Raw genomic sequence first — 57671 nt, forward strand, 5'->3', positions numbered from 1 at the left:
TATCGGAGGCGCGCTGTCGATGAGTGACGACGAGATCGGCTGGGTGTTCTCGTCTTACATCGCGGCGAGTGCCGTTACGATGCCGATGACGCGCTGGTTGGCGGGTGTTCTCGGCCGGAAAGGGCTTTTCCTCGGCTCGCTCGTCCTGTTCGCGCTCGGTCTGTGGCTTGCCACCCAGGCGAGCACGCCCCTGCAGTTCGTCGCCGCCCGGATCGTCCAAGGCGCCGCGAGCGGCCCGATCGCGCCGCTCGCCTTGGCGATCCTCCTCGAAGCAACGCCGCCCGAGGGCCATGCGCGTGTCAGCCTGATTGCGACAGTGACGGTGCTGGTCGGTATCCTCAGCGGTCCCGCGATCGGGGGCGTGATCAGTGAATATCATGACTGGCGGCTGATGTTCTCGCTCGGCCTGCCGGTAACGGGGCTGATCTTCCTGGTGATGCTGCTGTATCTCGACGAGAATAAGCCCGCGCAGGCGCCATCATTCGACCTTTTCGGTTTCGCCACGCTCTCGCTCGGGATGATCGGGTTGCAGATGCTGCTCGACCGCGGCGAGCGCATGGAATGGTTCGAGTCGGCCGAGAGCTACCTCGAAGCCGCGGCGTCGGCGCTCGGCTTCTATCTCTACGCGGTCCATATCCTGACCTCGAGCCGGCATTTTCTCGACAAGGCGCTGTTCCGCGATCGCAACTTTACCCTGTGCACCGTCATGTTCTTCGCGTTCGGTTTCGTGTTGCTGCCTACTCTGGCGCTGACCTCGCCGATGCTGGAGGAGCTTCTCGGCTATCCGGCCGATACCACCGGCTATATCTCGATCCCGCGCGGCGCGGCGCTGGTCGCTGGGTTGATCCTCACCGCGCGATCGCTCAAATGGGTCGACAGCCGCCTGCTCGTGATCGGCGGTATCGCTCTCACCGTCGGCGGCAACGGGCAGATGCTCGGTTATTCGCCGCTGATGGACTGGCAGTATGTCGTCATCGCGGGCGCCCTCCAGGGGGCCGGCCTTGGCATCCTGATGGCTGCGCTCAGCCGTACCGCGTTCGCGACGCTCGCTCCGGCGCTTCGCCCGGAAGGCACCGCTTTGTTCAATCTCGCACGTCTCTATGGCAGCACCATCGGGATCGCGGTCGTTCAGATATTCTTCTACGACAACACCCAGATGATGCATCTGGCGCTCGGCAGCAATCTCACGGCGCATCAACTCGCCCTGCATGCCGCCGCTCCAGGTTCGGTGTCGGGTTTCGCCATGCTCAACGAGGGTGTGACAGGCCAGGCGGCGCTGATCGCCGTCATCGATCAGTTCAAGCTGCTGATGGTCGCCATTCTCATAGTGAGCCCGCTCGTCCTGTTTCTCCGCACACCGCGACCGGCCAACTGACCTTCGAGGAGCCGTTACATGAACGATAAAACCTCACCATCGCTCGGCAAAACCATCCGTCGCGCCCTGATCGCCGGCAGCGCGCTGGTGCCGCTGTCTGCCTGGGCCGCGGGGCCCAATTTCGAACGGCCGGCCGCGCCCGTCTCGACCCATTATGACCGGCAGGCGGAAGAGCGGCTCGGTGACGAGGGCGATGCGGCTGCTGCCCAGCATATCGACCTTGGAGAGAAAATCGGGGGCGACTGGTGGTCGGCCCTCCGCTCGGCGAAGCTCGATCGGGTGATGCGCCAGGCGATCGGCGGCAATCTCGATCTCGTGGCGGCCGACGCGACGATCGCGCAGGCGAACGAAACTGTCGCTGCTGCCCGTGGCGGGCTTCGACCTCAAGTCGATTTCGGCGCCCAAGGCGGCCGGCAGCGGCTCGAGGGTGGAGCCTCGAACTTCTATGCGCTGGGGCCGACCGTCAGTTTCGACTTTGATATTTTCGGAGGCAAGAAGCGGCTGGTCGAGGAGCGCGCGGCGATCACCGATCTCCAGAAGCACCATTATGACGCCGCCTATCTGACCTTGACCGGTGATGTCGCGACCCAGGCGCTGTTGCTCGCATCGGCGCGCGCGCAGATCGACGCAGTGCAGTCGCTGCTGGCCGACGACCGCAAGAACCTCGATCTCGTCGAGACGGGGCATCGCTATGGCAGTGCCACCCAGGTCGATGTCGCGCTGGCGAGGACGCAGTTCGCGCAGGACGAGACACTGCTGCCCCCGCTCATGCAGCAACGGGATGTCGCCCGCCACGCCCTGTCCGTACTGGCCAGCAAGGGGCCTGCCGATTGGGTGGCGCCCGACTTCGACCTGGCCGACTTCGCGCTGCCCGCGAGGCTGCCGGTTAGCCTGCCGTCTGATGTCGCCCGCGACCGTCCCGACATCCTCGCGGCTGAGGCCGAGCTTCATGCGGCGAGTGCGGCGATCGGCGTTGCAACCGCCGATCTCTATCCGCATCTCGATCTGTCGGCCTCGCTCGGCACGGCGGGCCCAGGCATCGGCACGCTTTGGAACATTGCATCGAGCCTTATCGCGCCGATCTTTCATGGCGGCACGCTCAAGGCAAACCGGCGTGCATCGATGGATGGCTACAGGGCGTCACTCGCCGGCTATCAGCAGACCGTGATCCGGTCGCTAGGTCAGGTCGCCGATCTCCTGCAGGCGATCAACCATGATGGCGAGGAAGCCGCGGCGCAGGACCGCGCCTTGCATGCCGCCGAAGCGAGCTTGCGCCTGAACCAAGCTGGCTACCGCGCGGGGGAGATCGCGGTCCTCCAGGTTCTTGATGCTGAACGCGCCTATCAGCGCGCCTCGCTGGGCGAGGTTCAGGCTAGGACGGCGCAATATCTCGATACGGTGCAGCTTTTGGTTGCGCTGGGCGGCAATTCCGCCGGCGCGTTCGAAGGCCGAACCATGGCCCTCGCAGCTTCCACGACGCCGCTTTCTCACACTCGCTAGTCATCAACGCGATGCGACCCGTTGGCCCGGGAAATACCGGCGTTTGGTCGAGATTTCGCCATTACAGGAAGGAGCGATAATGGACCTCGGGAGCGGCACTTCGACGAACGTGCGGTTCATCGCAATGACGTGGGCCGGTGTGCCGGGTTTGTATCGCGTCCCGACTGACGCTCTACTCTTCGAACAGCGCGCGTTCCTGATCGAAAAGGGCGACAATATGATCGGCCATCGCGCGAACCACGGGCTCGCTGCGATCGCGGCGCCTGGTTAGCAGCCACCCGTCGCGCGAGGGCGGCGCCTGCTCCATGTGGCAGGGGCGCAACGTGGTTTCCACACGACCGATATAATGCGGGAGCAGCGCGATGCCGGTGCCAGCGCGCGCTGCAATGGCTTGAGCAAACTGGTTGCTGGCGCGAAAGGCCAGTCTTGCACGTGGGAAGTGGCGGGCGAGCCAGGCAGCTTCGGGAACATGCCTGTCGGCTTCGTCAAAACCGATGAAAATGGGATCGCCTCCATCTTCGACGCGTTCGCAAGCGGCCGGCGTTCCATAAAAGCCGTAGCCGATCCGTACCAGCGGTCGCGCAATGATGTCACCGTCCTCGGGACGGCTCAGTCGGATGGCGATGTCGGCCTCGTGACGCTCGAGGCTGATCGTACGGACGTCTGTCGCAAGATTGATATCCAGGCCAGGATATACTTCCGTCAGGCTGACCAGCCGCCCCGCGAGAAAACCATGGGCGAGCGCGGGAGAGGCGTTGATCCGGACCAGGCCGCGCGGCGTGCTATCCGCCGCATACCGCCCAATCGTCCGCGCAGCGGCCTCCATGTCGCTTGCTGCTGTCAGAACATCGCCGCCCGCCGCCGTCAACACATAGCCATCTGGGCGCCGCTCCACGAGTTTGCTGCCCGCGCTGCTTTCCAGCGCCCGGATTCTCCGCGCGATCGTCGCGTGATTGACGCCCAAGGCCCGCGCCGCGGCCGACAAGCTGCCATGGCGTGCGAGGGTGAGGAAGAAGCGAAGATCCTGCCAGTCTAGCTCTGTGCGTTTTCTATCAGCCATTGTGAAATCATAGCGAATTTTCGCCCATCTGGAAACGCCCTAGCTGTGGCTGGTCAAACAGCAGCGAAGGGAAGATCAACATGTCGCAAGAACGTAAAGTGGCCATCGTGACGGGAGCGTCGCAAGGGCTCGGCGCCGGCATCGTCCAGGCCTTCCGCGCGCGCGATTATCGCGTGGTCGCCACGTCACGTTCGATCCAGCCGTCCGATGATCCCGACCTCCTGACCATAGCGGGCGATATCGGTATCTCTGCAACGGGGAGGAAGGTCGTCGATGCCGCGTTGAAAGCTTTCGGGCGTGTCGATACCCTGGTCAACAATGCCGGCATCTTCATCGCGAGCCCCTTCACCGAATATTCGGAGGAGCAATATCGCGCCAAGCTGTCCACCAACCTCGACGGCTTCTTTTTCATCACCCAGCGCGCAATCGCTGCGATGGAGAAGCAGGGCAGCGGCCATGTCGTTCAGATCACCACCACGCTCGCCGAACAGGCCGATGGGCGGGTGCCTTCGGTGATCGCCGCGCTAACCAAGGGCGGTCTCAATGCGGCCACACGCAGCCTCGCGATCGAATATGCCAAGCGCGGCATTCGCGTGAATGCCGTGTCGCCTGGGATCATCAAGACGCCGATGCATTCTCCCAACACGTACGACGCCCTTGCGGCACTCCATCCCGTCAATCGGATGGGGGAGATCGAGGATATCGTGAAGGCAATTCTCTACTTGGAGGATGCTGGCTTCGTGACGGGTGAGATCCTTCACGTCGACGGCGGTCAGAGCGCCGGACACTGATGACAGGAGGAGGGAAGCGATGCCCATCGTGACCATTCAAGTGACCCGCGAGGGCACGGCAAAGGGTACTGACCGCACCACTGCGGAGCAGAAGGACTTGCTCTACAAAGGTGTCTCGGATCTACTTCGGGAGGTGCTGGGAAAAGATCCCAACGATACTTTCGTCATATTCCAGGAGATCGAGCTGGAAGATTGGGGACGCGGCGGCCTCTCCGTCCCAGACTATCGGGCAGGAGGTCATCGGCCCTGAGATTAGCGCCCGTTGGATCAACTTATTCGATGCCTTAGACTGGAGAATGGATATGACCGCAATGACCCTCGGTTTTCACCATGTGGGACTTACCGTACCCGATGTGGAGACCGCACGAGCATTCTTCTGCGATACGCTCGGCTGGCACGTCGCGGGTCAGGTGCCGAGTTATCCGGCAGTGTTCGTGTCCGACGGGACGGCCCTGCTGACGTTATGGCGGATCGTCGATCCAACGCATGCTGTCCATTTTGATCGCAAGATGAATATCGGGCTCCATCATCTGGCACTTGGCGTCGCGGACGATGCTGCGCTCGATATGCTCTACGACAAAGTGCGCCATCATCCCGGCGTCGAAATAGAATTCGCTCCGGGGCCGGTACGCGAGGGATCGCAGGCTCGCCATTTCATCTGTGCGATTCCCGGCGGCGTGAGAGTGGAGTTCGCGACACCGCGAACGTGATCAGCGGAAAAATGCCCGCCGGCGAACGGCTGTTTCCAAGAAGTGAGAGCACCAATATAATAGTTAGTCGAGGTTTTCTGATTTACGCGATCGCCAACAGCTAAAACGTCGCCTCGCCCAACGTGATCTCCACGGCGAGCGCCCAGACGACCGTGCAATCAAATCACGGATCACGGATCGCGATGGCCAGATCAGGCAGCTTGCGCTTCGGAATACGACCCCCGGAGGTTTAGCGATTAAAAACCAAACACCAACAGCTGAATGGATGGGAGATTTCTGATTGTCGGTATCGGCGCAGAATGTCCGATATGAGGCGCGTAGCCGACCGGCGGCTGCCGACCAACTTACGCCGTTTGGCCTCGGCTGCTGGAACGGCGCCTCATGCCAAAACCGGTTATTCGCACGTTCGACGCCTTCCAGGCAGCAAGACGCCTCAATTCAGCGGTTCGACTGGTCTGCCGCCGATCCCAAAAGCGGTCGCTCCGGGACACGCCTCACTCATTCGGGCTCGACGCTAGAGCAAGGTGACGGGGGCGCCTGCCAGCGCGCGCAGTTTCGGCGTTGCGGACATTGAAAGCTCCAGGAGATATCGCTGCTGAAACGCATCCCATCGATCGGGCCGATGGGCGAACCACCTACGCAATTCGGTGCTCGGCGCTACCTCCTTGAGCCACAGGTCGAGAGCCGCCTCGGCCTTGCTTTTGCCCCTCGGCCAAAGCCGATCCACCAGCACGCGCAGACCATCATCATCCGCCCTGGCCTCGTAGATCCGCTTGATTCGAACCATTTTATCCAACTCTGTCATCTTCAGCCGCCGCCATCTTTGGTCGGACATTCCATCGGCGCATCGGTCGGCATTCACGACCTGCGGGGCGCATGGCTCGTCGGGAAGCCAAAGCTCAGGCTCGAGAATGTCGTTTCGAAATCCGTTTCCGCCGAACTTGGCTGAACTCTCGTCCATATGACATTGAGCAGCCAGGAGTCGCCGGATGGCATGGTGAATATGGCTCGTCCGGCTCGGTCCGTGACCCGCGTCTCAAACGGGGTGGCGTCGTCCTCCAGACGGGTCAGCTTCACAAGGGCTCCCGTCAGCGGCCGGCCCTGATAGAAAACCCGCACGGGGAAGCTCGTCGAGGCTGGCGTCGCATAGGGGCTGCGATCGGGCACGATCTCGAGCGGCAAGCCCACCGGATGCGTGACCTGTTGTTGGCCGGCCAGCTCCGCCTGGCCGACCTGCAGGAGCGATTTCGCGCAACGACTGTAATTCTCCGATCCATCCCGATCCATTCGACCCAGACGGGTGCGTTGCCGGAGCGCTGGTGTCAGGCCCTCGGCCTTGAGATAATCGTTGAACCGGAGCGACGGCAGATGCGTCTGGGCGCCATCGTCGGTCTGAAGGACGATGACATGGGCGCCGGGCTTTCGGAGAACGAAGTCGCCGTCCTCCGACGTCCCGCCCAACTGCAACCCTCCCTTCAGATCGATTTTCTTCCCGTCGGGGCCAAAGGCTTCGAACCGGAGGATCCGGGCCAGTGGAATGGGCGAGCGCTGCCGGGCAGGGCCATGCCCCACCTGCAAGGTCATGGCGGTAACGGCCGTCGGCGAAATCCAATAGGCGTTCGGCTGAACCCAGAAGTCGTGCGCGCTGACCGATGTGCCAGCACAGGCCAGCACCGACATGAGCATCCGGGCAAGTCTCCTCCGTTCCGGCCGGTTTGACTGATCCTGATCCATAGTGGCTCCTATTCGAGATGATCGGGAAGATATCCCGGGGTGACGGACAGGAAGGGGAGGGCCCCAGCGAGGACAGCGATCGCGATGAGCCAACTCGACGCCACCTTGACCGCGATCGCTCCGCGCCGCGCGATCAGCCAGCGGGCCGGGAGCATCAGGAGTAGGGCGGCGAGCGCCTTCAAAATGTCGGGCGGGCTCCCAGCCAGCCCCACCACGGCGCTGGCCCAAAGGCCGGCATTGATCGAGAGCGTCACGCTGCCGGCCAACCCAAGGCCGCGCGGCAAATGGACCGCCGCGGCGGTCCCCGCCATGCTTGTCCAGCATCCCAGGAAGGCGATCTCCAGCCAATCGCGCGGCGGCGGCATCCAGGACAGCGCAGCAAGCGTCCCGGCGAGCGCGACGAGGCTCCAAATCCGGATCCGCGGCGCCTCGAAAGCAAGAGCGAGGGCAAGCGATGCGAGCAGCAAGGCGGGCGGCAGAGCGCCGCCTCTCATGGCGAAACCGCCACATATAAGAACCAGCACCCGGTGACCGCGATCAGGCCACCCGCCACGCGGGTCACAACGACGCCCCAATGATAGCGGTTCAATGCTCCAATGCCGATACCCAGCACGTGCAGCAGCCCCGTCCCCAGAACGAAGCCCGCGCTATAGGCGACGGGATCCGCGGCGGATGGCAGCTCCTTGCCATGTGCATAGCCGTGGAACAGCGCGAAGATGGCCACGATGAGAGCCGCCGCCCAGACCGGCGCCTTGATCGCCAGCGCGATGCAGGCGCCGAGAACCAGGACAGATAGCGCGATTCCCGTCTCTACCGGCGGCAGCGGCACCCCCACCATCCCGATCACGGCCCCTCCGGCCATGACCGCGGGGAAGATCACCGGGAGGACATAGATCAACGGCCGACCGAGAAATGCGCCCCAAAGGCCTACGGAAACCATGGCCAGCAGATGATCGGAGCCGCTCAGCGGATGCAGGAAGCCCGATGCAAAACCGCCGGGCAGTCCGGTTCCCGCATGCGCCTCGGCGGACCCCGGCACCAGCGCGATGACGCTCGCCATGGCAGTCGCGATCAGCGCTCTGCCATCTCGATCGAGCGGCGCCATCGTCAATGGTCGACGCCATGCGGATCGGGGGGGGCGAGAAACGGAAAGACCGCCGCCGAGGGTGGGTGTTCATCACCGCGCAGCCCGTCCCACGGGGTATCTTGTGTGGTGCCGGTGACGAGCAGCGAGCGCCACATATTGGGCATGTCCAGGACCGGAGACCGCCCACCGCAATCGCGACCATAAGCGTCCAGCCGCGCTAGGGCGGCAAGCTCCACGGCAAATAACTGATCGCAGACGGGCGCGGCGCTGTTGACCCACAGCCTGTCGTCGGCGAACATCCGGGCAAGCGCCTGATAGCGCGCAGGCGAGGCCGATGCCTTGTCCGCGAGCAGCTGATTGCCGCACTTGCCGTCGAGGCTGTCCTGAAAGGCCAGCGACTTTTCGATCAGCGCCGCATAATGCGGCTCGCCGGCCTTGCCGACGCTATTGAACGCCTCCCGTTCGGCTCCGCTCGGCTCGTCGGCCGAGAATGGGGCATCGCCCAGCAGCGTATTCGCCACAAATGGCCGCGCCATCCGGTCGAGCACCCGGTTCGAGGTCGATGTCACTCCCCACACTGCCAGGATCGGGCCGCCCCGCGACACGACGACGAGGTCAACCGAGATCACGATCGCCGAGGCCGTCCAGTTGGCCAGCAGGTTGGTTCCGGGGCCACCGTCCGTATGCCGCCATTGCTCGGCGACCTCGCGAACGGTAGCGGGATCGAGCAGCGCGCACCCCGCTCCGTCGACGGCGGTCGCGCCGGTCTTTACCGCAGCGGCCGCTGCGCCATAGGCCCCCATCGAACCCTTGATGTTGTTGTAGAACGGGTCATCCCGTAATCCGGCGAAGACGCGGAATCGGTGATGGCGACCGGCGATGCCATCCGTTTTGCTGGCATCCCCTCGCACCGAATCCACGGTGCCCAGTCGGCAGTCCGCCAATTTCGGCTCTGGAAAGCTGCACGTGATCGTCGTGGATGCGGTCGTGCGACCGAAAGCCTTGCCGCTGTCGATATGGAACCCATAGCGGAGCCTGTCCGAAAAGCTGTGACCGACCACGGTCATGACCAGATTCAAGCGATGCTCCGCCGGCGTCGTCCATGCGTAGATGTCGGCTATGTCCGCCTGGGGGTTGGCCGTCATGGCCGGGGAATCGAAGTGATCCGAACTCCAGGCCGGCGCGGTGCCGCCAACGGCCATGGCTATTCCCAGGACCGCGGCCACCACAAGCCTGGCGAGCGATGATCGTTGTTGCTGCATGTGAGCGTTCCCTTCCGTGGCATTCGCTAGCCGAGCCCCGTGGTCGGTGGGGGTTAGGCCGGAAGGGGAGGCTTGATCTATTGCACGAAGGTTTCGCCAATACCTTCGTACAATAACCGCAGTTTGGAAGGGCCGCGGCCACCAAATTGAATCAGCGAGGAATCTCAGCCACGCCTCTGCTTTCGGCTCGAAGTGGATCGATCGACCTCCACGGTGATTTTGTCAGCAGATGGGTCGAGCGTAGGCAAACAAGCGCGCGGTAGCTTTTTTGAGAGCAAGTCTGTGTCCGCGTTTTTTGTCGGAACGTCTCGTTGCTCGCCGGCCCGCTATCTTAGGGCTTTGTCGGGTTTCCCGTTCAGGGGGCGTGCCGGAAATCGTTATGTGGGCCGTTCGCCGCCGATGGTCGACGCATCCTTGGCTGCGCGAGGCAGCCGGAAGCCGAACGTCGCACCCGCCCCCTCATTGTTCGTTGCCCACAACTGGCCTTCGTGGCTCTCGACGATCGAGCGGCTGATCGAAAGACCGACCCCCATGCCGTGTGCCTTGGTAGTGTAGAACGGGTCGAACAGCCTTTCGAGGGCGGCTTCATCCAATCCGACGCCGGAGTCCTGAACTATGAGCTGGACATTCCCGTCGTCTAGCAGCTCTGTTCGAACCTGCAGCGCCTTCGACCGATCCTCGATGCCGGCCATGGCGTCGGCCGCATTCAGGAGCAGATTCAGGATGACCTGCTGAAGTTGGACGCGATCGCCTACAACATGAGGAAGGTCCTCCGCGAGATACGTGTGCAGCACGACCCGGCCACGCTGCAGCTCGCCCGATGAAAGGGCGATGAGCTCCCGGGCCGTGTCGTTCAGGTCTATCATATCCTTGGTGGGTGCGCTCTTGGCGAACATCGCTCGCAGACGCTTGATGACCTCCGTGGCACGATTGGCGTCTCTGATCGTCCTCTTCGCTGTCTCGGCGACGCCGGCGAGATTGGGCGGGTCGGCAGCGAGCATCCTGAGACCGGTGCTGGCATTGGTCAGAATTCCCGATAGCGGCTGACTGACTTCGTGCGCGATGGAAGCGGTCATCGCGTTCAGCGTCGCGACCCGGGCGACGTGGGCCAACTCCGATCGAACTTGATTGAGCGCCTCTTCCGCCAGTTTATTCGCCGTGATGTCCTGAACAGCACCCATGATCTTCGGCCGTCCCGCATCATAACCCATCAAGCGGGCGACCCGCCGCAAATGCTTTACTCCGGCTCCTGGCGTGACGATGCGGAACGTGAAGTCGGAATCGAGGCCCTCCATTCCACGCCGAAACTCGGTATCGAAGAACTCCAGGTCATCAGCATGAACGCGGTCGCGGACAGCCTGGGCCTTTGGGCGCGTGGTGGGATTAATTTCAAAGATGCGGTAGAATTCATCCGACCAGTGATGCTGATCCAGCTGGATGTCCGCGGTGAAGCTGCCTGTCTTGCTGAGGCGTTCGCCTTGGGAGAGTTGGGCCAGGGCCGCCCGCAGCTCCCCTTCACTTGCCAGCAGCGCGGCGTCAGCCTGAACCCGATCAATTGCGATCCCGGCAATCTTCGTGAAGCGATCGACGAGTTCTTGGTCCCGGGACGTCGGGCCAACGGGTTGGTGCCGATAGATTGCGAATGTACCGGAGGCTTCGCCCGAACTGGATGTGATTGGCATGGCCCAGCAAGAGGCGAAGCCGATGGACTTCATCAAATGTGACCACGCCGATCCTGCCCAGCGCGAATCGTGAACGAGGTCAGCAGAGATGACAGGAGTTTTATCGGTTATCGCCAGCGAATATGGATTGTCATTCTGATCGATAAAGCGGCCATCAAGGAGATCACTATAACCGGCCGGCATGCTGGAGCCGGCGCCGACCTGAAAGTAATTCCTGTCCGGCCCGACGGTGAGAATGCTGCAAAAGCAATTGCCGCACAGATCCTCGATAACCCGACTGATGGTATCAAGAATTTGTGGTAGCGGCTTATCTCGCGCCACCATCTCGAGCAGCTTTACTTCAGCGGCCAGCAGATTTTCTGCATGTTTTAGGTCGTCGACGTCAAGCTGGAGTGACACATAACGGACAACGTTGCCATGCGCGTCACGACAGGGCGCCGCCATCGCACGCAGCCAGCGATACTCCCCTTTCTGCAGCATGCGATGATGCAGGTCGTAGTCTTTCCCCTTTTTCAGCAGCCGCTCGACCGCATCGTAGACGGTCGCCTGGTCATCGGGATGGATTGCCCCGGAAGTTGTCCACTGCTGCAACTCTTCGAGCGTCATATCGTAATCGGCGAGAGCTTGGCGGTTGCTGAATTCCGTAACGCCCGCCGGACTCACAAACCCCACCTGGATCGGCAACATATCCATGAAGCGGCACAAACGGGCATCAGGCTCCATCGGAGTCTCGTCGGCAACCAGGGCAAGCCAACACCATCGTTGCTGCGTGCCGGCTCCTTCTCGAAAGGGCGAAGGGCGTAGTGTGAGCCAGCGATACTCCCCGTCGAACCTTCGAAGTCGGCCATCTAGCTCCCTGACCTCGCCCGTTTCCTTGATGAGCTCCCAGGATTCCATGAACGACGTCAGGTCGTCGGGGTGAATGGCGGTCTTCCATCCGTGGTCGACCGCTTCATCCAGAGCTAGGCCTGTATACTCGCGCCAGATGCGGTTGACGAAGTCACACCTGCCGTCGGCCTGGGTGGTCCAGACCAATCCGGGAAGGGCATCCACCAACATTCCGATGTCGATATCCGAATTCGCATTTCCGTCATCATGCATGGTTGCCGTGCCTCCGCCGCCCACCAAGCCTTAAGTACATCGCGTTGTCGATGCCACGCCCGGGACACGAAGCGTTCACGAGCCGTTTTTTTGCCGTCTCCTACCTCGAACTGAGGTTCACTACCGCCCGCGCACGACAAGTGAGCGCGGGAACAGGCAAAATTCTCAATTGGAAGACGAACTAACACTAACGTGCTATAGCCCAGCCGGACGAGTACCGAATACCTTTAAGATCGCTTGGCAACCTACGGCGGGGGCGCGGCATGATCACGAGCGCATCAAAACGCATTTGGTATTCGTTATGCCATGTTGCAGTGCTCGCGCTCGTAATGCCGAGCATGGCACATGCACAACCGATGTCGGACATCACCGAGATCGTGGTAACGGCCCAGAAGCAGGAGCAGGCCACGAATACGGTCAGCATGTCTATCACGACTGCAACCGGTGACTTGCTTCAAGCGCGCGGAATCAACGGGGTTGCAGATCTGACGCGGCTCGTTCCTGGCCTCACCATCCAGTATAGTGCATTTAACTCGACCTCATTCACCCTTCGGGGAGTCGGTTTCTTCAACAGTGACCTGGCCACGCCGGCTGCGGTGACCGTTTATGTCGACGAGGCGCCGCTGCCCTATCCGGCCATGACGAAGCTCGCCGCCTTCGATCTGGCACGTGTCGAGGTCCTTAAAGGGCCGCAGGGAACGCTGTTCGGCGAAAATGCTACCGGAGGTGCGGTAAACTATATCGCCGCCCGGCCTCCCACATCCTTTGCCGCTGGAGTTGACGCGAGTTACGGCAATTTCAACCGTTGGCAGATCGGCGGCTTCGTTGGCGGACCGCTCAATGATCGTCTGAGCTTCCGCGTCGCATTGCAGGGCCGCCACGGCGACCGGTGGCAGCGAAGCATTACGCGGCCGGGTGATCGTCTGGGCCGGGTCGAAGAGCTGCAGGCGCGAGCAACGCTCGATTGGCATCCGAGCCCATCAGTCGACTCGCGGCTCACCCTGACAGTGACGCATGACGGGTCCGACAGCGAAGCCGCCCAGTTTATCAGCCCCCACATCACCATTCCGGCCTTGTCGCCCGGGTTGGCGGCCTTTCCCATCGTCACGCGCCCTCGTGCCGCCGATTGGGCGCCCCTTGTTCAAGGTTCCAACAAGAGCTTCCCCTATGCCAGCAATACCAATTTCTATCAGTTCAGTTGGAGAAACGACCTGCGGCTCAATAGCGGCGTCACCCTCACGTCGCTGACCTCTGCCGCCCGGTTCCGCATGAATTATGGACAGGACCCGGACGGCACGCCGTTTCACAACACGGAAATTGTCGATCGTGGTGGCAAAGTGTCCTCCTATTTCGAGGAATTGCGCGCAACCGCGTTGATCGGCGGACTGCTCTGGCTGATCGGCGGGAATGTCGAGCATGAGACCACAAGCGACAATCCTGTGGATTTCACCACGGACAATAGCGTCAGCCATATTCTGCAGGCCGTGGACCCGCTGGCGATCGCCGACTCGACGATGTTCACAAGCCATCTTCGATCGAGCACCTTTGCCGCCTTCGGGCGGCTTCAATATAGCGTCAGCGACCGGCTCAGTGTCGAGGGCGCGGTGCGCTACAACGAGGACGAGCGGACGTTCGACAACTGCGCTATCGCTACGACCGATCCCTTCGCGCGGTTCTGGAATATTTTTCGTGGCGGAGCACAGCCGCCAACCCGGATTGGCGACTGCTACGTCATCGATACGGCCAACGGGCAACAGCCCGTGGGCAACGTCCACAGCAGGTTGAATCAGGACAGCGTGTCGTGGCGGATCGGCGTGGACTGGACCCAGCGTCCGGGCTTCTTGCTCTACGCCAATATCAGCAAGGGCTATAAGGCGGGAGCCGTGCCCGTCCTTGGAGCCGCCACCGTCTCGCAGTTCACGCCGGTGCGGCAAGAATCGCTCCTCGCATATGAGATCGGCACCAAGGCCAGCATGTTCGACCGCCATCTGCAGATCAATGCAGCTGGCTTCTATTATGTTTACAGGGGCAAGCAGCTGCGAGGCGCGGAGTTGGACCCGAGCTTCGGACCGCTCGAAGCTCTGGTCTCGATCCCGCGATCGCACGTCGTGGGAGCGGAAGCTCAGCTCATGGCGAGACCAATTGAAGGCCTGACCCTCGATACGTCGGCCACCTATGTCCACACGAACATTGACCGCTTCACCGGCTTTGATGGCCTTGCCAATTTTGCGGATCAATCAGGCACGCCGTTTCCATTTTCACCAACTTGGCAATCGATCACCAATTTGGACTACGAGTTTCCGGTGCCGGGGGAGCTCAGGGCGTTCGTAGGTGGTTCGCTTACCTTCAATAGCAAGACCTATGCCGGCATCGGGGCACTCAAGATCATGCAGATCGATGCGTATGCGCTGCTCGATCTGCGTGTCGGCGTGAAGTCTGGCAACGGGCGATACCGTCTGTGGATCTGGGGCAAGAATGTGACCGACAAATATTATTGGACGAACGTCTTCGCGGGCGGGGATGCGATCTCCCGTTTTGTCGGGCAACCCGCTACCTACGGAGTAAGTGCATCGACGCGGCTGTGAGGGACACTTGGCGGAAGGACCGGAGCGCCAAGTTCAAACTGGGCCGGAGCGAGCCGAAGGCGTCCTCGGCGGATGCCTGTGAAACGGGCGATGATCGATACGATCGAAGGGGAGCCTGCCGACGCCAAACCGCATGATCCACCAAAATGCGCGACAATTGATGGCCCTCCGACCTGGCGGCTTTCAAGCAGCCTATGACACCAAGGTCTGATTGCCGACCGATTTTCACCCTCCTAACCTGCTCGAGCCGAAGATGGTCCAACGAGGGAGGTGCCGGCGGATGTGTACGCTGCCGACCGCTTTCACCAGCAAGGATCTGGTGGCGCCGCGGGGGGCAGCCTCGCGGATTAGCTACGTAGATATTGTCGTGACTGGGCGGATGACAGAGCGCGCCCACGTCGCATGCGGCCGCAGTTTTTTCCGTAGCGGCACCATCGGTTCAGACTTCCTGTACGCACTACCTCCTTCGCGCGCTGGCCCGATATCCCGGCCGCACGGTCGGTGCGGGACGCCGGCCGCTGCGGCTTTGGGTGGGGATCGCATCACGGGGAATGGGGAATGGTGAACCGGGGCCTTTTATCGATCGTCGACGATGACGAATCGATACGCGAATCCCTGCCTGACCTGCTCCGTTCGTTCGGATTCGAGGTCGCGGCTTTCTCTTCTGCGGAGGAGTTCCTCGCGTCGGGCGCACCTGACCGGACGGGGTGCCTTCTCCTGGACGTTGCGATGCCCGGTATGTCGGGACCTGCGCTGCAGTTGGAGCTCGTTCGGCGGAAGATGCCCATTCCAATCGTCTTCATCACGTCTCTTTCAGACGAGGCCGTGAGGTCGAGCGTCCTCGCGCTTGGGGCTGTTGCCTACCTGCTCAAACCGTTCAGCGAGATTGCGCTTCTGGAGGCCGTGAACGCCGCGCTCGCCAAATCGTGAGGAGAAAGCCATGCATTTTCTTGCGAACGAGGATATTCTGGCATCGAGCCATTCGATGAGGATGTCCGTAATGCCGGACCGCGCATCAACCGTGTTCATCGTCGATGACGACATATCGGTACGTGAGTCACTCGAGGCTCTCATGCAAGCGGTGGGCTGGGAAGCGCGGACCTTTGCCTCGGCGCAGGATTTCCTGAGCTGCCCAGCCTCACTAGGCCCCTCGTGTCTCGTGCTCGATGTGAGTTTGCCCGGTCTCAGCGGTCTCGACCTGCAGACCCGCCTTGTCCGGGAGCGTGGCGACATGCCGATCATCTTCATCACCGGATACGGCGACGTGCCGATGTCGGTTCGGGCCATGAAGGCGGGTGCCGTCGAGTTTCTCACAAAGCCTGTCAGCGACGACGCGTTGCTGGCCGCCGTCGAGGGTGCGATCGAACGCAGCCGCGAGGCACTCGGCCAGGCTGCCGAGCTGCGGGTTATGCGCGAATGCCACGATTCCCTCAGCCCGAGGGAAAAGGAAGTCATGGCTCTGGTGGTGTCCGGGCTGCTGAACAAGCAAGTCGGCTTCGAACTCGGCATCAGCGAGATTACCGTAAAGGTCCATCGTGGACGGGTGATGGGGAAGATGCGGGTCCGCTCGCTTGCGGAGTTGGTGCGGATGAGTGTTAGACTTCGACTGGGCGATCCACCTGAACAGATCTGACAATCGTGGCCGCGCGAATGCCGCAACGGTTAGAGGAATGGTTTCGGTGAATGATCTGCTCGTTGCAACGGAGCGAAGCCGATGAGGCCGGCTGAAGTCGAGCGCCAAAAACGCGCCGCCGCCGAAGCCGCCGTAGCCGAGATCGAGGACGGCATGATGATCGGATTGGGCACGGGCAGCACCATAGACTATGCTATCGCGGAGTTGGCTCGCCGCTCTCGAGAGGGCCTGCGAGTAGTGGCCGTGGCGACGTCCAATCGCACAGATCGAGCCGCAAGGGCGGCGGGCATCACGCTGGTCGCATTCGACCGGATGGACCGGGTTGACCTTGCGATTGATGGGGTCGACGAGATCGATGGTTCCTTTCAGGCGATCAAGGGTGCCGGCGGTGCGATGCTCCGCGAAAAGATCGTTGCGAGCGCCGCCGATCGGATGATCGCCATCGCCGATGTGTCAAAAAAGGTCGATCGTCTCGGCGCGGCGCCCGTTCCCGTAGAGGTAGTTCCCTTTGGGCACGGCTTTGTCTTGGCTGCGCTGCGGACGATCGGGGCCGTACCGCGGCTGCGTGGAGGCAGGAACAAACCCTACCGTACCGATCAAGGCAATCTGGTGATCGATTGCGCGTTCGGCAGGATCGACGATCCCTCGAACCTCGCGGCTACCCTGTCCTCTATCCCTGGTCTGCTCGGCCATGGAATTTTTAGGGAAGAAATCGACACACTTTTCCTTGGCGTCACCGACGGCGTGATCCGTTCGGACAGGCCGGCGCGAGCATGAGCCGCGCGCTCAAAATCGCTCCATCGCTGCTGGCGGCGGATTTCGCCCGCCTCGGCGACGAGGTGCGCACGGTCGACTTGGCTGGCGCAGACTGGATCCATGTCGACATCATGGATGGCCGTTTCGTGCCCGAAATGTCCTTCGGGCCCGCAATCGTGAAGGCAATCCGGCGCAGCACCAACAAGCCGCTCAATGTGCACCTGATGGTTGTCGAGCCCGAACGGTTGCTCGAACGCTACCGCGATGCCGGCGCCGATCACCTCCTGGTCCAGGCCGAGCCGGGTTCGACCGTCCACTTGCATCGCGTGCTCAGTACCGTCCGCGAGCTCGGTTGCCGGCCGGGGGTAGTAATCGATCCGGCGACGCCGATCGCCTGGATCGAGCATGTCCTGCACCTGGTCGACGTCATATTGGTGATGACGGTGAATCCGGGCTTCGGTGGCCAGGCTTTCCTCCCCGAGATGTTGCCGAAGATCGCCGCCTTGCGCCGCCTGTGCAATGAGCGCGGCCTCGATCCGCACATCGAGGTGGATGGCGGGCAAGGCACGGAAACCGTGCGTAGCTCGGTCGAGGCCGGCGCCGACGTGATCGTCGCCGGCACCGCCATTTTCGGGATGAACGACTATGCTGCGGCGATCCTCGCAATGCGATCGGCGGCGCAGGAAACTCCCCGTTAGCACCGACCGCTATCGCGCGGCTGCCAGCTCGATGGAATGTCCACGACGTGCCACCCGTATCGGGAGAATCTCCCCCACGGTGCTCGCAAAGCGTTCGGCGTCAGTCGCGCGAAATTGGCCCGAGACGCGCATCCCGGCGGCGGTGGGATCGTGGATGACGATCTGGTCGCGCCCATAGCGATTGAACATCGCCGCCGCCTGGTCGAGCGGCGTGTCGTCGAGGTCGAGAAGGCCGCGGCGCCAAGCGGGCTCGTCCTGCCCGTTTGAGGCTTCTAGCGATCGGACCGATGCCGCGCCGTCTTTCTCGGTAAATTGCTGCCCGGGGGTCAGGACGACGGTCCGCGCCCCGCTTCCGAGCGGTTCGACCGCAACCTTTCCTCGAAGCAGGGCTACCCGCAAGGCGTCGGCACCAAGATCGACTTCGAAGCGCGTGCCGAGCGCCACGACCCGCCGGCTCGCCGCGGTCACGTCAAAGGGTCGCGTCTGATCCTTGGCCACATCAAAAAATCCGCGCCCGCGGAGCAGCCGGATGGCGCGCCGTCCGTCGGCGAAACGGGCCTCAGCACTGCTGTCCGCGTCAAGTGTCATCGTACTACCGTCTGGGAGCTTGATGTCCCGGACCTGACCATGCGCCGATACGTATTGCGTCCACGCCACCTGGATCCCCCCGGAGCCTCGCCCGGTCACGATCGAGCGGAGTGACGGAAGGAGCAGAACGCTTGCGGTGACAAACAGCAGGAGGGTGGCCGCGACGGCAACACCCCGCTGCCAGCCTGTCCGGCGCTCCGGTCGAACCTGACGTGCATGGGCGCGCATGGCTGTCAGTATCTCGTCGTTGTCCGCGCCATCGAGGCTGCGCCAGGCGCCTTCGGCACGATCGAGCGCCTGGGCATGCCGCGGGTCCTCAGCCAGCCAATCGGTAAGCAGATTCTGCTCGCTGGCAGTCAGGCCATCCACCCGGTGCGTGACGAAATAGGCGGCGACCTCGTCGGGCGCCATCGCGCGCAAGCGCCCGCCGGTGAGCGCCTCACGAAGCATCGCGTTTTTCCATTTCCGTACTGAGATGGTGGACGGCCCGGATCATGTGCTTTTCGACCGCACTGATCGAAATACCCAACTGCGAGGCGATTTCTTTGTGGCTGCAGCCTTCGAGCCGTCGCAAGACAAAGACCGTACGCGTCCGCTCGGGCAACGAGAGCAGCGCGGCGGTCGCCGCGTGCAGATTCTCCTTTCCGCGCAAGATCCGCTCGGGGTCGATCCCCTCGTCCCCGTGCTGCTCCACGTCCAGAACGACATGCAGGTCTGCGTGGCGGACCGCGCGACGGCGAGCGCGGTCTGCGAGGACGCTCGTCGCCGTCCGGAGGATATAGCCGCCGAGATGCCCGATGGGCTCGACGCTGTCCCGGGCGACGACGCGGGTGAAAACGTCCTGGACGAGGTCGTCCACTTCATCATGATTTCGTATGTGCCGTCGAAAATAGGCGGTGAGCCAGCGCCGCACCGGTCCGGCCGCGTCGGCAAGTGTCGTGCAATTGCTGTTCGACTCACCGCTTCCCATCCATTGCTTTACTCTCACAAGTTTACGTCGAACGCCAAGCGGGAGACGACATCATCCTGATCGAACATCGGTCATCATCGTCCGGTCCCGCGGTTGATGGAATTGGTCTAGGCGAATTGTACGATAGTATCATTGATACGTTCGTACAGTAGAGCTTCCCAACCTTCCTGGTCAGATTGTCCGCAACCTCGAAGTTCGAGGCCTCATGCTGTCGGTAAACCGAAGCGCACTCGGATTTGGCTTCGTCGAATCCGGCGGCGTACGAGCTGCAGAAAATGCCGGGGAAGCTCATGACAACCAAGGAACATGCCATGTTGGAACTGTCTGATCGCAAAGGCAGAAGTCTCGAGGACGAAGGCGCGTGGCTCATGTTTCATGAGCTGAACCACCGGGTCGGAAACGAACTCATGGTGGCTTTGGCAGCACTGCGCATAGCGCGGCGAGCGTTCGACGATATGTCGGATCCAACGGCGATGCTCGACCAGGCCATTGCCCGGTTCGAGAAGTTCGAGGAGGTCCATTATATCCTCAACCCGGCGCGTGCGCATGGGACCCTCAATCAAAGGCTCGAGACGCTTTGCCTGGCGAAGGCTGAGACGATCGCGGCGCCACGGGGCATACATCTTACCTTGGGGGCCGATGATGTCATCGTCGACGAAAAGACCGCCTGGACGATCTGCGTGGTTGTTTCCGAATTGCTGACCAACGTTTTCAAACATGCCTTTGCCGACGGACGCCCGGGTCTTGTCGTGGTAAGTCTTCGCGCGACTGAGGATAAGCTCATCGTGTCGGTTGCGGACAACGGCGTCGGCGTTGTGGCCGCTCCTGCACAACGGACCAGCGGCGGCGGCTGGAGCATCATCGCCAAGCTTGCGCAGCGGCTCGAAGGCACAGTCAATCGTCGAAGCGGGCCGACGGGCACGGAGGTCATTTTCCAGATTCCTCTTCGGCACAGCATGCAATGATCGGGCGCGCGCTCAATGCAGTGCTGACGCCAATCGACGTCAACCAGCCCGACGGCGGCTACCGCGATTGGTATGAAGGTCGTGCGCCTCACACGCTGCCGGCTCGCGCCGCGCGTGAGGGCTAATCACAGCGTAATGTCGAGACCGGATCGCTCGCAGGATAGGATCCGTCGAGCGCCACATCCAGCTGAACCTCGATCGCAGCTCGGTCATCACGCCCCGCTTCGCTGTGAAGCGTGCTCTCCGGCATATCCGACGCAAGCAATACCTCGGCGCTCCTTGCGCCGCGCTTGCCTGTTCTGGCCTGCATTTCGCTGCTCCCGTCCATTGCGTCTATGCGATGCTGCGTCGGGTTGCCTCGAACAGAAACCAGATCCGCCGCTCGGCTTCGTCGATCCAGACCTCGAGCAAGCTGGCCGTCGCCACGTCCCGCTCTTCCTCGCACAGATCGTGCACCGCGCGCATGGCGGCGGCAACCTGCATATTGTCCTCCCGAAGTTCGCTCAGCATATCTTCTGGCGTAACGAAATCCGCATTATTGTCCGCGAGGCGCTGCAAACGCGCGATCTGGCCGATCGACCGTATCGTCGTCGCGCCGATCTTGCGACCGCGCTCGGCAATGGCATCGAGCGTATCGAAAATTTGTGCCGCCTGCTCATCCAGCATCAAGTGAAAGTCGCGAAAATGCGGCCCCGACATGTGCCAATGAAAATTCTTGGTCTTCACGTAGAGCGCGAACGCGTCCGCCAGGAGCGTCGTCAAGGCGGCGCCGATGTCGAGCGTTGAGTTCGCCCCGAGGACTGTAGGCGTATGCAGTGGCGCGGCGCGCCGCAATCTGACCTGCTCTTCGTTCACGATCATTCTCCTCTTCGGCTCGACCATCTGGCCGATCTCAAATTTGGCTTGGGCGACCTCGTTTCGGCCGTCAGGCATCTCCGCTCGAAATTTACGGACCTGCGGTGTTGGACATTCGCTTTCAGGGTCGTTCCCGCTGATCACCGCGTATCGTTGCCATATGCGGAGGGGGAAGCGCTTGTCGCGTGGGTGATCGCAACCTTCTCGGGCAGCGGAATATCGATGAACGCCTGACCATTGATGGCCGGAATGATCCTTATCATGCGATGACCATCTGTCGCGGCTGGACGCCCGCTGGACGCTGCAACTTGAACGTCAACATGGGCATTTACGGCTGGTGAAAGGCTTTGCGCCAAGATCGCGGACGCGCAGGAGCCCAGGGCGATCACGAAACTCATACGCGCGGCCCCCGCCCAGGGTTTGGAAACAAAGTTCTGCAAACGCATCGGTACCTCCTCTTGGCTTGGATCGGACTTCCTCGGCGGGGCAGCGCCTTTGATTGGCAGTGTCACGGCATCGTCAGCCGGCCCCGCGCGCGACTACCGAGGTTCATTGCCTCGCGCCGTCCTCAGCGCAGCGATTGAAAACTTGCGCGAAGTTCCTCGCAAAAGGCTTGCGGCTGTTCCCATGCGGCGAAATGGCCGCCCCGCTCCATCCGGTTATAGTGAATGAGCCTGGGGTAGGCCTTCTCGCTCCAGCTGCGCGGCGCCGTGTAGATCTCGTCCGGAAAGGCGGACACCGCGACCGGAATGTCGAGATGCTTGGGTGCGAAGAAAGCGAGCTTGCTTTCCCAATAGAGCCGCGCCGACGAAACCGCCGTATTGGTCAGCCAGTAGAGCGTGACGTTGTCGAGGACATCGTCCTGGCTCAACCCTTCCGGTTTTCCGCTGAACACACGCCGAATGAGTTCATAGCTCCGGGTGTCATGGTCAAGCATCCACGCAGCGAGGCCAATGGGAGAATCCTCGAGCGCATAGAGCGTCTGCGGGCGGTTTCCCATTTCCTGGGCGTACGCCAACCCATGTTTGTAGAAGAAGGCCAGCTGATCGAACGCATATGTCTCCTCAGCCGACAGCCCGGCAGGCGCCGGGCCGCCGGACTGGAGGATCGCCGCGATGTCGTCCGGTACCGTGGCCGGCATATTGGTATGGATCGCCAGCAGCTCAGCCGGCTTCTTCACCGCCATCTGCTCGGTGACGGCATTACCCCAGTCGCCGCCCTGCGCGACATAGCGCGTATAGCCTAGGCGCTGCATCAATATGATCCAGGCGCCGGCAACCCGGATCGGGTCCCACCCTCTCGTCCGCGGCTTTGACGAAAAACCATGCCCCGGCAGCGAAGGGATTATGACGTCGAACGCGTCGGCGGCGGTCCCGCCAAAAGCCGTTGGATCTGTCAGCGGCTCGATGACTTTCATCTGCTCGATGATCGAGCCCGGCCAGCCATGCGTGATGACGACCGGCAGCGCCTTCTTGTGCTTCGACCGGACGTGGATGAAGTGAATGTCCTCGCCATCGATCTCGGTGACGAATTGCGGTAGCGCGTTCAGTCTCGCTTCGACACGCCGCCAATCATAGCTGCTCTGCCAAGCACGGGCGAGCTGGCGCATCGTCGACAGCTGCACGCCTTGCGACGCGTCCGCGACAATCTCCTGGTCCGGCCATTTGGTCGCGGCAACCCGCGTCCGGAGATCCTCCAAAGCTGCGTCTGATGCGCGGAAATGGAATGGCCGGATCGACGGATCGCCGGTCGCCCCGGCTGCGACAGAAGCGCCGAACAGCGCCGCAGTTGCCAATCCGGGGCTCGGCGCCCTGTTTCGAGTGATCGACGCCATTTGGGCCGGCGCCGCGGCAGCGGGCAGTACCGCTCCAACCGTACCAGCTACCGCGGACCTGATCAGGAAATCGCGCCTGCCGATCGGCGAATGGATTCTGGACATGGCCAATTCTCCTTATGCGGAAACTTTCCGTTCCCTCACGGGTGGCTGAGAAGAGGGGGACGCGGACGGAGGGGAGAGGGGGCGGGCCCGTCCGCGTCCCTGGGCTCGGTAAAGCGATCACCCGCTGTCCGAACCCAAGACAAAATCCATCTTTCAAAAGTATCTGCAGATTTTCGATCACCCGCGTCAGTACTGTACCCCGACTCGTAAATTTCCATCATTAACTGTTACATACCAATTTGGATATCGAAGCAGCCGGTGGCTATTGTACTAAGGTGTGGGGATACTTTGGTACAATGGCTCGCCGCGAGTCGATACCAACGTGCAATTGGCATCTTCGACATTTGGTTCATCTTCCGCCCGAGCCGACAGTCCTGTTGCGTTGCCGTGGTCGGCCATCGCGGTGGAGCGTGAGGAGAAGGCGCATGCATCAGCTGTCGAGTGAGGACCGGTTTTCGAAGGCCGTGCCGATCGACGGAGGCTGGGCAGCCGGGCGCAAAGTCGCACCCGACAGTCGTCCGGCTGCATTCTATGCCGCTATCCGCGAGCGGACCAATCTCCTGGCCTCCCGCCTGAGCGATGGTGACGCCACTGCGCAGTCGATGCCCGATGCCAGCCCTGCCAAATGGCATCTCGCTCACAGCTCCTGGTTTTTCGAGGCGTTTATCCTCGAGCCGCGTCTGCCCGGATACCGGACGTTCGACCGCAACTTCGGAACCCTGTTCAATTCCTATTATGAGTCGTTTGGCGAGCGCCATTCGCGTGCGCAGCGCGGCCTACTGACACGCCCTTCGCTGGAAGTGATCCTAGCCTACCGGTCCCATGTCGATCGCGGTATCGAAACCCTCTGCACAGAAGGGCTGGACGTTCGGCTCGCCGGTCTTCTGGCGTTGGGGTGCCACCATGAGCAGCAGCATCAGGAATTGTTGCTGACGGACATATTGCATCTCTTCGCGAGTAATCCGATGAAGCCGGTCTTTGACGATCGGTTGCCCGTCGCCGTGCGCCGTGTCAGACCCATCCCCGTCCGCTTCATCGCCTTTTCCGGGGGCTGCTCCGAAATCGGGCATGCGGGCGAAGGCTTTGGCTTCGACTGCGAGGGGCCTCGCCACCGGGTGTGGCTGGAAGATTATCGACTCGCCGATCGCCTTGTGACCAATCGAGAATGGGCGGAGTTCATCGTCGACGGGGGATATCGCGAGCCGTTGCTATGGCTGTCCGAGGGCTGGGCCGCGGTCCAGGCGCGACAATGGGATGCACCGCATTATTGGGAGAAGGCCGCCGACGGCTGGACCACCATGACCCTGGCGGGGCCGCGTCCGGTCGATCCTGACTCACCCGTTGCGCATGTCAGCCTGTTCGAGGCGGATGCCTTCGCCCGATGGTCGGGCAAGCGTCTGCCTACCGAATTCGAATGGGAAAACGCTGCGCCATCGGTGCCCGCGACGGGCAATTTTGCCGAAGCCGGCTTTCTGGCGCCGCAACCTCTCGGCAACAGCGAAGGGTCTCTTCGTCAAATGTTCGGCGATGTCTGGGAATGGACCTCAAGCGCCTTCGCGCCCTATCCGCGGTTTCAGCCGGCCGCCGGCGCGGTCGGGGAATATAATGGAAAATTCATGTCGGGTCAGTTCGTGCTGCGCGGCGGTTCGTGCGCGACGCCCGCCGGACATGTCCGGCCAAGCTACCGGAACTTCTTTCCCGCCGATGCCCGTTGGCAATTCTCCGGCGTGCGGCTTGCCGAGGACGGATGATGCCGTCGGTTGACCTGCAGCCGGGCGGGAGCGCCGAGCGAATGGCGCTGAGCTTCTTTGCCCGAAAAGCCGAGATTGTCGCCCCCGGGCTGATCGGGGTGATGCTTATGGTCGACCATGTCGGCGGGATGATCGTCGAGACCGAGGCCTATGATGCAGATGACCCAGCGTCGCATTGCTTCCGCGGCCCGACCCGCCGGAACGCCACCATGTTCGGGCCGCCGGGCCATGCCTATGTCTATCGAAGCCATGGGATTCACTGGTGCCTGAACTTCGTCTGCCTTCCCGGCAGTGGAGTCCTCATCCGGGCGCTGGAGCCCGGCGTCCGCCTCGACCTTATGGCCGAACGCCGTGGTGTCGCCGCAACGCGTCTTCTTTGCTCCGGACCTGGCCGACTTTGCCAGGCACTCGGGGTCGATGGCCAGTTCGATGGGACCCCGCTCGACCAGGCGCCGTTCGAACTGCGGGACGACGGGGAGGCGCGCACGGTCACCGCTGGTCCACGGATCGGAATCAATCGCGGTGTGGAAACCCCGTGGCGCTTCTGCCTGACCGGATCGCGCTTCCTCAGTCGGCCCGTCTGAGTGGTTGTAAGTCCCTGGCGGTGAACGCCTCGATGATGCTGGCCTAAGGCGATCCGCGGGCGCTTTGTTCGACACGAAATTGCAGAGGTGAAAAATGCCGAGGTCATCGACGGGAATCTGGCTGCTGCTGTGCCTGACGCTATCGGGTTGCGGCGACCATCATGTCTACTCTTCCATCTGTGGCATGGGGCCTGGTTTTCGCGGTTGGGAGGGTACCGAGGTGCGTATGAGCGCGATGCTGATGCCGCCTGACGGGCATCACGCGACGCCGGCCATTGCCGACGTGCGGTGTGAGCGCGCTGTCCGCGCCGCCTGGCCGCAGGGTGCCTATTCCATCGCGCGCGCCTTCGGCGCGCGGCGGCGAGACGGCCAACAGGCAATCATCACGGCAAAGATCTTCGTGGCACCGGATGACAAGCGATGGCTATCCGTCTCTAGGATCGGCCATATCATCATCACCCCAGAGATGCCGGCGGCAGAGGAACGGGCGGTCTTCCTGCGCATGGAAGAGGACGGGAACGCCTGCCACTGTCCGGATCGAGGGTCGCGTGACACTTCCTGAAACGCGGCAGCGCGGTGACTTGCGAAAGGGGAGCCTGCGCATCGTGGCTGCCCGCGCGTTGCGGCCCTGTGGCCTGGATCGCGCGCCTGTCTAACCTGCACTGATCCTCTCCACGAGATGGGCGCGCGACGCGCCGGGATCGAACCCGTCGCCGAAATATTGCGTTTCCCGGACCACCGATCCGCCGCTGAACTCCATGATGCTGACCACATAGGATGGCTTGCCGTCATAGCTGAGGATGAATTCGGTGATCCATAGCTCGCCCGCGCCGATGATTCGCCGCACCGAAAAGCGCTTGTTGTTCGGCTGTACGCGCCGGCTCTCCTGGATATTGGCGCGGCCTCTGATTCTCTCGCCGGATTGCGGATATTCCAGCACCGCGTCCTCGCGGTAGATCGCATGTTCGGCCTCGAAATCACTCGCATCCGAGGCGGCCCAATGTCGCTTTAGCGCCGAGCGCGCATCTCCGTCATCCATTGCAGCCTTCCGTTCACATTGCTTGCCGTCTGGCAAAGCATTTAATTCAAAGTCCAGGTCAAATGCCCTGTTATACCGAGTAATGAGTTTCATGTATCTACATCATCGTATAATAGTGTTACTGTAGTGTGGTATATTTTTGTATATGATCCTTCCGTATAATTGCCACATTGTATAAATTTAGCTTTCTTCACTGCGCAAGAAAATCCGCAGGTGACTGATGATCACCTGTGATTGGGGTTTAAAAGCGGAGTGTCTTATGGCGAGCTCTATAAAGAAATACGGCAGCGCGACATCGCTTGGAACGCAGTCGCTAGTCTGGCTGGTCGTGGGCCTGTTTTTCATCTGGGGCGGCGCGACCAGCCTGAACGACGTGCTAATACCTAAGCTGAAGGGGCTGTTCTCGCTCAGCTACGCCGAGGTGATGCTGACCCAGTTCGCCTTTTTCGCCGCCTATTTTCTGGTGTCGGTCCCCGCCGGGACGCTGATCTCGCGCCTGGGCTATGTCCGCGGCTTGGTCGTGGGCCTTGGCATCATGGCCTTTGGCGCGCTGTTGTTCTGGCCGGCCTCCGGTTCGGGCGCCTATTGGCCGTTCCTGATCGCACTCTTCGTCCTGGCGGGAGGCATCACCATCCTGCAAGTTGCGGCCAACCCCCTCATCGCGACACTGGGGGATGCTTCCAGTGCGAGCAGTCGCCTGACCTTCGCGCAAGCGTTCAATTCGCTCGGGACGACGATCTGGCCATATATAGGCGCGCAACTGATCTTGCAGACAGCCGTCGGCGTGAATCCGGCCAGCCTGTCGGGGGCGGAGGCTGCTGCCGCGCGCAGCGCCGAGACCGCGATCGTCAGCCACATCTATCTCGGGATTGCGGTCGTGCTGGCTCTGGTCGCGCTGATCTTCTGGGCGTGTCGCAACCAGCTGCCGACCGAAAAGCCCGAGGAGGTAGGCTTCTTCGACAGCCTGAGCCTGCTGAAACAGCCGCGCATCCTGTTCGGCGCGAGTGCCCTGTTTGTCTATGTCGGCGCCGAGGTCTCGATCGGCAGCGTCCTGGTCAGCTATCTGCAGGAGCCCGGCACCTTGGCGCTGTCCGCCCAGACTGCTGGGGAGCGCCTGTCCTTCTACTGGGGCGGTGCCATGGTCGGGCGGTTCGCCGGCGCGTGGCTGCTAAGGCAGTTCGTGCCCGGAAAGCTTCTCTCGGGCTTCGCGCTCTGCGCCGGCCTGCTGGTGCTGCTTTCGATGGGCACCACGGGCATGATCGCCGGCTGGTCGCTGATCGCCGTCGGCCTGTTCAACTCGATCATGTTCCCGACCATCTTCTCACTATCTCTGGAAGGGCAGGGCGCGAAGACGCCCGAAGCATCGGGCCTGCTCTGCATGGCCATTGTCGGCGGCGCGATCGTCCCGCTCATCACTGGCGGTCTCGCCGACGCGACGACGATCTCCGCCGCGTTGATCATCCCGGTCGCCTGCTACGCGCTCATCGCCGCCTTTGGCTGGTCCGCCCGCAAGACCGTGGAGCTTTGAGCGATGCGCATTCCATTCGCTATTCAGAGCCTCGCGCTCAGCGGCCTTCTCGTGTCGCCCGCACTGGCGGAAAGCCCCGCTGCACAATCCGATGACGCGAACGCGATCATCGCACGGCAGTCCGTCGCTACCCCGGGCACGCTGACCGGCGAGTGGGGCGGGTTGAGGAGCCGCCTTCGCGACGACGGGGTCGACCTGACGGGAGGCTATGTTTCGGAATCGGCCTGGAATGTCTCGGGCGGCCAACGCAATGAGGTGCGCGAGACGGGCCAGTTCACCTTCGGAGCCACGGTCGCTACCGACAAGCTGCTCGGTGTGGCGGGCGGCACATTTCAGGCGACGATAACCTATCGGCGCGGAAAGGATCTTGGCGCCGCGGCCGGCCTCGGGGTCCTGCAGCAGGTCCAGGAGGTCTTTGGCCGCGGTAATACCTGGCGCGTCACCCAATTCTGGTATCAGCAAAGCTTCGCCGGCGATCTTATCAATCTGAAGTTCGGCCGGCTTACCCAGGGCGAGGACTTCGCCGCCTTCACCTGTGAGCTTCAAAATCTCAGCTTTTGTGGGTCGCCTCCGGGTAACCTCGCCGGCGACTATTGGTACAACTGGCCGATAAGCCAGTGGGGAGCGCGGCTGCGCATCAAGCATGACAGCCTCTACGCGATGGTTGGCGCCTATGAGGTGAACCGACATAATCTCGACAAGGATTTCACGGTCGGACATTTTCACGGCGCGAGCGGAGTGCTGATCCCGTTCGAAGCGGGTTACACGCCACAGATCGGATCGCGGGGGCTGCCGGGCGCATACCGCTTCGGCGGCTGGTACAATACCGCCAATGCCGACGATGTCGCGCTCGACATCAATAGGGGCAATCGGGTGGTCACCGGTCTCGCGCCCTTGCGACGGAACGGCCGCTATGGCTTTTTCGCCCAGTTTCGCCAGCAGTTCACCGGAACGGTGGAAGAGACGCCGAGCGGTCCGCGGACGAGCCGTGGGCTCGTCGGCTTTCTCAATATCACGCAGACGGATCGCAAGACCACCGCGACCGACAATCAGATCGCGGCGGGTGTTTTTTATACCGGCCTGATCCGGTCACGGCCAAAGGACGAATTCGCATTGGCCATCGCCCGGACCAATGTGAATGCTCGCAGCCTGCTCGGCTTTACGCCGGGCGCGCCGAGGCCGAACGCGGAATATGCGACCGAGCTCGCCTATCGCATCCAGGCGGTCAGCTGGCTGAGCGTTCGGCCCAACGTTCAATATATCGTCGATCCGGGTGGGTTCGAGCTCGCTAAGGATGTCGTCGTCCTTGGCATCAAGGCCTCGCTTACCTTGTGAGCGATCATCCCACCTTCCCTGCCATCGGAGCTTATGAACAATGAAACAGATCGTCACGATCGATATCGGCGGAACCCATGCGCGCTTTGCGATCGCGGACGTCGATGCGACGGGCGCCGTAACCCTCGGTGAGGCGACGACCTTCCTGACCAACCATTATCCAAGCCTCGAGCGAGCATGGTCGGCCTATGCCGACCTGTTGGGCCAGCCTTTGCCGAAGGCCGTTGCGATCTCCTTTGCCGGGCCCGTTCATGGCGACGTGCTCAAGCTGACGAACAGCAGTTGGCTGATCCGACGCGCGGATGCGGGCGCTTCGCTCGGCGTCGAAACCGCGACCCTGGTCAACGATTTTGCCGCGATCGGGCATGCGCTCGCGCATGTGCCTGCCGATCAGCTCAAGCAGGTCTGTGGGCCGGACGTCGGACTGCCGGAGCTCGGTACTATCAGCATCATTGGTCCGGGAACCGGTCTTGGTGTCGCTCACGTCTTGCGGACCGAGAGTGGGTATCATGTCAATGAGACCGAGGGCGGCCACATGGATTTCTCGCCGCTCGATGCGATCGAGGACCAGATCGTCGCGGCACTGCGTGTGAAATTCGGCCGCGTGTCGGCGGAACGCGTCATCGCGGGCCCCGGCCTCAGGAATATCTACGATGTTATCGCGCAAGGCGACGAACACCGAAAATCCTACGATGACGACACGCTTTGGGGTGCAGCGCTGGACGGGACCGACAGTCTGGCAGTGGTGGCGCTCGACCGCTTCTGCCTCAGCCTCGGTGCTTTGGCCGGTGATGTGGTGCTCGCGCAGGGTGGCTCAGCTGTCGTCATCGGAGGAGGTAACGGGCTGCGGCTAGCCGAGCGCCTGGCCCAATCCGGATTCGCTTTGCGCTTCGTGTCGAAGGGCCGGTTCCAAGCTTATATGTCGGCCATTCCCGTCAAAGTACTGACGCACCCGCAACCTGGTTTGCTCGGCGCTGCGGCGGCCTATGTCGTGGAGCATGGCGCGTGATGCCCTCCGTCACTGCCAGCCAACTGCCCGATGACGCGCTCGATCGTCAGGCGATCGATACGATCCGAACGCTTGCGATGGACGCCGTTCAGAAAGCCAATTCGGGCCATCCCGGCACCCCCATGGCGCTCGCGCCCGTCGGCTACACCTTGTGGCGGGATCATCTGCGCTACGACCCGTCCGCGCCGGATTGGCCCAACCGCGATCGTTTCGTGCTCTCGAACGGGCACGCTTCGATGCTGCTCTATGCACTCCTCCACCTCGCCGGGGTCGAGGAGATCGATGCCGCTGGGCGGAAGACGGGCGAGCCGGCCGTGAGCCTCGACGACATCCGGAAATTCCGCCAGCTCGACTCGAAGACGCCGGGCCACCCCGAATATGGTCATACAACGGGTGTGGAGACGACAACGGGACCCCTTGGCCAAGGCTGTGGCAATTCGGTCGGTATGGCGATCGCCGAGCGTGCGCTGGCGGCTCGCTACAATCGACCAGGGTTCGAGATCTTCGACCACGATGTCTATGTCCTGTGCGGCGACGGTGACATGATGGAGGGGATTTCCGGCGAGGCCGCGTCGCTGGCCGGCCACTTGGGCTTGTCGAGCCTCTGCTGGATATTCGATAGCAACCGGATCTCGATCGAAGGATCGACCGACCTTGCGTTCAGCGAGGATGTGGCCGGGCGCTTCGAAAGCTATGGCTGGGCCGTGCTCCACGTGGATGACGCCAACGACATGCGCGCCATCGCAAAGGCGCTCACGGCGTTCCGAGACAATGAGGAGCGACCGACCCTCATCGTCCTCCGCTCGATCATCGGATGGGGTTCGCCGCGGGCCGGCAGCGAAAAGGCGCATGGCGAGGCGCTGGGCGAGGACAATGTTCGCGCGACCAAGAAGGCCTATGGCTGGCCCGAGGATGTCGAGTTTCTCGTGCCCAACGGCGTCGCCGCGGCCTTCAACAGAGCGTTGGTCGAGCGGGGCGGCAAGGGACGTGCGGCGTGGGACAGGCTCTTCGAAGCCTATGCAAAAGCCTTTCCGCGTGAAGCCGCCGAGGTCGAGGATGCCCGTCGCGGGAAGCTCCCGGCGGGCTGGGTAAACAATATCCCGGCTTTCCCGGCCGACGCCAAGGGCATGGCCTCGCGCGACGCCGGCGGCCAGGTGCTCAACGCCATCGCGCCGCTAGTCCCGGCGCTCCTGGGCGGCGCCGCCGATCTGTCGCCATCGACCAAGACCAATCTGACCTTCGACGGCGCGGGCTCGTTCGAGCGGGGCAACTACGGAGGGCGCAATCTCCATTTCGGCGTGCGTGAGCATGCTATGGGCGCGATCGCCAACGGGATGGCGCTATCCTATCTGCGTTCTTACACCGGCACCTTCCTCGTCTTCGCCGACTATATGCGCACGCCGATCCGTCTGGCGGCGCTCATGGAAGTCCCGACGATCTTCGTCTTCACCCATGACTCGATCGGCCTGGGAGAGGACGGCCCGACCCATCAGCCGATCGAGCATCTCGCGACGCTCCGCGCCATTCCCGGGCTCGATACGATCCGGCCCGCTGACGCCAATGAGACGGCGGAAGCCTGGAGAGCAGCTCTGGAAAACGGCGCCGGCCCCACAGCGCTGATCCTTTCCCGCCAAGCGCTGCCGACGCTCGACCGCGAACGCTATGCGGCGGCCGAGGGGCTTCGGAGGGGTGCCTATGTGCTCGCCGATACGAACGGCGGAGAGCCGGACATCATATTGATGGCCACCGGCAGCGAGGTATCGCTCGTGATCGAGGCGCATAACAAGCTCGTCGCCGAGGGCGTGCGCTCGCGCGTCGTCTCTATGCCGAGCTGGGCCCGCTTCGAGAAACAGCACGCTGCCTATCGCGCCAGCGTGCTGCCGCCAGGGGTTCGCGCTCGGCTCGCCGTCGAACAAGCCGGCTCCTTCGGGTGGGATCGCTATGTCGGCTCTGATGGCGCTACCGTCACCATGTCGAGCTTCGGCGCCTCCGCACCGATCGCCAGGCTCCAGGAGCGGTTCGGGTTCACGGTTGACAACGTCCTCACGGTCGCGCGCGACCTCGTCGGAAGGTCCAAGTCATGAGCGGCCGCCTCAAGCAACTGCATGCCGCGGGGCAGGCCGTATGGCTGGACTTCCTCGACCGTCGGTTTCTTGCCTCCTCCGGTCTCAAGCGGCTCGTGGCGGAGGACGATGTGACTGGTGTAACCTCCAACCCCTCGATTTTCGAGAAGGCGATGGGTTCGGGAAACGTCTATGACGAAGGGTTTCTTGCCGATCTTTCGGCAACCGGCGCTGGTGTAGGCGAAGCCTATGAGCGCCAGGCTATCGCCGACATCCGGGCGGCGGCGGACGATCTGCGCCCGCAATATGATCTGCTCGATGCTCGCGATGGCTATGTCAGCCTCGAGGTTTCACCCTATCTCGCCGACAATATGTCGGCCACGATCACCGAAGCGCGTCGGCTCTGGGCGGCCGTCGACAAGCCGAACCTGATGATAAAGGTGCCGGCGACACCCGCCGGCATCCCGGCGATCCGCCAGCTCATCGAGGACGGTCTGAACATCAACATAACCTTGCTCTTCGCAGTGGACACCTATGCGGCGGTCGCGGAGGCCTATGCTTCGGGCCTCGAAGCACGGATAGCCAAGGGCCTGCCGATCGATCGGATCGCGAGCGTCGCGAGCTTCTTCGTCAGCCGCATCGACACGGCGATCGACAAGGCTATCGACGCCCGGCTCGCCTCGGGCGCCCCCGAGCGCGGCAGGCTCGAAGCGATCCGTGGCAAGGTGGCGATTGCCAATGCGAAGGTGGCCTATGGTCGATTCCAGGACCTCGCCGCGACCCCGCGGTGGCAGGCGCTCGCGGCGAGGGGTGCAGCTCCGCAACGCCTGCTCTGGGCGTCCACCGGGACCAAGGACCCGGCCTATTCCGACACGCTTTATGTCGACAATCTGATCGGTCCCGAGACCGTCAACACCATGCCGCCCAAGACGATGGATGCCTTTCGAGATCATGGCGTCGTGCGCACGATGCTGACCGACGATGTGGAAGGCGCGCACCGTATATTGGCTGAAACCGAAACGCTCGGGCTCGATCTTAGCCGTGTCACCGCAAAGCTCGTCGAGGATGGCGTTCGCCAATTCGCAGACGCTTTCGACAAGTTGTTCGGCGTGGTCGCGTCCAAACGTACCGCATTCCTTGGCGAGCGGCTGAACGGCATGACCGCCCGCTTGCCGCAGGCGCTCGAAGCGGCCGTCGACAGCCAGTTGGAAACGGCCCGAGCATCGGGTTGGTCGCGCCGGCTCTGGCAGGGCGACGCAGATCTCTGGACCGGCGCGGACGAGGGAAAATGGTTGGGCTGGCTCCCGGCAGCGCAAGGTAAGCAGGTGGAAGAGGCGGCGATTACAGCCCTCGCTCGTGACGCCCAGGCCTATGATGATGCGGTGCTGCTCGGCATGGGAGGATCGAGCCTCGGGCCGGAGGTCCTTTCGCTGATTTTCGGATCGGCGGCTGCATCGCCGCGATTCCATGTGCTCGACACCACCGATCCGGAGCAGATCGGGACGGTGGCTGCGGCGATCGATCCAAAGAAGAGCCTCTTCATCGTCTCGTCCAAGTCCGGCTCGACGATGGAACCCGAACTGCTTCGGGCCTATTTCTATGAACTGTCCGGTCGGGCCGGCCGCCAGTTCGTTGCCGTGACCGATCCTGGATCGGCGCTGGAGGCGAAGGCGATCGCCGATGGTTACGCCCATATCTTTCGAGGCGATCCGGCGATCGGCGGACGTTATTCTGTGCTTTCCGTCCTTGGCATGGTTCCGGCGGCGCTGATCGGCATCGATGTGCCCGGAATCTACCGGGCGACAGCCCCGATGGTGCACGCCTGCGGCTCCGACGTGCCGCCCTCCGCCAATCCCGGAATAGGTCTTGGTGTGATCCTGGGCGAAGCGGCCAGGGCGGGCCGTAACAAGCTGACCATCATCACATCTCCCGGCCTCGAACCACTGGGTGCGTGGCTTGAGCAGCTGATCGCCGAGTCCACCGGCAAGGCCGGCACGGGGATCATACCCGTCGATCTCGAGCCGCTCGGTGATCCTGGTGCCTATGGCGCAGACCGCCTCTTCGTGCATCTTCGTCTCGCGGGGGACGATGACGGACAATTGGAAGCCAAGCTCTCTGCACTGGTGGCGGAAGGCCATCCGGTCATCACACTCAGCGTCGCAAAGCGCGAGCAGATCAGCCAGGAGTTTTTCCGTTGGGAGATGGCGACCGCGACGGCCGGAGCCGTCATCGGCATCAACCCCTTCGATCAGCCCGATGTCGAGGACGCGAAAGTTGCGACACGCAAATTGGTCGATGCCTATGAGACGTCCGGTGTGCTCGAGCAAGAAACACCGATCTACGAGGATGCGGACTTCGCCTTCTTCGCGCCGGGCTCGGGTAACGCAGGCGCCGCCGACGCCCAATCGATCGTGGCGGACCATTTGAACGCGCTTGAGGCGGGCGGCTATCTGGGCCTTCTCGGCTATATCGAGCGCACCGACGCGAACGCCGATGTCGTCGCTCGGATTCGCACCACGGTTCGCGACGCGAAGCGGGTCGCGACAGTTGCCGGCTTCGGGCCGCGCTTTCTGCATTCCACCGGCCAGGCCTACAAGGGCGGACCTGCCGGAGGTGTCTTCATCGAAATCACGAGGACGGCGAGGAGCGAGCTGTCGATCCCGGGTCGCAGGGCCAGCTTTGGAGCGGTGCAGCTCGCCCAGGCGCAGGGGGACCTCGACGTTCTCGCGAACCGCGGCCGGCGATGCCTGCGTATCCATCTGAAATCTGGCGAACTGGCGACGCTCGAAGCGCTCGTCCGCTCAGCCGTCTCTGCCTGAAAGGAAGCGGAACATGCGCGTAGCCATAATCGGCCTTGGCCGGATGGGCGCCAATATCGCCCGGCGCCTGTTGCGTGGAGGCCATGATATCGTCGCGTTCGATCGCAATGCCGAGTCGATTGCCGCGCTGACCGGCGAAGGTGCGACCCGTGCGATTTCACTGGAAGACGCGGCGACGCGATTCGCCGGAATGCCGCGGATCTTCTGGGTGATGCTGCCAGCGGGAGAGCCGACCGAAAGCACGATTGCGCAACTGATCCGACTATCCTCGCCCGGGGACATCATTATCGATGGCGGCAACAGCTTCTACAAGGATGACATCCGACGGGCGAGGCGCTGCGCCGAGCAAGGTCTCCATTATGTCGATGTCGGCACCTCGGGTGGAGTCTGGGGGTTGGAGCGGGGCTACTGCATGATGATCGGAGGCGAGGGTGAGACCGTCGACCTGCTCGATCCGATCTTCGCGACCCTCGCGCCGGGCTTCGGCACGATCGCTCGGACCCAAGGCCGCCTGGGCACCGGCGACCGCGCCGAGCGTGGCTATATCCATGCCGGCGCGGCGGGCGCCGGTCACTTCGTCAAGATGGTCCATAACGGCATCGAATATGGCCTGATGCAGGCTTATGCGGAGGGGTTCGACGTCCTGAAGGGCCGGGCGTCGGAAAGGCTTCCCGAAGAAGAGCGTTACTCGATCAATCTCCCCGACGTCGCCGAGGTATGGCGCCGCGGCAGCGTGATTTCCTCGTGGCTGCTCGACCTCACGGCAGCCAGCCTCGCCGGCGATCCGATGCTCGAGCGCTTCACCGGCATGGTCGCTGATTCGGGCGAAGGACGATGGACGGTCGATGCCGCGATGGAAGAGGCGGTGCCGCTCCACGTCCTCTCGGCTGCCTTGTTCGCGCGCTACCGCAGTCGGGTCGACACCACCTTCGGCGACAAGCTCCTGTCGGCCATGCGGTTCGGATTCGGCGGACATGTGGAGATGCCACAGTGAACGGCCAAAGCATCGGCGCGCGGCACAGCGCGGCAGCCACCAGAGCACCCGCCACGACCCTGGTTATATTCGGTGCGACCGGGGATCTGACCCGGCGACTGCTAATGCCTTCGATTCTCAACCTGCGAAAGGATGGCCTCGTCGGCGACGATCTGACGATCATCGGCGTGAGTCACCAAGAGGGCGACGATGAGATGCTGCGCGGGGATCTCGATGCTTTCATCATCGGAGGTGAGACAGGTGCAAAGGCGCGGCGCGAGCCGGCGTGGGAAAGCTTGAGAGCGCGCGTAAGCTATCTCAAAGGCGATTTCACCCAAGCCCCCACCTATCAGTCGCTGGCCGGCCAAGTGACCGGGAACGCTTTGTTCTATCTCGCGACCGCGCCGCAGTTCTTCGGTCCGATCGTCGATCAGCTGGCCGATGAGGGTCTACTCGACGAGGCCGAAGGCTTCCGCCGGGTGCTGATCGAAAAGCCATTCGGCAGGGATCTCGCCACGGCGCGCGCGCTGAATCAGCTGATACTCGCGCGCATTCCCGAGAGCCAGATCTACCGGATCGATCATTTCCTGGGGAAGGAGACGGTCCAGAACATCATGGTGGCGCGGTTCGCCAACGCCATGTTCGAGGCGATCTGGAACAATCGATACATCGATCACGTCCAGATCACCGCGGGGGAGACCGTCACAGTCGGAACGCGTGGCAAATTCTACGACGCGACGGGTGCATTGCGCGACATGGTGCCCAATCATCTGTTCCAGCTTCTGGCGATGGTCGGGATGGAACCGCCCAATTCTTTCGATGCCGAAGCCATCCGCGACGAAAAGGCGAAGGTCCTCGTGGCGGTCCGGGGTCCGCGGCAAGGTGAGGTCGCCCACGACGCCGTCCGCGGACGCTATGTGTCTGGCGAAGCGGGCGGCCATCCTGTCTCGAATTATCTCTCGGAGGCCGACGTCTCGGCCGAAAGCCGCACCGAGACCTATGCCGCCGTGAAGGTCGAAATAGAAAGTTGGCGTTGGGCGGGCGTGCCCTTCTACCTCCGCACCGGAAAGGCGCTGGCCGCGCGGGAAACGCAGATCGTCATCCAGTTCAAGCCGGTGCCCTTCGCGCTGTTTCGCGACACCGAGGTCGATCGGCTCCCCGCGAACCGCCTGATCCTGCGGATTCAGCCTAAGGAGGGTACGAGCCTGAGCTTCCTAGCCAAGAAGCCCGGCCCGGTGGTGGACACCGCGGAGGTCAGCATGGATTTCTGCTACGACGACCATTTCCCGATCGGGCAGCGCACCGGTTATGAGACGCTGCTGTACGACGCTCTGATAGGGGACCAGACCTTGTTCCAGCGCGCCGACATGATCGAGGCCGGATGGGCGGCGGTGCAGCCGATTCTCGACGCCTGGGCCTGCGGCGCGCCGGAGGACTATGTCGCCGGCGGCAAAGGCCCCGTCGGCGCCGCAAATCTCCTCGCACGCGACGGGCGCCATTGGAACAGCGTCGGATGATCGAGGATTTCACAGCCCGCCTGCTGATCTCGGATGTCGATGGAACGTTGCTGCGGACCGACAAAAGCCTCGCCGATGCGACGGTGTGGGCCGTAAGGAGGCTGACCGAGGCCGGGCTTCCGATGACATTGATCAGCGCACGGCCCCCTTCGGGCATGCTCTGGATCGCCGATGCCTTGAACCTCGACGGCCCTTTCGGCGGCTTCAACGGCGGCACTCTGTTCAGGCGGGATGGGAGCGTCATCGCGCGGCATTGCATCGAGCCTGCGGTCGCTGAGGCAGTTGTTCCACTCATATTACGGGCCGGGGCCACCTGCTGGGTGTTCGCTGACGATCAATGGCTTTCGAGCAGCGCCAGCGATCACCATATCCCGCGCGAGATCGAATCCTCCAGACTCGATCCGGTTATCACGCAGGATTTCGGGGAGAGACTTGCTCGCGCGGACAAGATTATCGGGGTCAGCGACGATCATACGCTGCTGGCAGTGCTCGAATCGACGCTGCAGGCGATTACTGGATCCCGGGCTTCCGTCTCACGGTCCCAATCCTATTATCTCGACATCACCGCGCCCGAAGCCAACAAGGGCGAAGGCACCCGCTTTCTTGCGCGGGCACATGACGTCCCGCTGGGGAGCGTGGTCGTCATCGGCGACCAGGCGAACGATCTGCCGATGTTCGCCGAGGCCGGCCTGTCGATCGCCATGGGTCAGGCGAGCGACCTGGTGAAAAGCCGTGCCACGGTGTCGACCGTTGCCAATGATATCGATGGCGTCGCGCGCGCGATCGAGGACCTCATCCTGCCCATGTTGGGGGACAGGCGCTAATCGCGCTTTCCATATAGCCGGGCCGCGTGGCCGACGATGACACCTTCCTCGTCCGTCGCGATCCGTTCGGCTCTGATGCTGCTGCTATTTGAAGAGATGAGCGCTGCATTGGCCTTGTTCGCCACCCGATCAAGCCGGAGTCCCAGCCAGCCGAGGCGGTCGGCGATCATCGCCCTGACCTGCCAGGCATGCTCACCGATTCCGCCGGTGAATATCAGGCGGTCTAGACCGCCAAGGGTCGTTGCCAGCATCGCCACATGCCCCGCGATACTGAAGGCGAATTGCTCGATCGCTTCTCTCGCTTCCCTTAGCGGCGACGCGAGAAGCGCCACCACGTCCGACCCTATGCCGGAGATGCCCGCGAGGCCGCATTGATGGTTGAGCATGATCTCCAGCCCATCGAGATCATATCCCTCTTCGCGCATCAGATAGAGCAGGATTCCGGGGTCGAGCGATCCGGGTCGCGTGCCCATCACGACGCCATCCAAGGGCGAGAAGCCCATCGTCGTGTCGATGCTGTGGAGCGCCTTCATCGCGCACAGGCTGGCGCCGCTGCCCAGATGAGCGACGACGACAAGATCGGCCCCGGCGCCGTCGTCCCTCGTCCGCAATGTCTGGGCAATCGACTCGTAGGAGAGCCCATGAAAACCATAGCGCCGTATGCCCTTTTCCTCGAGCGCTCGGGGGATGGCGAAACGCCCGGCCGGAGGCGTGAGCCCAGAATGGAAGGCCGTGTCGAAGCAGGCGACCTGCAGCAAGTCACTTCGCAGCCGGGAAAGCGCGCGGATCGGCGCCAGGCTACCCGGCTGGTGGAGCGGGGCAAGCGGTGTCAGGGCGGTGAGCCGTCCGAGGATATCGGCGTCGATCGCCACCGGATGGGTGAAGTCCCCGCCGCCGTGCACGACCCTGTGCCCCGCGGCGACTAGCTCGACTCCGTCGAGATGGTCATCGATCCACGCGAGCAGTCGCTCGATCGGGCCGCAGCCGCTGCTGCTGCCCCAATGTTGATCGACGATCGATTCACCTTTGCCGCTACGAGCCTGAAAGCGAACGTCGGCGGTATCGATCGCGGTCACACGCCCCTTGAGGCGAACACCCAATCCAGCCGCATCATACACCCCGAACTTGATGCTCGATGATCCCGCATTGATCGCGAGGATCGCCTCGGTCACGGTCATGCTCCCCCTTGTGCGTCATCCGAACGAGGCCAGGCCCAATCACGGATTTCGGGCATATCCTCGCCATGCGTCGTGATGTAGCGATGATGCTCGATTAGCTTGTCGCGGAAGCGCTGCCGGGCCTGGCCGGCGGTCGCGGACAGGCCGGGCACCCGGTCGATCACGTCGATTGCCAGGTGGAACCGGTCGATCTCGTTCCGAACCACCATGTCGAACGGCGTTGTGGTCGTACCCTCCTCCTTATACCCCCGAACGTGGATATTGTCGTGGTTGGTTCGCCGATAGGTCAGCCGATGGATGAGATGCGGATAGCCGTGATAGGCAAAGATGACCGGCCTGCCGGTGGTGAAAATCGCATCGAATGCCGGATCATCAAGGCCGTGGGGATGCTCCCGATGCGGCTCCAGGGTCATCAGGTCCAAGACGTTGACGACGCGGATCTTCAAGGCGGGAAAATGATCGCGCAGGAGCGCGACAGCCGCTAGAGTTTCCAGCGTGGGGACATCGCCGGCGCAGGCCATGACGATGTCGGGCTCGGCGCCCGACTCTTCGCTTCCGGCCCAGTTCCAGATTCCCAGACCGGCCGCGCAATGGATTTCCGCTTGGTCCGCTGTCAACCACTGGGGCGCGGGATGCTTGCCGGCGATGATGACGTTGATCCGGTCGTAGGTGCCGAGGCAATGGTCCATCGTCCGCAGCAGGCAATTGGTGTCGGGCGGCAGATAGACTCGCACCACGTCGGCCTTCTTGTTGACGACATGGTCGATGAAGCCCGGATCCTGATGGCTGAAGCCATTATGATCCTGCCGCCAGACATGGCTCGACAGCAGATAGTTGAACGATGCGATGGGCCGTCGCCATTCGAGCCCACGGATCCCCTTCAGCCATTTGGCGTGCTGGTTGAACATCGAATCCACGATGTGCACGAAGGCTTCGTAGCTGTTGAATAGGCCATGCCGGCCGGTGAGCAGATAGCCCTCGAGCCAACCCTGGCAGAGATGCTCCGACAGCACCTCCATCACGCGTCCATCCCGCGCAAGAGTTTCGTCAAAGGGTTCGATCGTTTCCATCCACCGCCGCCCTGTGGCAACAAACACCCCATCGAGCCGATTGGAGCTGGTCTCGTCGGGCCCCATGATCCGGAAATTACGGGCGCGTTCGTTCAGCATCAGCAGTGCGCCGAGATAGCCGCCCAGGGTGCGCGTCGCCTCGTCGGTGACGCCGCCCGGTGCTGGCACCGCAATGGCGTGATCCTGCCAGACCGGCCGCTTCAACACGGATCGCAGCTTGCCGCCGTTGGCATAGGCGCTGGCGCCCATTCGGTTCTCGCCATGGGGCGCCAGCGCGCGAAGCTCCGGCATGAGGCGCCCCTCGGCGTCGAACAGCGTTTCCGGCGAATAGCTCCTCAGCCATGCTTCGAGCAGCTCGCGATGCCCTTCATTCCTGCGGGCTTCGGCGATCGGCACCTGATGCGCTCGCCAGAAACCCTCGACCTTCTTGCCGTCGACCTCCTTGGGTCCGGTCCAGCCTTTCGGTGTGCGCAGCACGATCATCGGCCAACGCGCGAGAGCCTCGCTTTGCGTGGTGCGCGCCTCCATCTGGATGGCGGCGATGCGATCGAGCGCGCTGTCCAGCGTCGCCGCCATCTGTGGGTGCATCAGTGCGGGATCGTCGCCTGCGATGAACAGGGGATCATAGCCATAGCCTTCGAACAGCTTGCGGAGGTCGGCATCGTCCATCCGCCCGAGGATCGTCGGACTGGCTATCTTGTAGCCGTTGAGATGAAGGATCGGCAAAACTGCGCCATCGCTCGCCGGGTTCAGGAATTTGTTGCTTTGCCAGGATGCCGCGAGCGGACCGGTTTCGGCTTCGCCATCGCCGATCACGCAGGCAATTACCAGGTCCGGACTGTCGAACGCCGCCCCATAGGCATGCACAAGCGCATAGCCGAGCTCACCGCCTTCGTGCATCGAGCCTGGCGTTTCCGGTGCCGCATGGCTCGGGATGCCGCCTGGAAAGGAGAATTGGCGGAACAGCTTGCGCATGCCGTCGGCGTCGCCCGAAATCTCGGGATAGATCTCGCTATAGCTGCCTTCGAGCCAGGTGTTGGCTACCATGCCGGGACCGCCATGCCCCGGTCCGCAGATATAGATCATGTCGAGCGAGCGAGCGCGGATCGCGCGATTGAGATGGGCATATATGAAGTTGAGCCCCGGCGTGGTGCCCCAATGGCCGAGCAGCCGCGGCTTGATGTGCTCGGCCTTCAGGGGCTCCCGCAGAAGCGGATTGTCCATCAGGTAAATCTGCCCGACGGACAGATAGTTGGCGGCCTGCCAATATCGATGGATCAACTTGGTTTCATCGTCGGACAGACTTGCCGAGCGGATAAGGTTCGTGCTCATGCCGGTGTCTCGTTCGTTGTATGCGGTGCGTGGGCGAGCTCCGCGGGGCAGGGCCGTATCGCGCGACGATTTCGCTCGATGTCGCCTAAGGATAGGCGTCGCCAGCCGCGTTCCTCAATTATACGTCGGTGTGTCGAGGCCGATCCGAGGCGTTTCACGGCCCGGTCGCGACCGAACCGGACCGCGCTCGAAAAAAAACATGTGTTGGGAATGAGGATTTCCGATTCCGTTGCGTCCTTAGCGCGACAGGAGTGGAAACATGACCGCAACCATCGCCACCTCGAACGCCTACGCGAGAACCGTTCCTCTTACGCCGATGGGCCACATACCCTTTTCGCTCAATCTGCTTCGCCCCGCAATGCGACCTAATCTACCGACGCTGCCGGAGCCGAATGCCATCGTTCATATCATCCGGTGCGACGATGAAACGGCCTGGCGGGCGAGGCATCTCTGCGCGGCAATCTGCGCAGATGTACGAGTCTATGACAGCGCCGCTGCATTTATGGCTGCGGATCTGCCGCAGGCTCCCGGTTGTCTAATCGTCCAGGTGCGTCTGCCTCTGATCGGAGAGCTCGAGCTCATTGCCGGCTTCCAGTCGCCCGAGGTCCGGCTTCCGATGATTGTGACGGCCGACCAGACGGACGTCCGCACCGCCGTCCTCGCAATGAAATTGGGCGCCGTGGATTTCCTGGAATATCCGCTGCAGGATGAGCATCTTGTCGACGCGGTGGACGATGCCATCCGTGCTGACCGCATGCGGCACCATGCCGAAACTCATCGTGCCGAGTTGAAGGCGCGCTTCGACAAGCTCACCATGCGGGAGCGCCAGGTTATGGCCCTTGTGACAGAGGGGTTGCTCAACAAGCAGGTTGCCGGCGAACTGGGTCTCAGCGAGATTACCGTGAAGGTTCATCGCGGATCGATGATGCGCAAGATGGCCGCACGAACCCTCGCGGACCTTGTCCGTATGGCCGACATGCTCGCCAGCTGGATTCATCCCACCGAAGAGCTTGCCTGACGCACGGATATCCGTGCGGCGTGGCTCCGAAACGCCTCCTGATCGCGTTTCAAGCGGTCGGATAAGTGCGGACGACCTTGTAGGCGCCTTGTCTGCAGGCTCCTCAGATTTGCTTGGACAGCGCAAGCACAGCGTTGGCGAAGGCGGCCGGCGCCTCCTGCGGCAGATTGTGGCCGATTCCGCCGCTCATCGTGCGGTGCTCGTAAAAGCCCGCGAACTTTGCCCGGTAGGCGCCGGGCTCGGAATGCGGAGCCCCATTGGCATCGCCTTCCATCGTGATCGCGGGAACGGTGATCACCGGGAAGTTCGCTAGCTGCTTCTCGAACCGATCATAGCGTCCCTCCCCTTCGGCCATTCCCAGCCGCCAACGGTAATTGTGGATGACGACCGCGACATGATCGGGATTGTCGAAGGCCGTGGCCGATCGCGCATAGGTGGCATCGTCGAAATGCCATTGCGGCGAGGCTAGCCGCCAGATGAGCTTGTTGAAATCATGGCGGTTGGCCTCGTAACCCGCGCGCCCGCGTTCAGTTGCGAAATAATATTGATACCACCATTGCAATTCGGCTGCGGGCGGGAGCGGCTTCTGTCCCGCCGCCTGGCTTCCGATCAGATAACCGCTGACCGATACCAGCCCGCGGCAGCGCTCGGGCCACAGCGCGGCAATGATGTCAGCGCTGCGGGCGCCCCAGTCGAACCCAGCGAGGAAAGCGTTCGGTATCTGCAGCTGGTCCATCATCGCGACGGTATCGAGCGCGACCGCGGCCGGTTGGCCGTTGCGCATGCTGTCGGGTGAAAGGAATCGCGTTCCGCCGTAACCGCGCAGATAAGGCACGATTACGCGATGCCCCTTTGCCGCAAGCAAGGGCGCCACCTCGGCGAAGCTGTGAATGTCGTAAGGCCAGCCGTGCAGCAGGATGATCGCAGGACCAAGAGCCGGGCCGAGTTCGGCATATTCCACCTCGACAGGCCCTGCGACCACTCGCCGGAGCGGTGCAAAAGAATCAGCAGTGCCCCCGGTCACCGCTGCCGAGAGGAAGGCCGAGCTCATCGGAACAAGCTCCGCTGCGGCCGCGCCGACGATCGCGGCTCCCAGCATTCGCCGGCGGACAGGATCGATGTCCTGCATCATCATTCTACCTCTTCTCATTGATCTTCTCCGACGCGACATGGCGCGCTTTGCCCGCCCCTCCAATTGTCTTTGGGTATAGGCTGGCACGTTCTGCCTCGCGTAGGCGAAGCGGCGGATATTGGCCACGCCGCGACTCCTTCGAGCCGGGCATGTCTCCTTGGTATAGGGGATACCAAGGTTCAATTTCCGGTGCGTGGTTAAGGCGTATCTCTCTTGGTGAAAGGCCGAAGGGCCGCAGTCACCGAGGAGTGCCTGGTGCGGGTTGATCTTTCCCCCAAATGCGCGCGCGACGATAGTTCGCTTAACCGGATCTTGGTCGCGGCGGGCATTGGCGCGGCCGTCGCCATGATATTCGGGATAGCCGAAGCCAGCGGCGCTACGACACGCAGGGCGGACATCGCGCATGCGGCGCTTGGCGCGCGGACCGGGATCAAACCATATCTTGAAGCCGCTGACGTGGTGGCCGGCGAGGCGCTGCGTGCCAACGCCAGGACGAAGCTCCGGAACAAGGATCATATATGCCAATCGTCACCATCGAGCTGACCCGCGAGGGGGCCGAACCTGGGTCCAACCGGGTTACCGCCGAACAAAAGGCGGCGCTCTTCGCCGGCGTGGCGCAGCTGTTGCAGGAGGTCTTGGGCAAGCCTCCGGAATGGACCTGGGTGCTGCTTCGCGAGGTCGAGCCCGAAGATTGGGGTTGGGGTGGTCTGCCCGTGCTCGAATATCGCAGGCGTCTCGCCGCGCACCGATCTGAATGACGCAAGCAAGGCAGGTGACTGGTGAAAGGATGGGTCGAGTTTTCCAAAGCGAGTAGGAGCATCAGCCCATGAGCAGAATCCTGAATGAGGCCGTCGACATGAAGCTCGAGGCGATCGTCCTCCCCGTCTCGGACGTTGATCGCGCCTTCGACTTCTACAACAAACTCGGATGGCGTCTCGACGCCGATATCAAGACGCCGAGCGGCGACCGGATTCTTCAGTTGACCCCGCCCGGCTCACCCGGCTCGATCCTGTTGGGGACAGGTCTTACGCCCTCGCCCCCTGGCAGCACCCAGTTTGTCCATCTCGTCGTGTCCGACATCGTGGCGGCGCGTGCCGAACTCGACGCCAAAGGCGTCAATCCGAGCCAGGTATTTCATGATGCCGGCGGCGGCTTCAATCGCTTCGATCCGGCGGTGCGCGCGAGCGGTCCGGATCCGGAACGGCGGAGCTATGCATCCTTCGTGACGTTCAGCGACCCGGATGGCAATGGCTGGGTGCTCCAGGAAATCACCACACGCTTCCCCGGCCGGGCCGATAGCGACGAGACACACTTCGCCTCGGCAGGCGATCTGGCTGGTGCCATACGCCGTGCGGAGACGGCCCATGGCGAGCATGAGAAGCGAGTGGGCCTACCCGATGTCGATTGGCCGGGCTGGTATGCCGCCTATATGGTGGCTGAGCAGTCGGGGAGTCCGTTACCCACCTGAACCGCGAGGATCGGAATGCGCGATATGATCCGGATGGCCGTTCTTTCCGCGCTGGGCGTGGGGTCCTGCGGGGCTGGCGCGCCGAACGCCTCGTCATCCTCGACGATCAGCTACCATCGCGCGGAGGTTGAGGGCGTAAGCATCTTCTATCGCGAGGCTGGACCGAAGGACGCGCCGACGATCATATTGCTGCACGGATATCCCTCCTCGTCGCGCATGTACGATCCCTTATTACCGCTCCTGGCGGGTCGCTTTCACCTCATCGCCCCCGACTATCCCGGTTTCGGGCAAAGCGAGGCGCCGCCTCCCGATCGCTACACCTATACGTTCGATCATCTCGCCGAGACGGTCGATGGATTGCTGAATGCGCTGAAGATCGACCGCTATGTCCTCTTCATGCAGGATTATGGTGGGCCGGTCGGCTTCCGCATCGCGCTCAAGCATCCCGAGAGGGTGGCCGCCGTCATCGTCCAGAACGCCAATGCCTATCAGGAAGGGTTGGGCGTCAAATGGGCGGGTATCGCTCAATATTGGGCTGATCGCGCAGGGCATGCCGCCCAGGTTGACGCGTTTACCTCGCTGGAGGGTGCGAAGCAGCGCCATCTCGGCAACAGCCCGAATGTTGAGCGCTATAACCCGGATAGCTGGGCCGACGAGTACGCCATCCTCGCGCGACCCGGCGAACGCGAGATCCAAGCCGATCTGCTCTACGACTATCGCACCAACGTCGCCTCCTACCCGCACTGGCAGGCGTGGCTGCGCGAGCACCGGCCACCAACGCTGATCCTTTGGGGGCGGTATGATCCGTCCTTCATCGTGCCGGGGGCATTGGCCTATCGCCGCGAGGTTCCCGATGCTGAGATCCATATCCTCGATGCGGGTCACTTCGCGCTCGACGAAGCGACTGACCAGATCGCGGGACTTGTACAGGATTTTCTTAGCCGACGTTTGGACAGGCGCCCACCGCAGCATAGATAGAAGCAAAAATTCATATATTGATCAATTATTTGATAATTACGAAATTTAATTCTGGCATCGTGCCTATGTATCAATAATACATCCCAATATATTTCCGCATATACTATCGTGCAATTGCTCTTCGATGCTGAGGTGTTCAGCTTGTGCCCAGCTTTGGAGAACAGTTTATGCGAAACGGTTACATAGCCCTTGCCTTGGTCGCGAGTGGTTTGATTGCTGGCGTTCAGGCTGAGGCGGCGCCGGCGCGACGCGGACCGGTCGCTGACGCCCAAGCGCCCGCTTCCGCCGCGAGGCAGTTCGGCATCACCCGTGTCACGCCACAATATTGGCGCGTGACCATCAATCACCCGCCGTTCAACATCTTCGGACCCGACTCGATTCCTCAGCTGAACGACGTAATCACGCGGATCGAGAATGACCCTGACGTGAGGGTTGTCGTCTTCGAGAGTGCGGTTCCCGGCTTCTTCCTCACCCATTATGATTTCGAGGCCTCGCTTCAGCAGACAACCGACATCCCGGCCGGGCCAACTGGACTTCCCGCATTGCCCGACATGCTCGTGCGATTGAGCCGCGCACCGGTCGTGTCGATCGTCTCGATCCGCGGTCGTGCAACGGGCGTTGGAAGCGAGCTCGCGCTCGCCAGCGACATGCGCTTTGCGAGCCGGGAGAAGGCGGTGCTCTCTCAATTCGAGATCGGCGCCGGGTTCACGCCCGGAGGCGGACCTATGGCGCGCCTTCCGCGGCTAATCGGACGCGGTCGAGCCCTGGAGATTCTGCTGAGCGGCAACGACATCGACGCGGAGATCGCGGAACGCTACGGTTACATCAATCGCGCGCTGCCTGACACTGAACTCGATGGCTTCGTCGATGCTCTAGCCCGGCGCATCTCGACGTTCGACAAGCAATCGCTGTCCGACATCAAGAGCCAGGTAAACAGCGCGACTCTCCCGCCCGATGATGTGCTGGCTGCGGAGTGGGACGGATTCCTCACCTCGGTACAGCGACCCGCCGCGCAGCGGAATATCAAGAAACTGATGGAGCTGGGCCTGCAGCACAGGCCGGAGATCGAACGCGACCTCGCCAAATATACCGGCAAGGTGAATGGTCCCGAGGATCGGTAGCCCGTCGATGAGTGATGGCGTCTGCGCCGCTCCCGCACGGGCGCCTTCGGCAGGCTGCTCGGCCCGTGGTCGTTCGATCCCACTTGGGAGGGCCAACACGAAGCCGATACAATGGTGTAGGCGATTCCATCATATAATAGCGGCGGAGCGAGCGGCGATACATGTGTGAGCCGGACTGATGTCCCCATTCAGGAGGCCCGAGTGACCACGACGACCATCCCTCCGCAGCCTTGGGTGGCCAGCCCGATTGTGGGCACGCTGAGCGGAGCGGGCGCGCGCAGCGCGATGGCGCGGGTATTAAGTATCGATCGGCCGGCTGCCTTCATCGAAGATGTCGCCGCCATCGCGGGCGCCTTTCTGATCGTGGCGCAGGCATGAGTCGGCATTTCGACGCCATCATCATCGGCACGGGGCAGGCAGGACCGTCACTCGCCGGCCGCCTTTCCGCTGCCGGACAGACGGTTGCGATCGTCGAACGCCATTTGGTGGGCGGCACGTGCGTCAACACGGGTTGTCGCCCGACCAAGACCCTGGTCGCTTCGGCCTATGCCGCCCATCTTGCACGGCGTGGGGCTGACTATGGTGTGATAACCGGCCCGGTCACGGTCGACATGGCGCGGGTCCATGCGCGCACCCAGGGGATCTCGATCGACAGCCGCCGCGCCAATGAAGAATGGCTGCGTGGCCTCCCCGGCTGCACACTCCTTTTCGGTCATGCGCGGTTCGAGGGGCCGAAGACGGTGCGCGTCGGCGACGAACGGCTCACCGCCGAGCGGATCTTCATTAATGTTGGCGGGCGGGCGCGCTTTCCCGATATGCCGGGTGTGGGTGAGGTGCCGCTGCTGACCAACAGCTCGTTGCTTGACCTTGCCGTCCTCCCCGAGCACCTCGTCATCATCGGCGGCAGTTATATCGGGCTTGAATTCGGCCAAGCCTATCGCCGCTTCGGATCGCTTGTCACCATCGTCGAAATGGGACCCCGCCTCGTCCAGCGCGAGGACGAAGATGTGTCGAGCGCCATCTGCGAGATGCTCGAGGCCGAAGGGATCGCGATCCGCACCGATGCCGAATGCATCCGCTTCGCGGCTCGCGGGGCCATGATCGAAGTCGGGCTCGATTGTACGCAGGGCGAACCGACCGTCGTGGCCAGCCACGTGCTGATGGCGGTGGGACGCATGCCCAATACCGACGATCTCGGGCTCGATCGTGCGGGTGTCGAGACCGATGCACATGGCTATATCAGGGTCGACGACCAGCTCGCGACCTCGGTGCCGAACATCTGGGCGTTGGGGGACTGCAATGGACGCGGCGGATTCACCCACACAAGCTACAATGACTTCGAGATTGTCGCCGAGAATCTCCTCGATGGCGCCAAGCGTCGCGTGAGCGACCGGATAGTCTGTTACGCGCTGTTCACCGATCCGCCGCTCGGGCGCGTTGGCATGAGCCCCGACCAGGCGCGCGCCGCCGGCCACCGGATCAAGATCGGCCGCCGCGCCATGACGGACGTTGGCCGGGCGGTCGAGAAGGACGAGCAGACGGGCTTCATGGAGATCGTGGTCGACGCCGATACCGATGCGATCCTGGGCGGCACCATCTTCGGCACCGGCGGCGACGAGGCGATCCACGCGATCCTCGACATGATGGCCAACGGCGCGACGGCGGATCGTCTCCGCCGGACGATGCACATTCATCCGACCGTGGCCGAGCTGGTCCCCACTATCGCCGGAGAGTTAGCGGAAGTGAGGCTTATGCCAAAGTATATCCAACACTGACGTATAATATAGATGAGAAGTTATCGAGAATATATTCTTATCCATCAAATATCCGCAAATATATAAGGATATCCGATGTTGCTCGACACCAGCCGGACTCGCGTCACCGTCGACCCTCATTTCCGCGCCGATGTTCTCGCAGGCCTCGCGATGCGGCCGCAGCGTATGATCCCGCCGCGCTGGTTTTACGATCTGCGCGGCTCGGAGCTTTTCGAGGACATCACCAGAGTCCCAGAATATTATCCGACCCGCACGGAGGTTGCGCTCCTCGATCGGCATTGCAGTGAAATCAGCAAACTCGTCGGTCCAGGGCGGGCGGTTGTTGAGTTCGGTTCGGGCTCGTCGGCTAAGACCCCGATCCTGCTCGACTGTGTCGAACCCGCTGCCTATGTCCCGATCGATATTTGCGGTGAATTCCTGCGCCAATCGACTGCGATGATTGCCGATACCTTCCCGGAACTGCCCGTGCTCCCGCTCGAGGGCGATTTCACCAGGCCGCTGGCCACGCCGGATGCGATTGGTGCCATGCCGAAGCTCGGCTTTTTCCCGGGCTCGACGATCGGCAACATGACGACGCAAACGGCGGTCGATCTGCTGCGCTCGATGCGCACGACCTTGGGCGCCGGGGCGATGCTCTTGATCGGTATCGACCGTCTGAAGGAGGAGGATACGCTCGTTCGTGCCTATGACGATGCGCAGGGCGTGACCGCCGCCTTCAACCTGAACCTCTTCGAGCGAATTAATCGCGAGCTCGACGGTGATATTCCGATCGATGCCTTTGACCATCTCGCGCTCTGGAATGCCTGGGAAATGCGCATCGAGATGCACCTCGAAGCAAAGCGCGACGTGATATTCACCGTCGATGGTCGGCGCTTTGCCATGGCGGCTGGCGAGACCGTGCACACCGAGAATAGCCATAAATATGGCGTCGATGGCGCTCGGGTGTTGCTGCGCGCGGGTTCGTGGGCGCCGATCCGCGAGTGGACCGATCCGGACGGGCAATTCGGCCTGATCCTCGCCGAGGCCGAGGCCGCAGTCGCTGCGATCTAAGGGCTGCCACATAGGAGATGGCTGATGGGGCGCCTGCTGTCCGTCAATGTCGGGTTGCCGCGCGACGTGCCTTGGCAGGGCAAGATCGTCAATACAGCGGTCTGGAAGGATTCGGTGCGCGGTCCGGTCATGGTCCGCCGGCTGAACGTCGATGGGGACGGCCAAGCCGACCGCGCGGGCCATGGCGGTGAACATCGCGCGGTCTTCGTCTATCAAATCCAATCCTACCGATATTGGGAAAAGGAGCTCGACAGGGCCGATTTCAGCTTTGGTCAGTTCGGCGAGAACTTCACGATCGACGGTCTGGCCGACGATAAGGTCGGTATCGGCGACCAGTTCCGGATCGGCGAGGCGCTGTTCGAGGTGACCCAGCCGCGGGTCACCTGCTATCGGGTCGGTATCCGCATGAATCATCCCGACATGGCGGCGCTACTGGTCAAGCATGGCCGACCCGGCTTCTATTTCCGGGTTCTCGAGGAAGGAAAGGTCGCGGCGGGCGATGCGATCGTGAAGGTTGCGTCCGGTCTCGGGCGCATGAGCGTGTCCGAGATCAACGCGCTGCTTTACCTGCCCGGTCATTCCCGTGATCGGCTGGAGCGGGCCCTGACCATCCCGGCGCTGAGCGCGGGTTGGCGCAGCTCGTTCGAGCTATTGCTGCGGCAGGAACGTGCGGCCCCGTCTTCCGGGAGCAATGCCGGGCTCAGAGGAGAGGCGGCTCCGCCGCCTGCATGGGACGGATTTCGCCGACTTCGCGTTGCGCAGAAGACATTGGAGAAGGACAATGTCGTCTCGCTGACCTTGGAAGCGGTGGATGGCCAACCGATGCCGACTGCCCTTCCCGGTCAATTCATCGTGCTCCGGCTTGGATCTGCCTCCTCGCGACCATTGATCCGCAGCTATTCGCTGTCGGGAGAACCTGGCGCTGCGCAATATCGCGTCAGCATCAAACGAAGGCCGAACGGCGCGGCCGGCCGTTATATCCATGACGGCGTGAGGACGGGCCACATTGTCGAGGCGAGCGCCCCGCGCGGTAGCTTCACATTGCGACCAGGTCCCGGGCCCGTCATTTTGGCAAGCGCCGGGATCGGGATCACCCCGGTGCTAGCGATGCTCCACGCGTTGGCGGCGGAGGCATCGGAGCGGCAGGTCTGGTGGCTTTATGGAACCCGCAACGGCCGGGCGCATCCATTCGGCCCGGAAGTGGAGCGGCTGCTGAGCGCGCTTCCGCAGGGACACAGGTTCATCTGCTACAGTTCTCCCGACGCGGATGATCGGCCGGGCGAGGATTTCGATGCTTTCGGGCATCTGGATATGGCAGCGATGGAAAAGCTGAAGCTGCCGTCCGAGGCCGACTATTATATATGTGGGCCGCAGCCCTTCATGGACGCGCTGGCGTCTGGGCTGATGGCCTCCGATATCCCGCGGCACCACGTGCACAGCGAGCTGTTCGGTAGTGAACCGTCATCAGCCCCAGGCATCGTGGGCACGGTCCCTCGTGCCCCCCATCCGCCCGAGCGAGCCGCTGGCTCCGGATCCCTGATCTCCTTTGCCCGCAGCGGGCTCGCGGTCTGCTGGATGCCGAGCTTCAGCAGCCTGCTCGAGTTCGCCGAGGCTTGCGACGTCCCGGTTCGCTGGTCTTGCCGATCCGGCGTTTGTCATAGCTGCGAGACGGGGCTCGTCGCCGGCACCATCGGCTATGCGCCCGAGCCGATCGACGCGCCCGCTGAGGGGAATGTGCTGATATGCTGCTCGCGACCCCAGGGCGATATCGTCCTCGATCTGTGACGCCCACCAGACTGCTTGCACGCCGCCCGGCCGATAGCAGCCCCGCCTAGTAATGAGCTGATAGATTCCTCCGATATGCTGCTTCAACGCCGTGGTTGAGACCGGCGTGCCGGGCTTCATTCAGCGCGATTAGGATGCGGTCCAGCCGCCGCCGAGCGCCTGAAAGAGCCTGATCGTGAAGATCAACCGATCGGCTCTTACCTGAACCAGCGACAGCTCGGCCGCGAGCAGGCTCCGTTGCGCATCAAGTTGTTCGAGATAGGTGCTGTAACCCTCGCGGTAGCGATTGGTCGCGAGCATTAGCGCTCCGGCGAGCGCATCGCGCTGCGCCACCAGCGACGCCTGCTGCTCGCCCGAGCGGGTCACGCCGGCGAGCGCGTCCTCCACCTCGCGGAACGCCTCGAGCGCGGCCTTACGATAAGCGAATGCCGCTTGGTCCCGGCGGGCCGCGGCTCCGTTCTGTTGCGCGCGCAACCGGCCGGCATCGAAGATCGGCTCGAATATGCTTCCGCCGAGGGAAAAGATGCCCACCGGATTGGCGAGCAAGGTCGAGGCGGCGTAGCCGCCCGCTGCGCTAAGCTGGATCGAAGGCAGAAAGGCCGCGCGCACCGAATCAAGCGACCGATCGGCGGCGACGAGCTGCTGCTCGGCTTGGGCGATATCGGGCCGGCGACGCAGCAGCGCCGACGGAAGCCCGGCATCGATCCTCGGGAGCGCCAGCGCGGCAAGCGGCTTGCCGCGCGCGATCGAGGCTGGATTTTGACCGAGCAGAATGGCGAGCCCGTCCTCTTGTCGGCGGATCGCCAGCTTGATCACCGGGATCGCTTGCTCCGCCGCGCGATATTCCGCTTCGGCCTGACGCAGGTCGAGTGCGGGAGCATAGCCCGCCTCGGCGCGGCGGCGGACAAGGCGCAGCGACGCTTCGCGCGCGGCCAATGTGTCGAGCACGACCTGCAGTTGCGCATCGAGTTCGACGAGATTGACATAGGCGCTCGCGGTCGAGGCGGCGACGGCGAGACGAACATTGTCGCGCGCCGCTTGCGAAGCGAGCAAATCGGCGCGCGCCGCCGCACTCGCACTGGCGAGGCGCCCGAACAGGTCGAGATCGTAGGAGACCGAGAGGCCTGCCCGTCCGGCCCATTGTTCCTCGGGCTTGCCGAAAGGGCTAATCGAGCGCTCGCGTCCGCCACCGAGCGTGCCGATCAGGTCGGGCAGGCGCTGCGCCCGGGCAAGGCGAAGCTGCGCACGCGCCTCCTCAACCCGCGCGGCAGCCGTCGCTATGTCGATATTCGCGGCGAGCGCCTGCTCGACCAGCTTCGCCAGCACGGGATCGCCAAAGCCACGCCACCATGCCGTGTCGATCGCTTCCGCCCCCGACGCCTCGCGCCATTGTGGAGGAGGGATGATCGCGGCGCTCGGCGGCGGTGCGGGGCGCGGACCCGCGCAACCTGCAAGCAGAGCGCCGAGCGCAAGGGGGAGCGCGCGTTTCACGGTCCACCAGCCGTGTCGATCCGCGCCTCGATCGACATGCCCGGCCGCAGCCTCGTGGCCGCGCGCTGGTTCGGGTCGATTGCGATGCGAATGCCGATGCGCTGCGGGATTTTCACGAAATTGCCGGTGGCATTGTCGGGCTTGAGCACGGCGAACTCGGAGCCGGCCGCAGGCGAGATCCGTTCGATCCGGCCAGAGAAGCGAGCGTCGTCGAGCGCATCGACCGTGACAGTTGCACGCTGACCTGGCCGCATCCGCCCCGTCTGGTCTTCTTTATAGTTTGCGATCACCCAACGATCGGGCGGTACAAGTGAGAAAAGCTGCGTGCCCGGCGCGACATATTGGCCGAGACGCACGCTGACTTCGCCAAGCTGCCCGCTTTCGGGCGCACGGATCACGGTGCGCCTCAGATCGATGGCGGCGCCGCGCAAGGCCGCGCGAGCGGCCTCGACCTGTGCCGCCAGTCCGCCGCGCCCGACATCGACGGTTCGGATGTCTTGCCGCCCGATCTCGTCGGTCGCCTCGGCCTGGCGCACCTGCGCTTCGGCGGCGCGGAAGGCGGCGAGCGTCTGGTCGCGCTCGCGCACCGAGATCGATCCATCACGCACGAGATCGGTGGCGCGCGCCATATCGGCGCGCGCCCGGAGCAGTTGCGCCTGAGCGCTCCCCAGAGCCGCGACCTGTGCGCTCAGCCCCGCGACGCGCGACATCCGGGCCTGACGGCTATTGGCGAGCGCAGCGATCTGGGTGTCGAGCGTGGCCTGCGACTGGGCGACCCGCGCGCGGTAGGTGACGTCGTCTATGAGCACGAGCACCTGGCCGCGTTGAACATATTCATAGTCCTTCACCAGCACGGCTGCGACATAGCCGCTCACCTGCGGCGCGATGACCGTCGTGCGCCCGCGGACGTAGGCATTGTCGGTTTTCTCAATGCGCCCGCCAAAAGGTGGCAGGTCCCATGCCGCGAGGATGGCGAGGACAGTGGCGATGGCAAGGGCCAGCACGGTCGCTATTGTCACGCGGCCAGGCTGCACGGGGTGCCAGGAGATAGGAGGCGACGGATCCGGCGAGGATGGCGTAGCCTTCACCGTTTCCACGGAGGGAAGCCTTTTTTCGCTCATGCCGGCAGCGCATGCGCGCGGGCGCGACGGTCCTGCGCCGCGGACCCTAGGATGATGGCGGCGACGAAGGCCGCCGTCAGGAGCGCCAGCAGGCAAACCAGCCGAAAAACATCATTATAGGCAAGGATCGTCGCCTCGCGGGCCAACGCCTGGGCGAGGAGCCCGCTGCCCTGCGCCGCCTGCATGCCCGGATCGACGATCGAGCCGGCGAGAGCCTGTCTGCCGGCCTCGATGCGCGTGGCAACCTGCGGATCCCCGGCGAGCAGTCGCTCGGACAGCGTGGCGGCATGGTAGCGTGTGCATATTACCTGATAAGTGCCGAGCAGCGCCGACCCAACGAGTCCGCCAATATTCTGCGTCGAATTGAACAGGAAGATGAAGCTCACCAAATAGTCCGCGCCCTGCTGGAAAAGCTTGCGGAACCCCAAGACGAGCGCCGGGCCGATGAAGAGCGTCGTTCCAAACGCGATCAGCGTCTGGCTCAGATAGAGTTGCGGCGGGCGGGTGACATTGGTCGCATCGGTATCGATCCAGGCGCCGAGCGCTATCAGCAATGCTGCAACCATCACCTGGTAGCGCGGGCTCTTCTCACTCAGTGTCAGTACGGCGGTCGCGCTACCGAGGGCCATAGCAGCTGCCACCATCAGGAAGAGGAGGCGCAGCTGATCGTTGGTGAGCCCCCCTGACGTGAGTAGCCCCACGGCGCCATAGGTCTGCTCGGCCAATGCGAGCCGCACCAGCAGAGCGACTGCAGCGAAGCGCAGGATCTCGACGCTGCCGAGCCAGTGAAGCTGGAGCGCCGGACGTTTGCGTCGCCGTTCGACCAGGATGGCGAGCGCGAAGCACGGCACGCTGAGGGCAAGCGCCACGCCGAGCCACGGCGTCTCTGTCCACCAAAGCAGCCGGCCTTCGGCCAGCACCGAGCAGGCGAGCAGCATTCCCACGAGCACCAACGCGAAGGTAGCGAAATCATCCCGTCGCAACCACCTCATCCGGTCGCTCGGCGGCAATGGCAGCAGGCGGCTCGCGGCGAGCAAGGTGAGGGGAATGGCGAGCTCAACAAGGTGCAGCGCATGCCAATGTGTCCGCGCGAGCGTTTCGACCGGAAAGAGCCTGGCGAGCGGCTGGCCGAGCTGGGTCGAACTGATCGCAAGGACGACCGCCACCGGTCGCGCCTTTGGCCGCACGATCTGCATGAAATTGAAGATCGCGAAAGTCACCAGTGCTGCGCCCGCGAACCCCGCGGCGGCACGGACCAGCAAGGCGGTTGGAAAACCGGGAAACAGTAGCTGAATTGCGCCGGCGACCAGATAGGCCGTCAGCGCGGCTTGGGTGCTGGCCGCGATGCCGAACTGGACGCGGCCCCTGACCAGGATCAGGTTGGCGCTCGCAATGAAGGCGACGTAGAACGCCGGCAACAGGCTTGCTTGGTAGACGTAGAGACCCAACCCTCCGGCAATATCGGAGATGTTCACCGTTATCAGGCTGTTGCCGAGATTCGATCCGACTCCGGACAGCAGTCCAATCGTGGCATAGCCCGCACGGCGCCAGCCCGGATGAGGCGGCGTGTAAGGTGCCCCAGGAAAGCTCGGTCGTTCCTCAGGCGCGAAGACAAAAGCGTCCCGCTGCGGCTCGACGACGGCGGCGGTCACCGCCGTCGCGGGTCGTCGGCCGGATCGACATAGTCGATGCCCAACGGGCCCATCCCGGTTACCTGGGTCACATATTCGCCCGACCGAGCCCAATGGAAATGGGGCGTATTACCGGGCAGGACCACGACGCTGCCGGGGCCATAGGCCTTGAGTTTGGAGGCGTCGAAGGTTGCGCCGAACCCGATGTAGAAGACCCCCGAAATAACGGTGTAGATGCGGTCTTCCGAATGGGTGTGAGGCATCAGCTTGACATCTCCCGGCACCCTGACGCGGACGACATAAGGGCCGGGCTGGGTCGGATCGCCGACGACCTTCGCGAGTTGGGCCCCCGCCGGAAAGGCCGCGAACGGTTCGTAGCGGATATCCTCGGAGTGGACCCCGGCGATCACCTTGGGCGAAAGCTGTTGGGCCAGTCCAGGGGCGGACATCAGTGGAGCAAGCAGCAGCGCTGCCCCGCCTTGGCGAATGCGGACCATGGACATTTCCTCGCTTGAGAATGACGTTTCATTTACGCGTTCCGCCGTTCAGGCCGGAAGGGCCTCTGTCGTGACACCCAGTGCGGCATTCAGCAGCTCGGGGGTGAACCGTGCATCGCTGCCCTCGACATCCGCCGACAATCGCGCGGTTACCTCCTGGAGCACCCAGCCATTGCCGTCGGGATCGCTGAACGATGCATAGGAGGCGTAGCTCTTGCGCCCGGGGTTCGCTCCGCTGACGCGGCCTTCGGGGCCGACCCGGTGGAATATGCCGCCCGGGTCGTGGAACAG

53 protein-coding genes (2 of these 53 only partly in view) are annotated in these 57671 nt (G+C 62.9%); 32 read left to right on the forward strand and 21 right to left on the reverse strand.

What is annotated here, in order from left to right; translation table 11 throughout:
* Together AAC645_RS02535 and AAC645_RS02540 are read left to right on the forward strand one after the other, a co-directional pair.
* A protein-coding gene (locus tag AAC645_RS02535) for an MFS transporter (RefSeq protein ID WP_340313590.1) crosses the window boundary here: on the forward strand, positions 1-1375 show its 3' portion. 122 nt of this gene lie to the left of the window's left edge; the window shows 1375 of its 1497 coding nt (coding positions 123-1497); its start codon lies off the left edge, out of view; the stop codon is at positions 1373-1375.
* 18 nt (positions 1376-1393) lie between these two features.
* Positions 1394-2875, forward strand: coding sequence for an efflux transporter outer membrane subunit (locus AAC645_RS02540; RefSeq protein ID WP_340313594.1), 1482 nt, complete (start codon positions 1394-1396; stop codon positions 2873-2875).
* Between the two features lie 172 nt (positions 2876-3047).
* Here the strand turns inward: AAC645_RS02540 and AAC645_RS02545 are convergent, their stop codons facing one another.
* Positions 3048-3935: a LysR family transcriptional regulator gene (locus AAC645_RS02545; protein WP_340313596.1), complete on the reverse strand. Its 888-nt coding sequence runs from the start codon at positions 3933-3935 to the stop codon at positions 3048-3050.
* An 80-nt stretch (positions 3936-4015) separates the two neighbouring features.
* Here AAC645_RS02545 and AAC645_RS02550 point away from each other — a divergent pair, with 80 nt between their 5' ends.
* Genes AAC645_RS02550 through AAC645_RS02560 form a run of 3 tightly spaced genes read left to right on the forward strand, consistent with a single transcriptional unit; the run spans position 4016 to position 5436 of the window.
* Positions 4016-4726 (forward strand): SDR family NAD(P)-dependent oxidoreductase, encoded by a 711-nt coding sequence (locus tag AAC645_RS02550; protein WP_340313597.1) that lies wholly within the window; start codon positions 4016-4018, stop codon positions 4724-4726.
* A 19-nt stretch (positions 4727-4745) separates the two neighbouring features.
* A complete protein-coding gene (locus AAC645_RS02555) occupies positions 4746-4976 on the forward strand; it encodes a tautomerase family protein (protein ID WP_340313598.1) in 231 nt (76 codons plus the stop codon).
* Between the two features lie 52 nt (positions 4977-5028).
* Positions 5029-5436, forward strand: a complete 408-nt coding sequence (locus AAC645_RS02560; RefSeq protein WP_340313599.1) for a VOC family protein — start codon at positions 5029-5031, stop codon at positions 5434-5436.
* 514 nt (positions 5437-5950) lie between these two features.
* Here the strand turns inward: AAC645_RS02560 and AAC645_RS02565 are convergent.
* From AAC645_RS02565 to AAC645_RS02590, 6 genes are all read right to left on the reverse strand, one after another.
* A complete protein-coding gene (locus AAC645_RS02565; protein ID WP_422785785.1) occupies positions 5951-6298 on the reverse strand; it encodes a DUF488 domain-containing protein in 348 nt (115 codons plus the stop codon).
* Positions 6295-7170: a DUF4198 domain-containing protein gene (locus AAC645_RS02570; RefSeq protein WP_340313601.1), complete on the reverse strand. Its 876-nt coding sequence runs from the start codon at positions 7168-7170 to the stop codon at positions 6295-6297. Before AAC645_RS02570 ends, AAC645_RS02565 begins: the two co-directional genes overlap by 4 nt.
* Before the next feature lie 8 nt (positions 7171-7178).
* Positions 7179-7664, reverse strand: coding sequence for a hypothetical protein (locus AAC645_RS02575; RefSeq protein ID WP_340313602.1), 486 nt, complete (start codon positions 7662-7664; stop codon positions 7179-7181).
* On the reverse strand, positions 7661-8275 hold the full coding sequence (locus AAC645_RS02580) for a HupE/UreJ family protein (protein ID WP_340313690.1): 615 nt from the start codon (positions 8273-8275) through the stop codon (positions 7661-7663). Before AAC645_RS02580 ends, AAC645_RS02575 begins: the two co-directional genes overlap by 4 nt.
* Before the next feature lie 2 nt (positions 8276-8277).
* Complete coding sequence (locus AAC645_RS02585; protein WP_340313603.1) at positions 8278-9519, reverse strand: hypothetical protein; 1242 nt, start codon at positions 9517-9519, stop codon at positions 8278-8280.
* A 377-nt stretch (positions 9520-9896) separates the two neighbouring features.
* Positions 9897-12302: a PAS domain-containing protein gene (locus AAC645_RS02590; protein ID WP_340313605.1), complete on the reverse strand. Its 2406-nt coding sequence runs from the start codon at positions 12300-12302 to the stop codon at positions 9897-9899.
* A 263-nt stretch (positions 12303-12565) separates the two neighbouring features.
* Here AAC645_RS02590 and AAC645_RS02595 point away from each other — a divergent pair, with 263 nt between their 5' ends.
* From AAC645_RS02595 to rpe, 5 genes are all read left to right on the forward strand, one after another.
* Positions 12566-14887 carry a TonB-dependent receptor gene (locus AAC645_RS02595; RefSeq protein ID WP_340313606.1) on the forward strand — a complete coding sequence of 774 codons (2322 nt, stop codon included), beginning with the start codon at positions 12566-12568 and terminating at the stop codon, positions 14885-14887.
* Between the two features lie 558 nt (positions 14888-15445).
* Entirely contained in the window at positions 15446-15817 is a 372-nt protein-coding gene (locus AAC645_RS02600; protein ID WP_340313607.1) for a response regulator transcription factor, read from the forward strand.
* A gap of 70 nt (positions 15818-15887) precedes the next feature.
* Positions 15888-16520 carry a response regulator transcription factor gene (locus AAC645_RS02605; protein WP_340313608.1) on the forward strand — a complete coding sequence of 211 codons (633 nt, stop codon included), beginning with the start codon at positions 15888-15890 and terminating at the stop codon, positions 16518-16520.
* An 81-nt stretch (positions 16521-16601) separates the two neighbouring features.
* On the forward strand, positions 16602-17297 hold the full coding sequence (gene rpiA, locus AAC645_RS02610) for a ribose-5-phosphate isomerase RpiA (RefSeq protein ID WP_340313609.1): 696 nt from the start codon (positions 16602-16604) through the stop codon (positions 17295-17297).
* The gene (gene rpe, locus AAC645_RS02615) at positions 17294-17974 is read left to right on the forward strand and encodes a ribulose-phosphate 3-epimerase (protein WP_340313610.1); all 681 of its coding nucleotides are present in this window, start codon (positions 17294-17296) and stop codon (positions 17972-17974) included. Before rpiA ends, rpe begins: the two co-directional genes overlap by 4 nt.
* A gap of 9 nt (positions 17975-17983) precedes the next feature.
* On the opposite strand, the gene AAC645_RS02620 is transcribed toward rpe, so the two are convergent.
* Together AAC645_RS02620 and AAC645_RS02625 are read right to left on the reverse strand one after the other, a co-directional pair.
* Entirely contained in the window at positions 17984-18973 is a 990-nt protein-coding gene (locus AAC645_RS02620; RefSeq protein WP_340313611.1) for a FecR family protein, read from the reverse strand.
* A 28-nt stretch (positions 18974-19001) separates the two neighbouring features.
* Positions 19002-19532: an RNA polymerase sigma factor gene (locus tag AAC645_RS02625; protein WP_340313612.1), complete on the reverse strand. Its 531-nt coding sequence runs from the start codon at positions 19530-19532 to the stop codon at positions 19002-19004.
* 290 nt (positions 19533-19822) lie between these two features.
* On the opposite strand from AAC645_RS02625, the gene AAC645_RS02630 reads away from it, so the two are divergent.
* Positions 19823-20497, forward strand: coding sequence for a sensor histidine kinase (locus AAC645_RS02630; RefSeq protein WP_340313613.1), 675 nt, complete (start codon positions 19823-19825; stop codon positions 20495-20497).
* Between the two features lie 333 nt (positions 20498-20830).
* Here the strand turns inward: AAC645_RS02630 and AAC645_RS02635 are convergent, their stop codons facing one another.
* The 3 genes from AAC645_RS02635 to AAC645_RS02645 all read right to left on the reverse strand — a co-directional run bounded on the left by AAC645_RS02635 (position 20831) and on the right by AAC645_RS02645 (position 23291).
* A complete protein-coding gene (locus AAC645_RS02635; RefSeq protein ID WP_422785786.1) occupies positions 20831-21496 on the reverse strand; it encodes a Dps family protein in 666 nt (221 codons plus the stop codon).
* The gene (locus tag AAC645_RS02640) at positions 21493-21798 is read right to left on the reverse strand and encodes a hypothetical protein (protein ID WP_340313614.1); all 306 of its coding nucleotides are present in this window, start codon (positions 21796-21798) and stop codon (positions 21493-21495) included. The genes AAC645_RS02635 and AAC645_RS02640 overlap by 4 nt, the downstream gene beginning before the upstream one ends.
* 122 nt (positions 21799-21920) lie before the next feature.
* Positions 21921-23291 carry an epoxide hydrolase family protein gene (locus AAC645_RS02645; RefSeq protein WP_340313616.1) on the reverse strand — a complete coding sequence of 457 codons (1371 nt, stop codon included), beginning with the start codon at positions 23289-23291 and terminating at the stop codon, positions 21921-21923.
* Positions 23292-23716: 425 nt separating this feature from the next.
* Between AAC645_RS02645 and egtB the strand changes: the two genes are divergently transcribed.
* The 3 genes from egtB (at position 23717) to AAC645_RS02660 (ending at position 26188) form a co-directional block, all read left to right on the forward strand.
* Complete coding sequence (egtB, locus tag AAC645_RS02650) at positions 23717-25042, forward strand: ergothioneine biosynthesis protein EgtB (protein ID WP_340313617.1); 1326 nt, start codon at positions 23717-23719, stop codon at positions 25040-25042.
* Positions 25039-25626 (forward strand): DNA-3-methyladenine glycosylase, encoded by a 588-nt coding sequence (locus AAC645_RS02655; RefSeq protein WP_340313618.1) that lies wholly within the window; start codon positions 25039-25041, stop codon positions 25624-25626. Before egtB ends, AAC645_RS02655 begins: the two co-directional genes overlap by 4 nt.
* Before the next feature lie 226 nt (positions 25627-25852).
* Positions 25853-26188, forward strand: coding sequence for a hypothetical protein (locus AAC645_RS02660; RefSeq protein WP_340313619.1), 336 nt, complete (start codon positions 25853-25855; stop codon positions 26186-26188).
* A gap of 90 nt (positions 26189-26278) precedes the next feature.
* On the opposite strand, the gene AAC645_RS02665 is transcribed toward AAC645_RS02660, so the two are convergent.
* On the reverse strand, positions 26279-26665 hold the full coding sequence (locus tag AAC645_RS02665; RefSeq protein WP_340313620.1) for a nuclear transport factor 2 family protein: 387 nt from the start codon (positions 26663-26665) through the stop codon (positions 26279-26281).
* Between the two features lie 259 nt (positions 26666-26924).
* Here AAC645_RS02665 and AAC645_RS02670 point away from each other — a divergent pair, with 259 nt between their 5' ends.
* From AAC645_RS02670 to AAC645_RS02705, 8 genes are read left to right on the forward strand one after another with little or no spacing between them, the layout of a single operon-like run.
* Positions 26925-28193: a sugar MFS transporter gene (locus AAC645_RS02670; RefSeq protein WP_340313621.1), complete on the forward strand. Its 1269-nt coding sequence runs from the start codon at positions 26925-26927 to the stop codon at positions 28191-28193.
* 3 nt (positions 28194-28196) lie between these two features.
* The gene (locus AAC645_RS02675; RefSeq protein WP_340313622.1) at positions 28197-29528 is read left to right on the forward strand and encodes a carbohydrate porin; all 1332 of its coding nucleotides are present in this window, start codon (positions 28197-28199) and stop codon (positions 29526-29528) included.
* A gap of 40 nt (positions 29529-29568) precedes the next feature.
* Complete coding sequence (locus AAC645_RS02680) at positions 29569-30537, forward strand: glucokinase (protein WP_340313623.1); 969 nt, start codon at positions 29569-29571, stop codon at positions 30535-30537.
* The gene (tkt, locus tag AAC645_RS02685) at positions 30537-32621 is read left to right on the forward strand and encodes a transketolase (protein ID WP_340313694.1); all 2085 of its coding nucleotides are present in this window, start codon (positions 30537-30539) and stop codon (positions 32619-32621) included. The genes AAC645_RS02680 and tkt overlap by 1 nt, the downstream gene beginning before the upstream one ends.
* Positions 32618-35419: a bifunctional transaldolase/phosoglucose isomerase gene (locus AAC645_RS02690; protein WP_340313624.1), complete on the forward strand. Its 2802-nt coding sequence runs from the start codon at positions 32618-32620 to the stop codon at positions 35417-35419. Before tkt ends, AAC645_RS02690 begins: the two co-directional genes overlap by 4 nt.
* 13 nt (positions 35420-35432) lie before the next feature.
* Positions 35433-36413: a phosphogluconate dehydrogenase (NAD(+)-dependent, decarboxylating) gene (gene gnd / locus AAC645_RS02695; protein ID WP_340313625.1), complete on the forward strand. Its 981-nt coding sequence runs from the start codon at positions 35433-35435 to the stop codon at positions 36411-36413.
* The gene (zwf, locus tag AAC645_RS02700) at positions 36410-37909 is read left to right on the forward strand and encodes a glucose-6-phosphate dehydrogenase (protein ID WP_340313626.1); all 1500 of its coding nucleotides are present in this window, start codon (positions 36410-36412) and stop codon (positions 37907-37909) included. The genes gnd and zwf overlap by 4 nt, the downstream gene beginning before the upstream one ends.
* Complete coding sequence (locus AAC645_RS02705) at positions 37906-38733, forward strand: Cof-type HAD-IIB family hydrolase (RefSeq protein ID WP_340313627.1); 828 nt, start codon at positions 37906-37908, stop codon at positions 38731-38733. The genes zwf and AAC645_RS02705 overlap by 4 nt, the downstream gene beginning before the upstream one ends.
* Here AAC645_RS02705 and AAC645_RS02710 read toward each other — a convergent pair.
* Complete coding sequence (locus AAC645_RS02710; RefSeq protein ID WP_340313628.1) at positions 38730-39911, reverse strand: acetate/propionate family kinase; 1182 nt, start codon at positions 39909-39911, stop codon at positions 38730-38732. The two genes, AAC645_RS02705 and AAC645_RS02710, sit on opposite strands and share 4 nt — an antisense overlap.
* Positions 39908-42313: a phosphoketolase family protein gene (locus AAC645_RS02715; protein ID WP_340313629.1), complete on the reverse strand. Its 2406-nt coding sequence runs from the start codon at positions 42311-42313 to the stop codon at positions 39908-39910. Before AAC645_RS02715 ends, AAC645_RS02710 begins: the two co-directional genes overlap by 4 nt.
* A 259-nt stretch (positions 42314-42572) precedes the next feature.
* Here AAC645_RS02715 and AAC645_RS02720 point away from each other — a divergent pair, with 259 nt between their 5' ends.
* Positions 42573-43331, forward strand: coding sequence for a response regulator transcription factor (locus AAC645_RS02720; protein ID WP_340313630.1), 759 nt, complete (start codon positions 42573-42575; stop codon positions 43329-43331).
* Between the two features lie 103 nt (positions 43332-43434).
* Here the strand turns inward: AAC645_RS02720 and AAC645_RS02725 are convergent, their stop codons facing one another.
* The gene (locus tag AAC645_RS02725; protein WP_340313631.1) at positions 43435-44466 is read right to left on the reverse strand and encodes an alpha/beta hydrolase; all 1032 of its coding nucleotides are present in this window, start codon (positions 44464-44466) and stop codon (positions 43435-43437) included.
* Between the two features lie 252 nt (positions 44467-44718).
* Here AAC645_RS02725 and AAC645_RS02730 point away from each other — a divergent pair, with 252 nt between their 5' ends.
* The 9 genes from AAC645_RS02730 (at position 44719) to AAC645_RS02770 (ending at position 52640) form a co-directional block, all read left to right on the forward strand.
* Entirely contained in the window at positions 44719-45006 is a 288-nt protein-coding gene (locus AAC645_RS02730; protein WP_340313633.1) for a hypothetical protein, read from the forward strand.
* Positions 44982-45221 carry a tautomerase family protein gene (locus AAC645_RS02735; protein WP_340313635.1) on the forward strand — a complete coding sequence of 80 codons (240 nt, stop codon included), beginning with the start codon at positions 44982-44984 and terminating at the stop codon, positions 45219-45221. Before AAC645_RS02730 ends, AAC645_RS02735 begins: the two co-directional genes overlap by 25 nt.
* 68 nt (positions 45222-45289) lie before the next feature.
* Entirely contained in the window at positions 45290-45931 is a 642-nt protein-coding gene (locus tag AAC645_RS02740; RefSeq protein ID WP_340313637.1) for a VOC family protein, read from the forward strand.
* 15 nt (positions 45932-45946) lie between these two features.
* Positions 45947-46909 carry an alpha/beta fold hydrolase gene (locus AAC645_RS02745; RefSeq protein ID WP_340313638.1) on the forward strand — a complete coding sequence of 321 codons (963 nt, stop codon included), beginning with the start codon at positions 45947-45949 and terminating at the stop codon, positions 46907-46909.
* Positions 46910-47076: 167 nt separating this feature from the next.
* On the forward strand, positions 47077-48030 hold the full coding sequence (locus AAC645_RS02750; protein WP_340313639.1) for an enoyl-CoA hydratase/isomerase family protein: 954 nt from the start codon (positions 47077-47079) through the stop codon (positions 48028-48030).
* A gap of 201 nt (positions 48031-48231) precedes the next feature.
* Positions 48232-48408: a hypothetical protein gene (locus tag AAC645_RS02755; RefSeq protein WP_340313640.1), complete on the forward strand. Its 177-nt coding sequence runs from the start codon at positions 48232-48234 to the stop codon at positions 48406-48408.
* Positions 48405-49805 (forward strand): FAD-containing oxidoreductase, encoded by a 1401-nt coding sequence (locus AAC645_RS02760; protein ID WP_340313641.1) that lies wholly within the window; start codon positions 48405-48407, stop codon positions 49803-49805. Before AAC645_RS02755 ends, AAC645_RS02760 begins: the two co-directional genes overlap by 4 nt.
* Positions 49806-49880: 75 nt before the next feature.
* Positions 49881-50855, forward strand: coding sequence for an L-histidine N(alpha)-methyltransferase (egtD, locus tag AAC645_RS02765; protein WP_340313642.1), 975 nt, complete (start codon positions 49881-49883; stop codon positions 50853-50855).
* Positions 50856-50879: 24 nt separating this feature from the next.
* Entirely contained in the window at positions 50880-52640 is a 1761-nt protein-coding gene (locus AAC645_RS02770) for an MOSC and FAD-binding oxidoreductase domain-containing protein (RefSeq protein ID WP_340313643.1), read from the forward strand.
* 129 nt (positions 52641-52769) lie between these two features.
* On the opposite strand, the gene AAC645_RS02775 is transcribed toward AAC645_RS02770, so the two are convergent.
* From AAC645_RS02775 to AAC645_RS02795, 5 genes are all read right to left on the reverse strand, one after another.
* Complete coding sequence (locus AAC645_RS02775; RefSeq protein WP_340313644.1) at positions 52770-54131, reverse strand: efflux transporter outer membrane subunit; 1362 nt, start codon at positions 54129-54131, stop codon at positions 52770-52772.
* Positions 54128-55150: an HlyD family secretion protein gene (locus AAC645_RS02780; RefSeq protein ID WP_340313645.1), complete on the reverse strand. Its 1023-nt coding sequence runs from the start codon at positions 55148-55150 to the stop codon at positions 54128-54130. Before AAC645_RS02780 ends, AAC645_RS02775 begins: the two co-directional genes overlap by 4 nt.
* A gap of 98 nt (positions 55151-55248) precedes the next feature.
* Positions 55249-56904 (reverse strand): MFS transporter, encoded by a 1656-nt coding sequence (locus AAC645_RS02785; RefSeq protein ID WP_340313646.1) that lies wholly within the window; start codon positions 56902-56904, stop codon positions 55249-55251.
* Entirely contained in the window at positions 56901-57380 is a 480-nt protein-coding gene (locus AAC645_RS02790) for a cupin domain-containing protein (RefSeq protein WP_340313647.1), read from the reverse strand. Before AAC645_RS02790 ends, AAC645_RS02785 begins: the two co-directional genes overlap by 4 nt.
* A 48-nt stretch (positions 57381-57428) precedes the next feature.
* A protein-coding gene (locus AAC645_RS02795; protein WP_340313648.1) for a VOC family protein crosses the window boundary here: on the reverse strand, positions 57429-57671 show its final stretch. It continues 273 nt past the right edge of the window; only the last 243 of its 516 coding nucleotides appear in the window; its start codon lies beyond the right edge, outside the window; the stop codon is at positions 57429-57431.

It is taken from the genome of Rhizorhabdus argentea (assembly GCF_037861105.1).
Lineage (GTDB): Bacteria > Pseudomonadota > Alphaproteobacteria > Sphingomonadales > Sphingomonadaceae > Rhizorhabdus > Rhizorhabdus argentea.

Coding starts and splice junctions, on each gene's coding strand:
- AAC645_RS02540 (WP_340313594.1), top strand. CDS start 1,394: ATGAACGATAAAACCTCACCATCGCTCGGCAAAACCATCCGTCGCGCC.
- AAC645_RS02545 (WP_340313596.1), bottom strand. CDS start 3,935: ATGGCTGATAGAAAACGCACAGAGCTAGACTGGCAGGATCTTCGCTTC.
- AAC645_RS02550 (WP_340313597.1), top strand. CDS start 4,016: ATGTCGCAAGAACGTAAAGTGGCCATCGTGACGGGAGCGTCGCAAGGG.
- AAC645_RS02555 (WP_340313598.1), top strand. CDS start 4,746: ATGCCCATCGTGACCATTCAAGTGACCCGCGAGGGCACGGCAAAGGGT.
- AAC645_RS02560 (WP_340313599.1), top strand. CDS start 5,029: ATGACCGCAATGACCCTCGGTTTTCACCATGTGGGACTTACCGTACCC.
- AAC645_RS02570 (WP_340313601.1), bottom strand. CDS start 7,170: ATGGATCAGGATCAGTCAAACCGGCCGGAACGGAGGAGACTTGCCCGG.
- AAC645_RS02575 (WP_340313602.1), bottom strand. CDS start 7,664: ATGAGAGGCGGCGCTCTGCCGCCCGCCTTGCTGCTCGCATCGCTTGCC.
- AAC645_RS02580 (WP_340313690.1), bottom strand. CDS start 8,275: ATGGCGCCGCTCGATCGAGATGGCAGAGCGCTGATCGCGACTGCCATG.
- AAC645_RS02585 (WP_340313603.1), bottom strand. CDS start 9,519: ATGCAGCAACAACGATCATCGCTCGCCAGGCTTGTGGTGGCCGCGGTC.
- AAC645_RS02590 (WP_340313605.1), bottom strand. CDS start 12,302: ATGCATGATGACGGAAATGCGAATTCGGATATCGACATCGGAATGTTG.
- AAC645_RS02595 (WP_340313606.1), top strand. CDS start 12,566: ATGATCACGAGCGCATCAAAACGCATTTGGTATTCGTTATGCCATGTT.
- AAC645_RS02600 (WP_340313607.1), top strand. CDS start 15,446: ATGGTGAACCGGGGCCTTTTATCGATCGTCGACGATGACGAATCGATA.
- AAC645_RS02605 (WP_340313608.1), top strand. CDS start 15,888: ATGCCGGACCGCGCATCAACCGTGTTCATCGTCGATGACGACATATCG.
- rpiA (WP_340313609.1), top strand. CDS start 16,602: ATGAGGCCGGCTGAAGTCGAGCGCCAAAAACGCGCCGCCGCCGAAGCC.
- rpe (WP_340313610.1), top strand. CDS start 17,294: ATGAGCCGCGCGCTCAAAATCGCTCCATCGCTGCTGGCGGCGGATTTC.
- AAC645_RS02620 (WP_340313611.1), bottom strand. CDS start 18,973: ATGGCGCCCGACGAGGTCGCCGCCTATTTCGTCACGCACCGGGTGGAT.
- AAC645_RS02625 (WP_340313612.1), bottom strand. CDS start 19,532: ATGGGAAGCGGTGAGTCGAACAGCAATTGCACGACACTTGCCGACGCG.
- AAC645_RS02630 (WP_340313613.1), top strand. CDS start 19,823: ATGACAACCAAGGAACATGCCATGTTGGAACTGTCTGATCGCAAAGGC.
- AAC645_RS02640 (WP_340313614.1), bottom strand. CDS start 21,798: ATGCGTTTGCAGAACTTTGTTTCCAAACCCTGGGCGGGGGCCGCGCGT.
- AAC645_RS02645 (WP_340313616.1), bottom strand. CDS start 23,291: ATGTCCAGAATCCATTCGCCGATCGGCAGGCGCGATTTCCTGATCAGG.
- egtB (WP_340313617.1), top strand. CDS start 23,717: ATGCATCAGCTGTCGAGTGAGGACCGGTTTTCGAAGGCCGTGCCGATC.
- AAC645_RS02655 (WP_340313618.1), top strand. CDS start 25,039: ATGATGCCGTCGGTTGACCTGCAGCCGGGCGGGAGCGCCGAGCGAATG.
- AAC645_RS02660 (WP_340313619.1), top strand. CDS start 25,853: ATGAGCGCGATGCTGATGCCGCCTGACGGGCATCACGCGACGCCGGCC.
- AAC645_RS02665 (WP_340313620.1), bottom strand. CDS start 26,665: ATGGATGACGGAGATGCGCGCTCGGCGCTAAAGCGACATTGGGCCGCC.
- AAC645_RS02670 (WP_340313621.1), top strand. CDS start 26,925: ATGGCGAGCTCTATAAAGAAATACGGCAGCGCGACATCGCTTGGAACG.
- AAC645_RS02675 (WP_340313622.1), top strand. CDS start 28,197: ATGCGCATTCCATTCGCTATTCAGAGCCTCGCGCTCAGCGGCCTTCTC.
- AAC645_RS02680 (WP_340313623.1), top strand. CDS start 29,569: ATGAAACAGATCGTCACGATCGATATCGGCGGAACCCATGCGCGCTTT.
- tkt (WP_340313694.1), top strand. CDS start 30,537: ATGCCCTCCGTCACTGCCAGCCAACTGCCCGATGACGCGCTCGATCGT.
- AAC645_RS02690 (WP_340313624.1), top strand. CDS start 32,618: ATGAGCGGCCGCCTCAAGCAACTGCATGCCGCGGGGCAGGCCGTATGG.
- gnd (WP_340313625.1), top strand. CDS start 35,433: ATGCGCGTAGCCATAATCGGCCTTGGCCGGATGGGCGCCAATATCGCC.
- AAC645_RS02705 (WP_340313627.1), top strand. CDS start 37,906: ATGATCGAGGATTTCACAGCCCGCCTGCTGATCTCGGATGTCGATGGA.
- AAC645_RS02710 (WP_340313628.1), bottom strand. CDS start 39,911: ATGACCGTGACCGAGGCGATCCTCGCGATCAATGCGGGATCATCGAGC.
- AAC645_RS02715 (WP_340313629.1), bottom strand. CDS start 42,313: ATGAGCACGAACCTTATCCGCTCGGCAAGTCTGTCCGACGATGAAACC.
- AAC645_RS02720 (WP_340313630.1), top strand. CDS start 42,573: ATGACCGCAACCATCGCCACCTCGAACGCCTACGCGAGAACCGTTCCT.
- AAC645_RS02725 (WP_340313631.1), bottom strand. CDS start 44,466: ATGATGATGCAGGACATCGATCCTGTCCGCCGGCGAATGCTGGGAGCC.
- AAC645_RS02735 (WP_340313635.1), top strand. CDS start 44,982: ATGCCAATCGTCACCATCGAGCTGACCCGCGAGGGGGCCGAACCTGGG.
- AAC645_RS02740 (WP_340313637.1), top strand. CDS start 45,290: ATGAGCAGAATCCTGAATGAGGCCGTCGACATGAAGCTCGAGGCGATC.
- AAC645_RS02745 (WP_340313638.1), top strand. CDS start 45,947: ATGCGCGATATGATCCGGATGGCCGTTCTTTCCGCGCTGGGCGTGGGG.
- AAC645_RS02750 (WP_340313639.1), top strand. CDS start 47,077: ATGCGAAACGGTTACATAGCCCTTGCCTTGGTCGCGAGTGGTTTGATT.
- AAC645_RS02760 (WP_340313641.1), top strand. CDS start 48,405: ATGAGTCGGCATTTCGACGCCATCATCATCGGCACGGGGCAGGCAGGA.
- egtD (WP_340313642.1), top strand. CDS start 49,881: ATGTTGCTCGACACCAGCCGGACTCGCGTCACCGTCGACCCTCATTTC.
- AAC645_RS02770 (WP_340313643.1), top strand. CDS start 50,880: ATGGGGCGCCTGCTGTCCGTCAATGTCGGGTTGCCGCGCGACGTGCCT.
- AAC645_RS02790 (WP_340313647.1), bottom strand. CDS start 57,380: ATGGTCCGCATTCGCCAAGGCGGGGCAGCGCTGCTGCTTGCTCCACTG.